The organism is Paenibacillus yanchengensis, from assembly GCF_042684845.1.
Taxonomy (GTDB): domain Bacteria; phylum Bacillota; class Bacilli; order Paenibacillales; family Paenibacillaceae; genus Pristimantibacillus; species Pristimantibacillus yanchengensis.
The window spans coordinates 57,672-115,342 of sequence record NZ_JBHUMH010000011.1 but is presented as its reverse complement, the minus strand read 5'-3'; the positions used below and the strand labels follow the sequence as shown (position 1 = coordinate 115,342).

At 38.2% G+C, this 57,671-nt stretch carries 45 protein-coding genes (1 of these 45 only partly in view); 34 read left to right on the top strand and 11 right to left on the bottom strand.

Going from position 1 to position 57,671, the window contains the following annotated elements; all coding sequences use genetic code 11:
- From ACFSTH_RS03650 to ACFSTH_RS03630, 5 genes are all read left to right on the top strand, one after another.
- On the top strand, nt 1-1,317 hold the 3' portion of the coding sequence (locus ACFSTH_RS03650; protein WP_377769552.1) for a glycoside hydrolase domain-containing protein. The gene continues 3,939 nt to the left of window position 1, outside the view; only the last 1,317 of its 5,256 coding nucleotides appear in the window; its start codon lies beyond the left edge, outside the window; the stop codon is at nt 1,315-1,317.
- A gap of 240 nt (nt 1,318-1,557) precedes the next feature.
- On the top strand, nt 1,558-2,124 hold the full coding sequence (locus tag ACFSTH_RS03645; protein ID WP_377769553.1) for a DUF4256 domain-containing protein: 567 nt from the start codon (nt 1,558-1,560) through the stop codon (nt 2,122-2,124).
- Nucleotides 2,125-2,272: 148 nt separating this feature from the next.
- Nucleotides 2,273-2,425 carry a hypothetical protein gene (locus ACFSTH_RS03640; protein WP_377769554.1) on the top strand — a complete coding sequence of 51 codons (153 nt, stop codon included), beginning with the start codon at nt 2,273-2,275 and terminating at the stop codon, nt 2,423-2,425.
- A 186-nt stretch (nt 2,426-2,611) separates the two neighbouring features.
- Nucleotides 2,612-3,559 carry an Abi family protein gene (locus ACFSTH_RS03635; RefSeq protein ID WP_377769555.1) on the top strand — a complete coding sequence of 316 codons (948 nt, stop codon included), beginning with the start codon at nt 2,612-2,614 and terminating at the stop codon, nt 3,557-3,559.
- Nucleotides 3,560-3,956: 397 nt separating this feature from the next.
- Nucleotides 3,957-5,138 (top strand): GNAT family N-acetyltransferase, encoded by a 1,182-nt coding sequence (locus tag ACFSTH_RS03630; protein ID WP_377769556.1) that lies wholly within the window; start codon nt 3,957-3,959, stop codon nt 5,136-5,138.
- 119 nt (nt 5,139-5,257) lie between these two features.
- On the opposite strand, the gene ACFSTH_RS03625 is transcribed toward ACFSTH_RS03630, so the two are convergent.
- Nucleotides 5,258-6,103, bottom strand: a complete 846-nt coding sequence (locus ACFSTH_RS03625) for a polysaccharide deacetylase family protein (protein WP_377769557.1) — start codon at nt 6,101-6,103, stop codon at nt 5,258-5,260.
- Between the two features lie 51 nt (nt 6,104-6,154).
- Nucleotides 6,155-6,988, bottom strand: coding sequence for an AraC family transcriptional regulator (locus ACFSTH_RS03620; RefSeq protein ID WP_377769558.1), 834 nt, complete (start codon nt 6,986-6,988; stop codon nt 6,155-6,157).
- 141 nt (nt 6,989-7,129) lie between these two features.
- On the opposite strand from ACFSTH_RS03620, the gene ACFSTH_RS03615 reads away from it, so the two are divergent.
- The 7 genes from ACFSTH_RS03615 to ACFSTH_RS03585 all read left to right on the top strand — a co-directional run bounded on the left by ACFSTH_RS03615 (nt 7,130) and on the right by ACFSTH_RS03585 (nt 15,455).
- Nucleotides 7,130-9,187 carry a beta-galactosidase gene (locus ACFSTH_RS03615; RefSeq protein ID WP_377769654.1) on the top strand — a complete coding sequence of 686 codons (2,058 nt, stop codon included), beginning with the start codon at nt 7,130-7,132 and terminating at the stop codon, nt 9,185-9,187.
- A gap of 235 nt (nt 9,188-9,422) precedes the next feature.
- The gene (locus tag ACFSTH_RS03610; protein WP_377769559.1) at nt 9,423-10,454 is read left to right on the top strand and encodes a LacI family DNA-binding transcriptional regulator; all 1,032 of its coding nucleotides are present in this window, start codon (nt 9,423-9,425) and stop codon (nt 10,452-10,454) included.
- A 93-nt stretch (nt 10,455-10,547) separates the two neighbouring features.
- The gene (gene nhaC, locus ACFSTH_RS03605; RefSeq protein ID WP_377769560.1) at nt 10,548-12,029 is read left to right on the top strand and encodes a Na+/H+ antiporter NhaC; all 1,482 of its coding nucleotides are present in this window, start codon (nt 10,548-10,550) and stop codon (nt 12,027-12,029) included.
- Nucleotides 12,030-12,084: 55 nt separating this feature from the next.
- A complete protein-coding gene (locus ACFSTH_RS03600) occupies nt 12,085-13,266 on the top strand; it encodes a trans-sulfuration enzyme family protein (RefSeq protein WP_377769561.1) in 1,182 nt (393 codons plus the stop codon).
- Nucleotides 13,267-13,424: 158 nt separating this feature from the next.
- The gene (locus ACFSTH_RS03595) at nt 13,425-13,835 is read left to right on the top strand and encodes a MarR family winged helix-turn-helix transcriptional regulator (protein WP_377769655.1); all 411 of its coding nucleotides are present in this window, start codon (nt 13,425-13,427) and stop codon (nt 13,833-13,835) included.
- A gap of 29 nt (nt 13,836-13,864) precedes the next feature.
- On the top strand, nt 13,865-14,824 hold the full coding sequence (locus ACFSTH_RS03590; RefSeq protein ID WP_377769562.1) for a ring-cleaving dioxygenase: 960 nt from the start codon (nt 13,865-13,867) through the stop codon (nt 14,822-14,824).
- Between the two features lie 22 nt (nt 14,825-14,846).
- Complete coding sequence (locus tag ACFSTH_RS03585; RefSeq protein WP_377769563.1) at nt 14,847-15,455, top strand: alpha/beta hydrolase; 609 nt, start codon at nt 14,847-14,849, stop codon at nt 15,453-15,455.
- A gap of 418 nt (nt 15,456-15,873) precedes the next feature.
- On the opposite strand, the gene ACFSTH_RS03580 is transcribed toward ACFSTH_RS03585, so the two are convergent.
- Both ACFSTH_RS03580 and ACFSTH_RS03575 read right to left on the bottom strand, forming a co-directional pair.
- Nucleotides 15,874-18,618 carry a beta-galactosidase gene (locus ACFSTH_RS03580; protein ID WP_377769564.1) on the bottom strand — a complete coding sequence of 915 codons (2,745 nt, stop codon included), beginning with the start codon at nt 18,616-18,618 and terminating at the stop codon, nt 15,874-15,876.
- 219 nt (nt 18,619-18,837) lie between these two features.
- On the bottom strand, nt 18,838-19,446 hold the full coding sequence (locus tag ACFSTH_RS03575) for a TetR/AcrR family transcriptional regulator (protein ID WP_377769565.1): 609 nt from the start codon (nt 19,444-19,446) through the stop codon (nt 18,838-18,840).
- A gap of 209 nt (nt 19,447-19,655) precedes the next feature.
- Here ACFSTH_RS03575 and ACFSTH_RS03570 point away from each other — a divergent pair, with 209 nt between their 5' ends.
- The 6 genes from ACFSTH_RS03570 to ACFSTH_RS03545 all read left to right on the top strand — a co-directional run bounded on the left by ACFSTH_RS03570 (nt 19,656) and on the right by ACFSTH_RS03545 (nt 24,576).
- Nucleotides 19,656-20,414 carry an SDR family oxidoreductase gene (locus ACFSTH_RS03570; protein ID WP_377769566.1) on the top strand — a complete coding sequence of 253 codons (759 nt, stop codon included), beginning with the start codon at nt 19,656-19,658 and terminating at the stop codon, nt 20,412-20,414.
- A 244-nt stretch (nt 20,415-20,658) separates the two neighbouring features.
- Nucleotides 20,659-21,201 (top strand): Rpn family recombination-promoting nuclease/putative transposase, encoded by a 543-nt coding sequence (locus ACFSTH_RS03565; protein WP_377769567.1) that lies wholly within the window; start codon nt 20,659-20,661, stop codon nt 21,199-21,201.
- A 16-nt stretch (nt 21,202-21,217) separates the two neighbouring features.
- Nucleotides 21,218-21,427 carry a hypothetical protein gene (locus tag ACFSTH_RS03560; protein WP_377769568.1) on the top strand — a complete coding sequence of 70 codons (210 nt, stop codon included), beginning with the start codon at nt 21,218-21,220 and terminating at the stop codon, nt 21,425-21,427.
- Between the two features lie 49 nt (nt 21,428-21,476).
- Entirely contained in the window at nt 21,477-22,313 is an 837-nt protein-coding gene (locus ACFSTH_RS03555; protein WP_377769569.1) for a tyrosine-protein phosphatase, read from the top strand.
- A gap of 26 nt (nt 22,314-22,339) precedes the next feature.
- Nucleotides 22,340-23,161: a lipoate--protein ligase family protein gene (locus tag ACFSTH_RS03550; protein ID WP_377769570.1), complete on the top strand. Its 822-nt coding sequence runs from the start codon at nt 22,340-22,342 to the stop codon at nt 23,159-23,161.
- Nucleotides 23,162-23,262: 101 nt separating this feature from the next.
- The gene (locus ACFSTH_RS03545) at nt 23,263-24,576 is read left to right on the top strand and encodes an alpha-L-fucosidase (protein WP_377769572.1); all 1,314 of its coding nucleotides are present in this window, start codon (nt 23,263-23,265) and stop codon (nt 24,574-24,576) included.
- 63 nt (nt 24,577-24,639) lie between these two features.
- Here the strand turns inward: ACFSTH_RS03545 and ACFSTH_RS03540 are convergent, their stop codons facing one another.
- A complete protein-coding gene (locus ACFSTH_RS03540; protein ID WP_377769573.1) occupies nt 24,640-25,536 on the bottom strand; it encodes an AraC family transcriptional regulator in 897 nt (298 codons plus the stop codon).
- A 169-nt stretch (nt 25,537-25,705) separates the two neighbouring features.
- Here ACFSTH_RS03540 and ACFSTH_RS03535 point away from each other — a divergent pair, with 169 nt between their 5' ends.
- The 15 genes from ACFSTH_RS03535 (at nt 25,706) to ACFSTH_RS03465 (ending at nt 47,016) form a co-directional block, all read left to right on the top strand.
- Entirely contained in the window at nt 25,706-26,788 is a 1,083-nt protein-coding gene (locus ACFSTH_RS03535; protein WP_377769574.1) for a Gfo/Idh/MocA family protein, read from the top strand.
- A gap of 320 nt (nt 26,789-27,108) precedes the next feature.
- A complete protein-coding gene (locus tag ACFSTH_RS03530) occupies nt 27,109-29,337 on the top strand; it encodes an AraC family transcriptional regulator (RefSeq protein WP_377769575.1) in 2,229 nt (742 codons plus the stop codon).
- A 247-nt stretch (nt 29,338-29,584) separates the two neighbouring features.
- Nucleotides 29,585-30,523: an ABC transporter permease gene (locus ACFSTH_RS03525; protein WP_377769656.1), complete on the top strand. Its 939-nt coding sequence runs from the start codon at nt 29,585-29,587 to the stop codon at nt 30,521-30,523.
- Nucleotides 30,524-30,579: 56 nt separating this feature from the next.
- Complete coding sequence (locus ACFSTH_RS03520; protein ID WP_377769576.1) at nt 30,580-31,479, top strand: carbohydrate ABC transporter permease; 900 nt, start codon at nt 30,580-30,582, stop codon at nt 31,477-31,479.
- A gap of 38 nt (nt 31,480-31,517) precedes the next feature.
- Entirely contained in the window at nt 31,518-33,251 is a 1,734-nt protein-coding gene (locus tag ACFSTH_RS03515) for an extracellular solute-binding protein (protein WP_377769577.1), read from the top strand.
- A gap of 212 nt (nt 33,252-33,463) precedes the next feature.
- Complete coding sequence (locus ACFSTH_RS03510; RefSeq protein WP_377769578.1) at nt 33,464-34,996, top strand: response regulator transcription factor; 1,533 nt, start codon at nt 33,464-33,466, stop codon at nt 34,994-34,996.
- The gene (locus ACFSTH_RS03505; RefSeq protein WP_377769579.1) at nt 34,980-36,761 is read left to right on the top strand and encodes a sensor histidine kinase; all 1,782 of its coding nucleotides are present in this window, start codon (nt 34,980-34,982) and stop codon (nt 36,759-36,761) included. The genes ACFSTH_RS03510 and ACFSTH_RS03505 overlap by 17 nt, the downstream gene beginning before the upstream one ends.
- A 168-nt stretch (nt 36,762-36,929) precedes the next feature.
- Nucleotides 36,930-38,603 carry an extracellular solute-binding protein gene (locus ACFSTH_RS03500; RefSeq protein ID WP_377769581.1) on the top strand — a complete coding sequence of 558 codons (1,674 nt, stop codon included), beginning with the start codon at nt 36,930-36,932 and terminating at the stop codon, nt 38,601-38,603.
- Between the two features lie 104 nt (nt 38,604-38,707).
- Entirely contained in the window at nt 38,708-39,598 is an 891-nt protein-coding gene (locus tag ACFSTH_RS03495) for an ABC transporter permease (RefSeq protein ID WP_377769582.1), read from the top strand.
- 20 nt (nt 39,599-39,618) lie between these two features.
- Entirely contained in the window at nt 39,619-40,512 is an 894-nt protein-coding gene (locus tag ACFSTH_RS03490) for a carbohydrate ABC transporter permease (protein ID WP_377769583.1), read from the top strand.
- Between the two features lie 64 nt (nt 40,513-40,576).
- A complete protein-coding gene (locus ACFSTH_RS03485; protein WP_377769585.1) occupies nt 40,577-41,944 on the top strand; it encodes a glycoside hydrolase family 125 protein in 1,368 nt (455 codons plus the stop codon).
- A 37-nt stretch (nt 41,945-41,981) separates the two neighbouring features.
- Nucleotides 41,982-42,995 (top strand): glycoside hydrolase family 130 protein, encoded by a 1,014-nt coding sequence (locus ACFSTH_RS03480; protein WP_377769657.1) that lies wholly within the window; start codon nt 41,982-41,984, stop codon nt 42,993-42,995.
- A gap of 321 nt (nt 42,996-43,316) precedes the next feature.
- The gene (locus tag ACFSTH_RS03475) at nt 43,317-44,429 is read left to right on the top strand and encodes a GerAB/ArcD/ProY family transporter (protein WP_377769586.1); all 1,113 of its coding nucleotides are present in this window, start codon (nt 43,317-43,319) and stop codon (nt 44,427-44,429) included.
- A gap of 32 nt (nt 44,430-44,461) precedes the next feature.
- Nucleotides 44,462-45,880 (top strand): spore germination protein, encoded by a 1,419-nt coding sequence (locus tag ACFSTH_RS03470; RefSeq protein ID WP_377769587.1) that lies wholly within the window; start codon nt 44,462-44,464, stop codon nt 45,878-45,880.
- Complete coding sequence (locus tag ACFSTH_RS03465; RefSeq protein ID WP_377769588.1) at nt 45,877-47,016, top strand: Ger(x)C family spore germination protein; 1,140 nt, start codon at nt 45,877-45,879, stop codon at nt 47,014-47,016. The genes ACFSTH_RS03470 and ACFSTH_RS03465 overlap by 4 nt, the downstream gene beginning before the upstream one ends.
- Before the next feature lie 120 nt (nt 47,017-47,136).
- Here ACFSTH_RS03465 and ACFSTH_RS03460 read toward each other — a convergent pair whose 3' ends face one another.
- From ACFSTH_RS03460 to ACFSTH_RS03435, 6 genes are all read right to left on the bottom strand, one after another.
- Entirely contained in the window at nt 47,137-49,179 is a 2,043-nt protein-coding gene (locus ACFSTH_RS03460; RefSeq protein ID WP_377769589.1) for a DUF5107 domain-containing protein, read from the bottom strand.
- Between the two features lie 71 nt (nt 49,180-49,250).
- On the bottom strand, nt 49,251-50,885 hold the full coding sequence (locus ACFSTH_RS03455) for a response regulator transcription factor (protein ID WP_377769590.1): 1,635 nt from the start codon (nt 50,883-50,885) through the stop codon (nt 49,251-49,253).
- 91 nt (nt 50,886-50,976) lie between these two features.
- Complete coding sequence (locus ACFSTH_RS03450; RefSeq protein WP_377769591.1) at nt 50,977-51,792, bottom strand: carbohydrate ABC transporter permease; 816 nt, start codon at nt 51,790-51,792, stop codon at nt 50,977-50,979.
- Between the two features lie 13 nt (nt 51,793-51,805).
- Nucleotides 51,806-52,714: a carbohydrate ABC transporter permease gene (locus tag ACFSTH_RS03445; RefSeq protein WP_377769592.1), complete on the bottom strand. Its 909-nt coding sequence runs from the start codon at nt 52,712-52,714 to the stop codon at nt 51,806-51,808.
- A gap of 123 nt (nt 52,715-52,837) precedes the next feature.
- Nucleotides 52,838-54,265 carry an ABC transporter substrate-binding protein gene (locus ACFSTH_RS03440; protein WP_377769593.1) on the bottom strand — a complete coding sequence of 476 codons (1,428 nt, stop codon included), beginning with the start codon at nt 54,263-54,265 and terminating at the stop codon, nt 52,838-52,840.
- A gap of 118 nt (nt 54,266-54,383) precedes the next feature.
- On the bottom strand, nt 54,384-55,775 hold the full coding sequence (locus ACFSTH_RS03435; RefSeq protein WP_377769594.1) for a carbohydrate ABC transporter substrate-binding protein: 1,392 nt from the start codon (nt 55,773-55,775) through the stop codon (nt 54,384-54,386).
- A gap of 74 nt (nt 55,776-55,849) precedes the next feature.
- Here ACFSTH_RS03435 and ACFSTH_RS03430 point away from each other — a divergent pair, with 74 nt between their 5' ends.
- Nucleotides 55,850-57,652: a cache domain-containing sensor histidine kinase gene (locus tag ACFSTH_RS03430; protein WP_377769595.1), complete on the top strand. Its 1,803-nt coding sequence runs from the start codon at nt 55,850-55,852 to the stop codon at nt 57,650-57,652.
- Nucleotides 57,653-57,671: the final 19 nt, after the last annotated feature.

The window sequence follows — 57,671 nt, the reverse complement described above, 5'->3', positions numbered from 1 at the left end:
ACAGCAGAGGAAGGTCGTAAGCTAGCACTTACAGCGCATATAAATTATGTGGAACCGACAAGTGCAGCGGCGTTTAGCTTAACGGAAAATGGTCTTATGGACGGCACATCAACCGTTAACTACGTTGCCTTTGAAATGGTAGCTCTGTCTGTTGATCCGATTGAACCAGTTAATCCGTCACATCCACCTTATAGCGGCGGAAATATTAACCCGAGTTCAAAACCTAGTGAGTATGTTGTAAAGCCGCAGGACATTGCTGAAGATAGACCAGTAATTATGCTACAAGCCGGACAGGAAGTGGCAGTAATTCCACTTACTATTTTGCAACAACTTCATAAGAAGCAGCAGTCGCTCATGATCGAACAAGGTGATGCACAGGTAGTACTTAGTGCTGAGTGGATAGAGGAATGGTTACAATTTAGTGAGCTAGAAGGAGCTGAGACACTTAAGTTGGAGCTGAAAGCATTGGCAGAGGAAGAAAGTAAAAGGCTAGCTGCGCTTGTTGCACAAAAACAATATGCCGATGTTTCATTGCCAAATAAAGTGTGGGAAGTTGTAGTGAAATGGACGAAAGGCGATAAAGAGCAAATGACGAAGCCATTTACAACTCCGCTGATTGTTTCATTGCCAGCAACGAAAGATAAATTGGCAAACTATCATGTATATCGAATTGATACAGATGGTGAGCTTATCTATTTGAAGGAAGAAGTAACCAGCGATCACCTGTCTATTGAGTTGTTCCAAAGCGGACAACTAGCAGAATTAGTTTTTGTTAAAAAATTCGATGATCTATCGAAGGTGCCATGGGCGCTGGACGCAATACGCGAACTTGCCGCCAGACAAATTATTGCCGGAACGTCAACTTCTACGTTTGTACCTAACCGTGAAATTACACGTGCTGAGTTTGCCGCATTGCTGGTAAGGACGATTGGACTTGCTGAGGTAGTCGGCAGTACTTTTGCAGATGTCAATTCTGATGATTGGTATGCGGGAGTGGTTGGGGCTGCTGTGAAGGCTGAACTGATCCATGGGCAAGGAAATAATCGTTTTGCTCCAACAGCTGCAATTACCCGTGAGGAAATGGCGGTTATGTTGCAGAGGACTTTGGAATGGCAAAGCAAGCAAGAGTTGCCGGCTTCTGAGGCGCATAGCTATGCGGATGATGCTCAAATTTCCTCGTGGGCAAAAGAATCAACCAAGACTTTGGCAGAGCATGGCATTATGATTGGACGAAGTAATAACAACTTTGCACCAAAAGATTCTGTCAAGCGTGCAGAAGCTGCACAAGCCATCTATAACTATTTGAATAAGCAATAATTTAAAGCCGTCGTGTCATCAATGAGATGTTTGCACGACGGCTAATCTGTGATCTAGTCTTGGATAATAGTTATGCTAGGCAGATTCTTTTAAGGGTACAGTAAGAGCTCTGAAGATCAAATTAGTGTAATAATATATATTAGAATGGTACAAGTTAGGTGTATAATACAGAAAGATAATAAGACCTAGCTGAACGATGATGGATCGGGAGGTGATGATGGTATCTGAGGAGGTTGTGACATGGGAAAATCAAGCAAGCAGTTAACGAATGAGGAGCGCACATCGTTGTTGGTTACATTAGAAACTCGGTTCAAGAAATTTGTGGACCGTCATCCTACGCTCCAGTGGGAAAATGTGCAACAGAAATTAGAAGCAAATGAAGAGAAAATGTGGTCGTTATATCAAATGGAACAAACGGAAGGCGAGCCGGACGTCATTGCCTATGATGCGACGACAGATGAATATATATTTTGTGATTGTTCCCCTGAAAGTCCAAAAGGTCGGAGAAGTATATGCTATGATCATGTTGCGCTTGAAGCGAGAAAACAAAATAAACCTGCGCATAGTGCACTTGGTATGGCTGAAGAAATGGGAATTGATATATTGACGGAAGAACAGTACCGTACTTTGCAACAAGTAGGAAAGTTCGATACGAAAACATCGAGCTGGCTGGAAACTCCGGGCAGTATCCGTAAATTGGGCGGAGCGATATTCGGAGATTATCGGTATGGACAAATATTTATTTATCACAATGGGGCTGATTCTTACTATGGGGCAAGAGGCTTTAGAGGGGCACTCCGAGTATAGTGATCAAAACCGTAAATTAACTTTCTTTTCGTTAGAAAAAGGAGATTGTTCGCTAGTAGTAAGCTAATGCTGTATGATAGGCTCCCCATATAGTAGACAGGTGAAATAATAACACTTGCTGCTGTAAAGGGGGAGTTTTTCCTGTATAATGCTTTCAGGGCTAAGTGGTGATGAAGCAATTACACTTATTAAGGAGATGATTGACATCTCAATCATTGTTGCTAGATTTTGTAAAAGTGCTGTCAAGCCAGATGACTGGAAAGATGATATTGCACAGGATTATATGAAGCCGGATAAGTAAGTTCAGTATTGTTATTAAAGAATACTTTTTTAAAAAACATACAAAACGAAAAAGTTGAAGGATATAAAAATTTATGATATAATACTAGTAACCGTTGGAAGGCTTGGGTCGTGCCTGTTTCCAAATATTCCATTTGCGGGATTAAGAATGGTATACCATTCTTTTTTTTGTTTTTAGGAGGTTATTATGAACTCTGATCAGCCAATTGATTTGGATAAACAAGCAGAATTAATGAAAAAATATGTAGTTTATACAAGAAAAACTCGTGTCCAAAAATTATTGGTTTACACGGGTTATTTTAGATTAAGTAGATATGGTAAGTATTTATTGTCGCAATCTAATATTATCAAATCAAAACCTAATCAAGAATTATTATTTGAGGCTTATGATTTTGATGTTAAGGTGCGTAAAGTGTTTTTTGATTATGTGAAAAAAGCTGAAATACAGTTTAAGAGTCATTTGGTGAATGCGGTTTCATTAAAGGTAAATGATTCAGCTTTTTACTTAGATCAACAATATTACACCCCATCTAAGGGTGATAATGATAAAATTAAAAAAAAGGCCAATCGCAAGTTTTTCGCTGAAAAGTTTTTTGAAAACCTGAAAAAGCAAGAGGAAGAATTACGGAGAAATGTAACTAAATTTCCGGAGTTAAAAGATTACCGAAATGGTGGAGGTCGATCTAAGCAAAAGATACCTTGTTGGGCAGCATTATCTTATTTTGACTTTGGAACCGTTACTAATATATACGCCTATCTTAGAGGTGATTTGAGAAAAGAGGTTTTAGTATATGGTTATTCCGGAAAAAATTACGGTAAGCAAGTAACAAAGCAGATGGATACCTGGCTAGATGCCACTAGGAATTTGAGGAATGTATGCTCACATCATAATAAGCTTATAGGAAAAACATCATCGATTGTACTACCTGAATCTGGCGAAGATGAAATACTCGTTACTAATACTGATTTGTTCTCAAGGATTTACGCTTTGCGGAAATTACTTAATGAGAAGGATGTAAAGCAATTAAAAGTAGACCTTGATAAAATTATTAGAAAAACTAAGTTTGATTTATATTTATTCGGTATTTTACCATCGGATTGGAAAGAACGATTTGACAGAATAAATAAACTCTAAATGAATATAATAGTAGTACCATTGGAAGGCTTGGGTCATGCCTGTTTCCGAATATTCCAAAATGGGGGGGACAAAACTATAGGTTTTGTCCCTTTATTTAGTCTGGTTGACCTAATTGAATTTATTCACAAGAATATTTTTCATTTAACGTTTAGCATTAATCAAAAAGAAAGAAAAATGTGTCACGGCATCTTCTTCGAAAAAGATCCTCATAAATGGATAACTGTACTCTGTAGCGGTCATATATACATAGCCCATTGCTCTGATGTTTTCTGCTTTGTCAGGTAAATACTTTTGAATTGGAAAGTTTATTTAGTAATATTATAAATGGGGAGCTTCAATTATCTAAATATAAAAGTGGTGGCGGATCAGTAACAATTAAGAAAGGAACAGAGCGATGGAATATGAAATAATTCATTTACCAAAAGAAAAATGGAAGGGAACGGTTATTCCGTTAAAGTATACAACAGATACGTACTATGATGTATGTGTCGATAAAACAGAAAATGGTTATGGTATAGCAATTGAAAAGCAGGCTTTTTTAGAACCAATTACTTATGCATCAGAGGCAGATGATTCTGAAGATAAGTTATATGGAGATCATTGGGAGAATGCTTATGCTTGGGGTGTGCTAGTGAATGGGGAGCTAATTGCTGCAATAGAAACGGATCAAGAGTTGTGGTCCAATCGGCTTAGAATTACGGAACTTTGGGTGGCGGAACCCTATCAAAAGCAAGGTATAGGTCATGCGTTATTGGAAGTGGCAAAGGAACAAGCAAGAAGAGAACGACGAAGAGCAATTATACTAGAAACACAATCGTGTAACGTCAATGCCGTTGATTTTTATGAGCATGAAGGTTTTCGCTTAATAGGGATGGATACGTGCTGTTACAACAATAATGATTTAGAAAGAAAAGAAGTAAGGTTAGAATTTGGATGGTTTTTAGAAGAAAAACAGCAACTAAGCAGAGATTGGATTGATATTCGTAAGGAAACAGAGTCGGATTGGTATAATGTTGAGTTAATAACGCAGCATGCATTTTGGAATAAATATCAACCGGGATGTGTGGAACATTACCTTGTACATCATTTACGTCAACATGAAGATTATTTGCCAGCGTTAAGTAGAGTGGCGGTAAAAGATGGGGAAATCATCGGGTGTGTGATGTATACAAAGTCACAAGTCGTTGATGGGCTAAGTACGCATGAAGTGATAACCTTCGGTCCGCTTTGTGTCGAGCCTAAATGGCAAGGTTGTGGTGTTGGTGAGTTGTTAATAAAAGAAACAATGAAATTAGCTGCAAGTGAGGGATATAAAGGGGTTATCATTTTCGGGGAAGCAGATTATTATCCGAAGTTTGGATTTAAAACATGCGATCACTTTAATATTACTACTGCGGATGGTAAAAACTTTGCTGCATTTATGGGAATGGAGTTAGTGGAAGGTAGTATGCAAGGTATTCAGGGGAAATTTTATGAATCTAACGTTTTTTCCCAGCTTTCAAAGGAAGCGGTGGAAGCATATAATGAGAATTTTCCGCCATTACAAAAATTGCAATTTCCGGGACAATGGAGTTAATTGCTTCTAAAGTACGTGTATACGGTTATGTAAAGGAGACGCTTCGCATACGCAATGTTTATTGCTTATAGCGAAAGTCTCCTTTTCTTTTGATTAGTTAAAGATGAACTACATCTAGGTTAACCTTTGGGCATATCCAATAGCTCAGGAATCGTTACGAATGTCATACCCCGTTCTTTGATTTTAGCGATTATGTCAGATAATGCATCCACTGTTCCTTGTAAATCTTGCCCTACACCACCAGCAGAGTGTTGTAATATAATCGAGCCGGGATGGACTTTTGTCAAAATATTTTTAGATACTTCTGCTGCATTTATTTGCTTCCAGTCTAAGGAATCTACGTTCCAGTTTACTACTCGTTTATGTTGACTTGCTAACCATTTTATTTGTTCCTCTGTAATATTACCGTATGGTGGTCGTAAAAAGCTCGGTTTATATCCAGTAAAGCGTTGAATTACTTTATCTGTTTTTAATATTTCCTTTTGAAACTGTTTGTCTTTTAAAGTGGCATAATTCGGATGGGAATAGGAATGGTTGCCTATAATATGACCATTCTCGATAATGCGTTGTACGACATCAGGATGAGCTTCCATACGATTTCCGACGAGAAAAAAAGTTGCTTTTACTCCTTCTTTTTGCAAAATATCAAGTACTTGCGGTGTGAAATATTCATCGGGACCATCGTCGAACGTTAGGGCAACTTCCGTTTTGGCAGATGGTGCGTTCAATATAAACGTACTTGGATATTTGGCACGTAATTGAGACAGTGTCATCGGATCGCTTTTGCGATGTTCGATTTCGGGACCACCATTTAGTAATGGAGTTGCTTGTTCAGATAACGGCTGTACCGATTGACTTTGCATATTTGGTGTCGATGAAGGGGTTGGTTGCTCCTGCTGACTAGACATGGCACAGCCACTTACAACGATGAGAAGTAGTAACGGTAAAATCCAACGACGTATCATATATACCTCCTACAGATTTTTGTTACTATAGTCTTCGTTATTTGCTGTAAGTTATACGTTTTTACTAATAAATAATTGACGGTAAGCGTCTGGAGTCATTCCTTCTTTTTGCCGAAAGGTGGCTACAAAATGGCTAGTATCACGGAATCCTACCGCTTCACCAATTTGGCGTACGGTCCAATCTGGGTGGGCAGGCAGCCATTCTTTAGCTTTGCGTAGCCGTAATTGTAATAAATAAGCGTAGGCAGTTTGACCAAATAGCTGTCGAAAACGTTCATTTAACTGACGTTGGCTTATATCTAACTGAGTAGCCATTTGTGCCAGCGTAATATCTGGGTTGGAAAATTCTGATTCTAGCCATAGTAACAAATTATGCATCCGTTCTAATCGATTGATCATCGATGGACGGTTGTAAGTATGTGCGTTCGTACGAAGCAACGTTAAAAAACGGTATAATTCAGCAGAATACTGCCATCCGGAAGGATCAGTTCGTGTTTCGGCAAAGGAAAGTAAATCGTATAGTTGTTTTGTAATCGCATCGTTGTTTGCTTCCCAATTAAATCGTTCAGCATTGCTCCAGCCAAGTGTTTGGATCAAACTAACAGCAATATTACCGTGAAACGTCATGTATGCTGTTTTCCAAACAGAGCCTTTCATAAAGTATTGATGGGGGATAGATGGTGCTAGCAGTACTCCTGATTGAGGAGTCATTTTCCATACTTTTCGGTTAATAATTAAGTCGCCTTCTCCTTCTATCGTTTGTAGCCAATGATAATATGGGTAACCATCCGGGCGATTGATGGACTCTTGTTCTGGGTTTATTCCAATTGTTTCAAGTTGTAAAGGAAGTAATTCAGATGGGTGAGCTGGAACTACTCTGCGCATGCATTAAACCTCCATTTTATTATACACAAATGCAAAAATATTATATTGAATAGGATAATTATAAGCCATACTATTAATAATAAGGATAGATTGTTTTAAGAAACAGTGACATTTTATTATACTTGAATAGGATGTGTAATGATGATTAATAGTAAACTTCCAAAAATTTGGTATGGTGGAGATTATAATCCAGATCAATGGGAAAAGCATGTATGGGATGAAGATATTCGAATGTTCAAACTGGCAGGCATTGATTTGGCGACGCTGAATGTATTTGGTTGGTCGAAAAATCAGCCGAATGAAGAAACATATGATTTTGGTTGGCTAGATGAAATGATGGATAAATTGCATGCAGAAGGAATTGGCGTTTGTTTGGGAACAAGTACAGCGGCTCATCCGGCGTGGATGGCTCGCAAATATCCGGACGTACTGCAAGTCGATTTTTACGGGCGACAACGAAAGTTTGGTGGCAGACACAACTCATGCCCTAACAGTCCAACTTATCGCAAGTACGCACCGTTAATGGCTGAAAAGTTAGCTGAGCGTTACAAAGATCACCCAGCGCTACTTATTTGGCACATAAACAATGAGTACGGTGGTGCAGGGAACTGCTATTGTGATCATTGTGAAGCTGCATTTCGAGTATGGTTACAAAAGAGATATGGTACTTTGGCAGAACTGAATAAAGCGTGGAATACAGGTTTTTGGGGACATGTTTTCCACGATTGGGAAGATATTGTGTTGCCAAGTGGAATAAGTGAAGAATGGGAAGGCGAGAACGGTAGAACACGAACGAACTATCAAGGGATTTCGCTCGATTATCTACGTTTTCATTCCGATAGTTTGTTGGAATGTTATCAGTTAGAATACGCTGCTGTAAGAAAGCATACACCAGATATTCCGATTACAACGAATATGATGGGCGCATTCAAAAAGTTAGACTATCACAAGTGGGCAAAACATATTGATGTTATTTCGTGGGATAACTATCCGACCATTGATACGCCTTATAGTTACACGGCGATGATGCACGATTTGATGCGGGGATTGAAAGATGGACAGCCAGTTATGCTGATGGAACAAACGCCTAGCCAACAAAACTGGCAACCATATAATTCACTAAAGCGTCCGGGAGTTATGCGTTTATGGAGTTATCAAGCTGTTGCTCGTGGAGCAGATACAGTCTTGTTTTTCCAACTACGACGTTCCGTCGGTGCTTGCGAAAAATATCATGGTGCAGTTATTGAACATGTCGGTCATGAACATACGAGAGTGTTTGAGGAAAGTGCACAACTTGGTGCCGAACTACAGAAGCTTGGAGATACGTTAATCGATGCGACCGTTCCGGCAAAAGTAGCGATCTTATTTGATTGGGAAAATTGGTGGGCAGTAGAGCTGTCTAGTGGACCTACAATTGCGCTGGAGTATGTGAACGAAGTACACAAATATTACGATGCGCTATATCGACAAGGAATAGCTGTAGATGTTGTCAGTGTGGAAACAGAGCTAAGTAATTATGACCTTGTTATTGCTCCTGTTATGTATATGGTGAAGCCTGGTGTTGCTCAAAAACTGGAACAGTATGTAGCTGCGGGTGGTCATTTTATTACGACATTCTTTAGTGGCATTGTCAATGAAAGTGATATTGTACAGTTAGGTGGCTATCCTGGCGAATTACGAAACTTGCTAGGTATTTGGGCAGAGGAAATCGATGCCTTGTTGCCATCGCAAACGAATCGAATGATTATGACAGAGCGGGATGAAAATTGGAAAGAAGCATATGAGTGTGGACTACTGTGCGATCTTATTCATTCCGAAGGAGCAGAAATTTTAGCTGTATATGGCGATGATTTCTATGAAGGCAGACCTGCACTAACTCGTAACAAGTTTGGTTCTGGTACGGCATGGTATTTGGCTACTAGCCCAGAAGCTGCGTTTCTAGAAGATTGGTTACAACAACTATGTGCTCAGATTGGAATTGAACCATTACTTCCATCGTTACCTACTGGAATTGAAGTAGTTATTCGAGAAAAAGATAGTAATCAATATTTGTTTGTAATGAATCATAATGCAGCAGATGTTACGGTTGATTTGGGTAAACGAAGTGGCGTTGAGCTGATAACGAATCGGTCGTTGAACAAGGAAAATGAAGTGCTGGCTGGACGAGATGTTTGGATTATTAAACAAGCAGTGAAATAAAACAATAAATAAGGTCTAATGAAAATAAAGCTATATTAGAGTGAACGTTGAAGCCTGTTTCCGAAATTAGGAAATGGGCTTTTTAGTTTGCTACGTTGTTTAAAGGATGGTAAAATGATTTAAGTAAAATTATTTTGTTTACTTAATATTTATTGTTTACTATGGTTGTTTTTCGTGATCGTTCAATAAGGTCATTGTAAATAGTTTCATTCTAGGATAAATGGAGGAGTTATAGATGGCTAGTATTCGTGATGTGGCTAAGAAGGCTAATATTTCAATTGGGGCTGTATCGAGGTTTCTTAATAATGATCCAACATTATCGATTTCTGATGAAGCGAAAGAAAGGATCAGAAGAGCGGTTGTAGCGTTGAATTATGAGAAAACCGACAAAACTCGAAAGAAAAGAAGTGTATCATCACTGGCAATAATAACTGCGGTTAGCCCGGAGATGGAAATTGATGATCCTTATTTTCGTAATATTAGAGCGGGAATCGAGGAAGAAGCTAAACGGCATAAAGTTGCTTGTAATCGCAAGTTTAGTTTGTTTGAAGGGATCGATCAAGTAGAACAACTGTCAAGCTTAGGGGCAATTATTATATTAGGTAATGCTTCGAGTGAAGCGATAGAACAAATTAAGCAAGTAAATGAGAACATTGTTTTATTAGACAATTATAACGTGAGCATAGGGCTAGACACGGTTTATGCAGATTTTGAGTTGGCGACGAAAGAGAGTTTGGCATATTTGTATGAGAGAGGTCATCGTAATATTGCATTTATTGGTGGCAATCGTTTTGAGTATGGACTAGATGGAAAACGAGAAGTTAAGCGTGACGATATACGTCATGTTACTTATGTAAACTGGATGAAACAAAAAGGATTAGAACAGTATTGTAGTGCGGAAATAGGAGATTGGACTCCTCAAGAAGGAATGCGACTTGTAGAAGAAATACTGGATGGAAATAACAGACCAACGGCGATACTAGTAGGCAGTGATCCGATGGCGGTTGGTGTTTATCATGGCATTCAGAAACGAGAATTAACAATTGGTAACGATATATCGATTCTTAGTTTTGATGATATAGAAATCGCCAGGTTTTTAACGCCTGAGTTGTCTACTTCGCATATAGATACCCGTGAATTGGGGAGAATAGGGGTAAGATTAGCAGCGGAAAGAATAAGCGATGTGCGGACTATTCCAATTAAAGTTATAATTCCCACAAAATTAATAGAAAGAGAAAGTGTAAAAAGGCTTGACATTACAGATTAGTAAACAGTAAATTGAATTTAAAGTTTACTAATATTGTTTAATTGAAAGTTTACTTTCTCGGCCGAAATGTAAGCGGAATTATGATGAGGTGAAATGATGGTAAAAGAAAAAAGGCAAATAACATTTTTTCATATTATTATGCCTGTTATAGCGCTGGTAGTCATTATTTTGTTTGGATTAGTAGTACAACCGTTATGGTTAACTCCGGGCACATCGATGCCGCTGGAACTGATATTTTTGCTTGCTTCCATTGTCAGTGTTTCGATGTTGTTCTACTTGCGTTATTCTTGGTCTGAAATACAAACTGCAATGGTGGAAAAAATAAAGAGTGGATTACCTTCTATTTTTATTTTATTTAGCATCGGGATATTGATTGGTAGTTGGGTGATATCTGGAACGATACCGATGATGATTTATTACGGTATCTATTTAATTGTTCCAAGTATGATTTATTTAGTAGGTTTTATCGTGCCGGGAATCTTTTCGATTATGACTGGGACATCGTGGGGTTCTGTTGGTACAATCGGCGTTGTATTGTTTGGGATTGGTGAATTAATTGATGCTAATATGCCACTATTGGCAGGTGCTATAGTTGCGGGAGCTTATTTTGGTGATAAGATGTCGCCATTGTCTGATACGACTAACGTAGCATCGATGGCAACTGGGGTAGATATTTATCAGCATATTCGCTCGATGCTCTATACAACAGGACCATCAGCAATTATTGCAGCAATATTGTATTTTGTGATGGGATTTGTATTTCCGCCAGCAATTACTGATATTGGAGTAAATGCTGATATTGAAACGACAATACGTTCATTGAATGAAATATTCCATTTTAATATATTGTTGTTGATTCCTCCTATTATCGTGTTGTATGGTGCTATTCGTAAAAAACCAACTGCACCAGTAATTATATTATCATCTGTTGTTGCTGCTATTTTGGGTGTTACGGTACAGCAGTTTTCACTCGATTCTTTAGTAGCAACCTTAATAAATGGCTTCAATGTGGATATGGTCACATGGGTAAGTGATGTACCGGATAATATTATTCGGTTGCTCACTCGTGGAGGGTTATATCAATTAATTTCAGCAATTACTATTTGTATTATGGCGTTTATATTTATCGGTACATTAGATATTACTAATTCTTTATCGATAGTAGTAAATCGGATTACTCGTTTCTTAAAAACAAGAAGTCAAACCATTATCGCTGCACTATTCTCTACATCTGTAGTTAACGCACTAACATCTAATCAGTTTGCTACTAGTTTTATTATCGCTGGAGCTTATGAAAGTAAGTTTGCAGAAAAGAAAATTCCGAAAAAAGTATTATCTAGAACGATTGAAGATGGCGGAACGATGATTGAAAACGTAATTCCATGGACTACAACTGGGGTGTTTATGTCCACAACGTTAGGTATTTCGGTATTAACGTATGCTCCATGGCAGTTTTTAGTTTGGATTAACTTTATTGTAGCGATTGTACTGGCGATTACAGGTAAAGGTTGCTTCTATCATGAAATAGATGAAACAGACGAAAAAAGTAAGATGGATGTAGTTACTGTGAAGTAATTCATTGTCGGACACGGATATTGAGTTGGATGGCAGAGTAAGGGGATGGAGATAATTGAAAAAAGAAACTACAGAGATAATGCACTATGGAGAGAAACCAGCACAGTACAAAGGAGCAGTAATTCCGCCAATTTTTCAAAATACATTGTTTACCTTTGAAGATTGGGATGCAATTGATCGAGCGTATGATTACCCGGAAGAAAACTATATTTATTCTCGGGGAAATAATCCGACAGCTACAGTTGTAGAGGAAAAACTAGCGCAGCTTGCGCATGGAGAGAAGGCAAAGTTGTTTGCGTCCGGTATGGCTGCTATATCGGCAGCAATGCTTCATTTTTCTAAAGCAAATGGACATATTATTGCAATTAAAAATAGTTATGGACCAGCGAAAAATTTTATTGAACAATTTCTTGTGGCGAAAATGGGCATGACTGTTACGTATGTCTCTGGCAAAGACGTTGCTGAGTTTGCAGATGCGCTACAAGCAGAAACATGTATTATTTATTTGGAAAGTCCATCCAGCGTTATTTTCAGTTTGCAAGATTTAGCGGCTGTTGCTACGTTGGCAAAACAACACCATGTTAAAACAATTATTGATAACACATGGGCAACACCGATATTTCAAAAGCCTTTAACATTAGGAATTGATTTGGAAGTACATTCTTGCACGAAATATATTGGTGGTCACAGTGATGTTGTCGCGGGCGTAATGATTGGAAGTAAAGTTGATTTGGATCAGATTTTTCATCAAGAACATGCTTTACTTGGTGGGAAAATTGCTCCGTTTGAAGCATGGTTATTGTTACGTAGTTTACGAACATTACCTTTACGAATGAATCAATTTCAAAAAAATGGAATGAAAGTTGCGCAGTATTTAGAAGCTCATCCGAAAATAGCAAAAGTGTATTATCCAGGATTAGCTAGTTTTGAACAAGCGGAGTTAGCTAACAAACAAATGAGTGGTTTTTCGAGTCTTATGTCCGTTGAATTGCAGACAGATAGTATTGAGCAAATAAAACGATTTGTCAATAAATTAGAAATATTCCAGATAGGTGTCAGTTGGGGTGGTTTCGAAAGCTTGGTGTACGTTCCCGCGATTAGTTATATGAAAGAAATGTCTGTTGAAGCGATTGCTGACGCTGGCATATCGTTACGAAATATTCGAATAGCAATCGGGCTAGAAGATGCTGATGATTTGATTACAGATTTAGAACAGGCACTAAATGTTGTAGAGTAAATGGAGTAATGCAATAGTATAGATAGTAATGTAAGGAAGCTTCGGAGAAACTATATCTGGAGCTTCTTTTTTGATGAGTTGACATATCATCAGTTTACATGTAAACTGATGATACAAACAGAAACAAACAACAGTAAAAGATAAGGAGGTGAGGCTTGATGAGGAAAAAATCGCTTCGATTAGATTTGCTCATTTGGTATCGATTATCTCGGTTTTATAATCATAGTGTTCGGTTGTCTAACCAACATTTGAAGCAATGGGAGCTTACTGTAGCGCAATTCGACGTACTCGTGCAAGTAGGAACAGAGGATCGAATGACGCAGCAACAATTAGGTGAGAAGTTATTAGTGACCAAAGGTAATATAACGAAGCTACTGCAAAAAATGGAGGAAACAAGTCTCATCCAAAGAGAGCAAGAGTGGAAAACGAAATATATATCGCTTACCGAAAAGGGGAAGCAATTATTCGCAAAAGTAGTGCCAGCACAAGAACAATTTCAAGCTAGTCAATTTGATTCGTTATCGGTGGAAGAGAAGAAGCAACTCGTCAACTTGTTAAAAAAAATATAAAAAAAGAAGATATATAGGGAGGAATTATCATGTACTTTACAGGTATTCACCACGTATCAGCTATTACTGCTCAAGCAACAAACAATTTGGATTTCTATAGAAGAATTCTTGGGTTACGGTTAGTGAAAAAAACAGTTAATCAAGATGAGCCATCGATGTATCATTTGTTTTTTGGAGATGAGCGAGGCAATCCAGGTACAGAACTGACGTTTTTTGAAATTCCACGTGCAGGTCAAACGAGACGAGGTAATGATAGTATTTCTTTGACTTCATTAAGAGTAGCGACCGATGCAGCATTAGACTATTGGCAAGATCGCTTTACACAATTGGAAGTGCCACATGGAACGATTAAGGAACGTGCTGGTCGTCAAACACTTTCTTTTGAAGATTTTGAAGGGCAACGTTTAATGCTCGTATCTGATGAAGCTAATGTTGGCGTAGCAGGCGGTGTCGCATGGGATGGATCGGATGTACCAACGGAGCATGGAATTATCGGGCTTGGTCCAGTAAAATTGACGGTATTCAAAATCGAAAGAACGATACAGTTTATGACACAAGTATTAGGATTTCGCCAAAAAGGAACGTATCTATCGGATGAAGCGGGCCAACCAGATATCATTGTGCTAGAAACTGGAGAAGGTGGATCAGGAGCTGAAATCCATTTGGAGCATCGCACCGATCTGCCACAAGAACGACCAGGACGAGGTAGTGTTCATCATGTGGCGCTACGAGTGAATAATGAAGAAGAGTTGAATAACTGGGTAGACTTTTTGAATGACAAAGGGATTTCTAATTCTGGTTATATTGATCGTTACTACTTCCGTTCTGTTTATTTGAAAGATCCGAATAACATTACAATTGAATTAGCTACGGATGGTCCAGGTTTTGATACAGACGAAGAGTTAGCTCATTTGGGTGAATCACTTGCTTTACCGCCATTTTTGGAGCAACATCGTGCAACAATTGAAGCTAATTTGCAACCACTATAATAGAAGGAGGGAGCCAAGTGTCATGAAACATCTATACGAACAAGCAGATGCGGCACAGGGAACGTTCGTCTTATTGCATGGTACGGGCGGGAATGAAACAAGTTTGTTAGCGATTGCTCGTGATTTAGCACCAGATAGAAATATGTTAGGTATCCGGGGAGAAGTCGAAGAAAACGGAATGCCGAGATATTTTAGACGGTTGAGTGAAGGTGTTTTTGATATGGAAGATTTACGCTTTCGGACGAAACAATTAGCTGACTTTATTCGAGAAGCAGCGGAGAAGTATCAGTTTTCATTAGATACAACTTACTTGGTCGGTTATTCCAATGGTGCTAACATTGCAGCGAATATGATGCTACAGGAATCGAACTTTGTGCAAGGAGCCATACTGTTACATCCGATGGTACCTTCTCGAGAGAAAAATGATCTTTCATTAAAAGGGAAACAAGTATTTATCTCCGCTGGAACGCTTGATCCTCTAGTAGCTAATGAAGAAGTCGAAGAGTTGTATCATATCATGCAACAGAAGCAGGCAACGGTTCATCTACATTGGGAAGAAAATGGTCATGGCGTATCACGCTCAGAAATTGAAGCAGCTAAAAATTGGCTTGTCCATCATATGAATGGCTAAATGCAACGATATGTAATTGTAGAAACCACTTTTAAAAACCCAATTTTGTACGATACTTCGAACAAAGCTTGTGCGCAACGGTCTGTCTATGCCCTTTTACACGAAGAATCGTATAAAGCATTCGTTCCACGAGTCTGCCGACGTCTTTTTATACTAAAAATCGTATAAAGCGGTCATTCCACGCGTTTATCCAAGACCGTTTATACGATTTATCGTACAAACCTTCTCTCGTTGCGTCATGTCATCTGCACATACTCTTGAATGTTATGGTTTTAACCTAAGAGAATGTAAAAGAAGTGAAAAGGGGCGTCCAGAAGTCAGTTTTCTCTGATTTTCTGGACACCCCTCACTTGTTTGTGTCTAACAAACGGTAAATGCAATAATCAAATAGTAACTCACACCGCTAATCTATTGCTCGCTACTTAATTTCGCCCCAAACGTTGGTTGATTGACGATCGTAAACGAACTGAATAGCTGTAGGTTGTTTACCAGTTTCGTCAAACAAAATTAGCTCATTTTCATCACGTAACCAGCTTACCGGTACTTTATAATCTTCTTGTGGTCCTACTTGCCAGTAACGTCCTAAATCAATACCGTTCAGCAATAGTCTTCCTTTGCTCAGTCCGTTCAAACGCAATTTAAAACCAGGCTTACAATTAGCAGCAATCGCAGGTTTAGCGAATGTCGTACGGAACCATGTAGGCGATACGCTGGAAGTATCATTTACTGCTAGTGTATTGTTAATTTGTTGTGGTGTTGCAATTGGTGTCATCGTTACTTCCGTTAGTGCGTGATCTGTATGGTAAAGATGGATATCTAGACGATATAATGGCGTTTTAAAGATGGACATCGTAATCGTGTTTTCGCCATCGACCAAATAATCGGAAATATCTACTACATGATAGTGGAACCATTCTTCATAGCGTGGCATCTCGACAGTTTTGCCATTGATAATTAGCGTACCACCGATTCCACCTACAATTACAGCTTTGTTAAAGGCGCTATCTTTTGTAAATGTACGTGTCAGCAATGTGCTTTCGGCAATATCGACAACTTCGTCTAGTTGAACAGTAGCCGCTCCTAGTTCCGCTGGTAGTTGCCAGTTGCTACGCATATCAATAGTAGCTCCATCGCGATAGATTGCTCCAGACAAACCTTTCACTTCCCCTTGGAATGGAGAGAAGTTCAAACTACCCATATGTTGAATTAAAATTTGAAGTTTGTTATCTCCACTTGCAAGCTGAACGGGTATGCTAGCTGCACCAACTTGTGTAATTAGCAATTGTTCTACACCATTTAGGTATACGCGAGCTGTATCACCAAGTGCTGGTAAAATAATTTCGCTAGCTGCTGCTTGCTCGTTAGGAATGGAATATTCATAGAGCAAGTAACCGAACGGATGTCCACACTTCGAGAAGGTAACAGCTTCTTCTACTTTTGTTTTTTCGATTTGATCAAATGAAAGTGTTTCTGTTGTCCAATTGTTAAACGTTGGATAGTCTAGTGAGAAAGGTTCTGCAACAAAAGCATCTGCCAATAGATCAGCTTTACCAAAGCCAAGTAGCATCGGTTTAATATTAGTTAAAGTACGAACGCCATATAGTGAACCATCTGGTCTTATTTCTACTTCTTCATAACCAATCGCATACTGCCCTTTATCGATACGCCATGTATGTTCGGCAACGTCTGCATTGATAACAACTAAACGTAGTGTTTTCCCGCCAACTGTAATATGAACTACTTGTGGCTGCTCAAAGTGATGGAAATCAAATTGTACCGATCTTCCATCTGCACTTACTTTGTGACGCAACGTTAACTGCTCTTGAATAGTCATTGCTTCATTAGCTTCCAATTGTACGAAGGAACGTTGTCCACGATCGTGAGAAATAATAATCGTATGAACACCATCCATTTCTTCATTACCGCTAATAAACGTGTTCGTGGTAAACTGTAGTCCATCCCAAACGTTAAGTCGATCAACTAAAGGCATAATTTGACCTGGTTTAACTGTAATAGGAATTGTTCTTCCACTACTTAATGTAACGTGGAACGTTTCGCGTTCTTCTTTAAGACTTTCCACGAACCACAATTTTTGCTCGCCATTTTGTCTACCGCGAATCGAACAATTTTTGCTCAATTTGACATCGTGGGTTGTAATAGGATCTGCTTCCAGTAGCATTTTTTGCATTGCCAAAGAGAATAATGAAATAGTTTTTGCCGCAGCATACTTTTCATTGGAACGTCCGTACTCGGAAAGCGTTGCATCATAGTCATAAGAAGTAACCATAAAAATATCACTATTAGCAATCGTTCGTCCACCATAACTACCGAAGTTTGTACCACCATAGAACATATAGTGGCTAATACCGGTAAACCCAGCTTGCAGTGTTTCCATCATTCTACGCTCATACAAGTTGGCAGTTTTGTGCGTAGCTGCAGGTGCGCCCCAATGTTCGAACCAACCTGTCCAAAACTCGGTAACGATTTTCGGATAATTTGGTTGTTTTGTAACAAGCTTTTCGAAATGCTCATCGGCATTAGACCAGAAGTTTGCACCTTCGATTGTACCTTCAACTCCACCAACACATGTAATTAGAGGAACATCAATGCCGCGATTAATCATACCGTCACGCAAGTAAACCATATAATCATGCGCCGTTTCATCGTCGTACAAATAGCCATACTCATTTTCTACTTGTACTAAAATAACGTTGCCGCCTTTAGAAATTTGACGTTCACGAAGAATAGGAATGAGTTTATCGAAATAGCGATCGACATACTTTAAGAAATTTGCGTCTAAGGAACGATAAGTCATTGGCTCACGTTCTTGTAGCCACCATGGGAAACCGCCAAAATCCCACTCGGCACAAATAAATGGTCCTGGTCTTGCCATAACTAACAAGTCAAGCTCCGCACACAGATCAATAAATGCGCCACAATCATTGTCGCCGCTAAAATCCCATTGACCTTCTTCAGGTTCGTGTACGTTCCAAGCGAAGTAAGTATCAATCACGTTCATACCTGCCATTTTTGCTTTCATCAAAACATCGCGCCATTCTTCTTTTGGCATACGGAAGTAATGGATGGAAGCGCTGTTAACAAACATGCGCTCACCGTTAATAACGTAACTATGACGATCATAAGTAACAGGATTTGTTGCCATTAGTTTCAGCTCCTAAAAACAATATTTTATTAGTTCATCATCTGTAATTGCATAAATGTGAAACCTATTTCATGAAACGGGTTTCACATTACGGAATAATGTCTCACTCACATTATAGGTATGGAGTACGATTGGTGTCAACCGCGTTTTTAATAATTCAAAAGATGTCTACATGTTTTCCATATTGTTACCGGATGGATATGACGAACAAGGAAGCCGTTAACTTGATACACTTCCTTGTTTGTAATGTTTTGCTTGTACGGTTGCTGGATGTATACGAATGAGCTGATATAACTGTTGCTGCATATATTCTGGTGTATGTTTAAAGTCATTTTCTATCCAATGAAATAATAGACCTGCCAAAGCGCTTGTTGAATAAATTTGTAGCAGTTTATGATCGAGTTTATGACCGGTATAGACAAGTTCATTGGAAGTTAACTGGAGTAACGTTTGCATCATATTGCTTTTCAATTGTTCTCTATAGTCACTTTGAAATAAAATCCGGTAGGACTCTTTCTGACTATAGAAATGATCGAAAACACTAATCGATTGAATAGGCATTTCTTGAACAGCAAATACGTCAACATCTTTGTAAGGTGCCCGAAAAGCTGTTATAAATCCTTGCATTAGATCAGCTATTAGTTCTTCCATTAACGCTTCTTTATCATAGTAATGAGCATAGAACGTTCCACGGTTATAATTGGCTGTTCGAACGATATCGGTAATGGTAATCGAATCGAACTTTTTAACTTTTAGTAGTGACAAAATGGCATCTTTAAATGCAGATCGGCTTCGTACAATTCGCTTATCTAATGTTGTTGGATTCATGGATAGTGCCTCCTTATTAATTGTGGTGAAGTGACGGAGATCTAAGCAAATGTGCGGTATATTAAGAAAGTGACAGTGAGATATCATACAGTCAAAGAAGATATGTATAATAACGGACGTTTGAAAGAACATTATATATTGTTCAGCTATAGGTAGTTTGTTATATATAGATAATAGTAACATATTTCACAGTCGGGAGGATTTCATTTATGAAATTAGAAAACAAAGTAGCGATTGTAACGGGTGCCGCTTCTGGTATGGGAAAATCGATTGCTAAGTTATATGCAGCTGAAGGCGCGAAAGTAGTCGTTGCTGATTTAGCGATAGAAGCTGCGGAAGTAGTTGTACAAGAGATCGTAGCAGCCGGTGGTGATGCGCTTGCTGTTTCTGCTAATGTGGCGAAAGAAGAAGACGTTAAGCAATTAGTAGATCGTACAGTCGAGCAGTATGGTACATTAGATATTTTGGTCAATAATGCTGGGATTATGGACTCTTTTCTTACAGCTGAGGAAGTTACGGATGAAATGTGGGATAGAGTAATTGCTGTTAATACAACAGGACCAATGAGAACGATTAGAAAAGCATTGCCTATATTCACTGCCAAAAGCAATGGAGTTATCATCAATATCGCTTCGGCTGGAGGCTTGTTTGGTTCCCGTGCAGGAATTGCTTATACGGCATCTAAACACGCGGTTGTTGGCATGACTAAAAATGTTGGTTTTCAATATGCAGGTCAAGGAATTCGTTGTAATGCGATAGCTCCAGGTGGAGTTAAAACTAATATAGGTGCTTCTATGGGCAACGTTAGTCAAGTCGGTATGGGGCATATGCAGAAAGGTGCCGCTCTTATGACGAGTACAGGAGAACCGGAAGATATTGCAGCACTTGCTTTGTTTTTGGCGTCGGATGAAGCCTCCTTCATAAATGGTACGGTAATTACAGCTGATGGTGCTTGGACTGCTTACTAACAATTGATGTCAATTAACTGCAATCGATTAAGGGTGAATTGACAAATAAAGCAGAAGCAACTATCCTATTGATGTAAACTAATTTAAAAATCATTACAATATATCTCTCTTAGCTGCAAGCAGCAGTGTGTGATCGTCTTTTGGACGATTATATATTGCTTAATGCATGTCGCTGAGGGAGATTTTTTTATGCATTTTTAAAGTAACTATGACAATAAAATAGCCATGTGGGGAGCTGTCACTTATGGAATCTACGCCGCAGGAAGATACATTGCATCCACGACACGATACATCTTATCGCTTTTTATTATCGAGCAAAAAACTATTTGTTGAGCTGTTACGATCATTTATTACACGTGGTTGGGTCCAAGATGTGGAGGAGGAACAGGTGGAAGAAATTCCACATACGTTTATATTGCAAGACTTTAAGCGACAAGAAGCAGATCTTGTTTATCGAGTAAAACTTAAAGGTAGGGATGTTATTTTCTATTTATTATTAGAACTTCAATCCAGTGTAGACTACCGTATGCCGTATCGTTTGTTATTATATCAAGTGGAAATTTGGCGATACCTACTACACCATAATGATGAGTTAGCTACTAATCGTAAAACGTTTCAGTTGCCAGCAATCGTACCAATTGTGTTGTATAATGGAAAGAGAAAGTGGCGTGCAAAACGACAATTTCGTGAGCTGTTAGCAGGGGAAGCGCTATTTGATTCGGAATTACTTAACTTTGAATATTTACTAATAGATGTTGTACGATATGGAATTGATGATCCAACCTGAAGGGGAGGAAACGGAAATGCTACGATTTGAAAAAGCGCTCAATAACATTGAGCAACGTGGAATTAAACAAGGTATTCAAGAAGGAAAGTTAGAAGGAATGCAGGAAGGAGAACGAAAAGCGAAAGAAGAAATAGTGAAACGTATGCTTAATTTAGGTGTGGATATAAACATTATTGCAGCCGCCACAGAGTTTTCTATTACTGATATTGAGCAAGTGCAAAAATAAATAGTTTACGTTTTGGTTATGAAAGAAAGAGAACGGAGGAGACGAGACATTGACTAAAGTTATCAAATTGCAAGGTTCCTTTAATTTTCGAGATTTGGGTGGGTATGCAACAAGTGATAGGAAGCAGGTCAAACAGGGATTGTTGTACAGAGCAGATGAATTAGCTGGATTGACGGAAGCAGATAAAAAAATAATCGAAGGGCTAAATATAAAAACGATTGTTGATTTTCGAAGCGACTTTGAAGTGGAAATGAAACCAGATCCGATCATTAATGGCGCACAGTATGTACATATTCCAGCATTACCAGGTATGGGAGTCGAGTCATCGGCAGCACTGTTACCAGCAGAATTGAACAATTTGGTGGAAAATGCGGATCATAGAGCTGGTTCGATGGAGCAATTAATGGGCGGCTTACTGGCTAGTGGTCAGTTTCCTATCGAGCGTGTGCAACAATTTTTTGTTACTACATATGAGCAGCTCCCGTTTCAAAATAAAGCTTACCAGCGAATGTTTCAATTGTTAGCAGATGAAGAGAATTTGGCAATGGTCCAGCATTGTACTGCTGGCAAAGATCGAACAGGAGTTGGCTCAGCACTTATTTTACTATTATTAGGAGTGCCAGAAGAGATTATATTAGCTGATTATATGATAACAAATGATACGCTTCAACCGAAAATAGCACAGCTGAAACAGCAATTAGCACCATTAGTTGGAAATGCGGATTTGTCAGTAGTGGAAGCATTATATGGTGTAGACAAACGATTTTTACAAGCGACTTTTCAGAAAATAAAACAAACATATGGCTCTTATACGCGCTATTTTGAAGTGGAATTTCAGTTAACGGCATCCAAGCAAGCAGCTATTAAAGAAAAGTTACTAGACTAAAACGTAGGGAATTCAGGAGGCGCTTTATGCCGCAGCAAGTATATTTTTTAGATCAATTTCAGCTGCTCGATCATCATGATCCATTGTATATGTTTGCAGTAGATGAATGGTTGGCAGAACAAATAAATGAGTCCGATGCAGCTATTTGTCATATTTGGCGGCATCCACAAGCGTTTATTTTGGGAGCGCAAGACAGCAGATTGCCTAATATTAGGCAAGCAGTACAGTGGCTGCAAGGAGCTGGCTGGCACGTTGCTGTTCGCAACTCGGGTGGGCTGGCTGTTCCGCTCGATAATGGTGTAGTTAATATTTCCTTTATTGTCCCGCACCAGAGTGGGCAACAACCGGATTATTGGTTTGACTTTGAGAAAATGTATCAATGGATAAAAAAAGCATTGCAGCCAACAGGCAAGCAGGTAGAGAGAGGATTAATTCAAGGGGCATACTGTCCCGGTGATTATGATTTAAGTATTGATGGCTGGAAGTTTTGTGGTATAGCGCAGCGACGCAAAAGAAAAGCAACCATTATTCAAGCATTCGTCATTGCGGAAGGTGATGGTGTTGCAAGGGCGGAGTTGGCTCGTAATTTTTACTATATCGCCTCTAATCATTATAAGGAAGGTCAATTTCCAGACGTTACGTTAGAAAGTACAGCTAGTTTGCAGCAACTCACTTCACTTGGGAAGGAAGCTGCATCTTCCTTTGCATTCGCCTTTAAACAAGAAATACTTCGCTATTTCGCTATGAATAGCGATCGTTATATTGATATTAGCCCGCATGTGGATCAAATTAATTTGCTCACTCAAAAACTACACGCTCGTTACACGATGGAAGGAGAAACAAAATAGCAAATAGCATAATAGTTTAAGCTTCTAGCAAGATTGTCGGGAGAACTTTTTGGAAGTTCGTTTTATAATGAACGCAATCAAGTTGCTTAGGGGGATGTAAAATGTTATGGGATGTTGAACCTACCATTGGAGACTCCAATTGGTTTACGCGTGATCGGTTTGGAATGTATATACACTGGGGATTATACTCTTTAGGAGCAAGGCATGAGTGGCTAAAAGGCCGTGAGTTTATGACGAATGAACAATATAATAAATATTTCAAACGCTTTGATCCAGATTTATATGATCCGCAGCTATGGGCACAGCTGGCAAAAGATGCTGGGATGAAGTATATGGTCGTAACGACGAAGCATCATGAAGGGTTTTCGCTATGGGATACGAAACATTCGGATTATAAAGCGACTAATACTCCAGCGGGTCGTGATTTGCTAAGACCTATGTTAGATGCTTTTCGTGAGCAAGATATAAGAACGGGATTGTACTACTCTTTACTAGATTGGTATCACCCGCATTATACCGTTGATGTGAAACATCCACTTCGTTATAATAAAGAATTTTTGGCGCAACAATCCGAAAGAGATTGGCAGAAGTACCTTGATTTTATGTTTGCACAAACGGAAGAGTTGTTAACAGATTATGGAAAGATAGATGTGATGTTCTACGACTTTTCGATACCTTCATTAGAAGGATTTCCGGCGAAAGGAAAAGAAGAGTGGCAAAGTGAGAAGCTAGTGAAAATGATCCGCAAGCTACAGCCACAATTGTTGTTGAATGATCGCTTGCAAGTACCGGCAGACATTACAACTCCTGAACAATATCAGCCACGAGAGTGGATTAAGGTGAACGGCAAACGAGTAGTATGGGAAGCATGCCATACATTCAGTGGTTCTTGGGGTTATTACCGAGATGAAGAGACTTGGAAGAGTGTCGATACGCTCATCAAAATGTTAGTAGATACAGTCGGAAAAGGCGGGAATTTATTATTAAACGTTGGACCGACGGGGCGTGGAGAAATAGATGAACGAGCAGTAGATCGGTTAAAAGGGATGGGAGAATGGATGAGACGACATGATCGTTCTATCTATGGCTGTACAGCTGCGCCAGACTCGCTGCCATGTCCAGAAGACTGTCGTTTTACTTACAATCCAGAAACGAACCGTTTGTATATTCATATATTTAGTTGGCCATTTAAAAACCTACATTTGACTGGTTTTTCTGGAAAAGTAGAGTATGCACAATTGCTGCATGATGCTTCAGAAATTCGGATGACCGAAGGTAAGCGAGAAATGACGATGGAAGCAGGAGCATTCAATGAAGGTAGACCGGAAGATATGTTAACACTCAGTTTACCAGTGAAAAAGCCGAATGTAACAGTTCCAGTTATTGAATTATTTTTAAAAGATGGTGTTTTTTAAATATATGCAACCGGTAGAAGCCTTTTACATCATGGTGATGTATAAGGCTTCTATGCTGTTCATTTATTCATTTCTATAGTGAGATGGAGAACAGTGCTTGTACATTTTAAACAGTTTGCTAAAGTAATTAATACTGTTATAGCCGATAGAGAAAGCAATTTCTGTAATAGGTAGACTAGTTGTTTCTAACATTTGTGCTGCAATGGAAATGCGATGTAGATTAACGTATTCCACAAAAGTTTTTCCAGTTATTTTTTTGAATGAACGGCAAAAGTGGGATTCGCTCATATTAACTAAGGAAGCTGCTGTTTTAATCGTTAGTTTTTCCATGTAGTGCGTTTCAATATATGTAAATAACTGTTTGAATTGTTCATAGCTATCTTCGTCAATCCCCCCAGTCTGTCCTTCCTGTCTATCTTCAATCTGAAATCGTGAAAACTGGACGAGTAGTAAATGAAGTAACGAGCGAATGGCAAGTCTATAACCATGTTGTTTTTGACTATATTCTGTTATTAATTGTTCTAGTAGCGAGATAAGTATCGTATAGTTAGCGGCGTTTTTTGAAATATGAGTTTGTACCAACTGTTGTCCCATCATTAATGGAGAGGTGATTTCGATATGATCATTCTCTTGATAATTGTCGGCAAAGCCATGACTAATGACAGACGAGTGAAATACAAAAGCGAAATACTCAACGGACGTATCGTCTATAGCGAAACCAGTATGCATTAATCCTTTATTAACAAAGAGCAGATCGCCAGGCTCCGGGTAATATGTTTCTGTCCCTATATGAAAAGCGGTATTGCCTTTAATCATATAAATTAACTCCCATTCCTCATGCCAGTGCAAATGCATCACTTCACGAGTAGGTGGAATAATGTGAAATATATTAAACCGAAAATCAGAATTTTTAATTGGGACGGTTTGTTTAAATGGTTTAAGATGCGTGTCGGTCAGCAAAATTTCCCCTCCAGTATTCTATCTGGTATTACTTCTATTATAGTTGCACATACGAAAAAATTCATTATGATAAAGCAAAATAGTGCAACATATAAGCAGTATTACATGGAGACGATGAAGTGTAAGCTGCTTATAATGAGGTATAAATATAATACAGGGAGAGTTTGAGATGGGAAAAAAGTATCGTTTAGGTGTCGTTGGTTTGGGTGAAGGAAGGAGCATTATGTCAGCAGCTTTGCGCAGTGAAAAATGGCAGCTTGTCCAAGTGTGTGATTTGAACGAACAGTTATGCCGAGAGCGCGAAGAAGAATTTTCGTTTGCTCATTGGACTACTAGCTATGAAGCGATGCTAAATAACAAAGAGATTGACGTTATTGCGATCTATACACCGGATCAACTCCATTTTACACATATTAAGCAAGCGCTTGAAGCGGGAAAGCATGTCATTTGTACAAAACCATTATTAGACTCATTACAAGATGGAGCACAATTATTACAATTAGCAAAACAAACCGATCGCCAGCTTTTTGTTGGTCAAAGCTCTCGTTTTTTTGAGCCGATGCTACATCAACGTCGTGATTTTGAACAAGGAAAGCATGGGGAACTATCCGTAGTGGAAGCTCACTATAAAACGGATGGACGTTGGTTTTTGCAAAAAGATTGGAGCAAACAAACCGGTTTTAGTTGGATGCAAAACTTTATGATTCATGCTGTAGATTTGGCAAAATGGTATTTGCCAGACGTTACCGAAGTAACCGGATATGGATTTACAAGTGACAATACGAAGCAGTATGACATTGATGTATGGGATTCGATGCGGTTTCTGATGAGAAATGAACGAGGACAAATGGCGCAGGTTGCTGGAGATTACGCTTTGCCAACATTAGACTTAACCGTAGAGCCTTCTATTGCCTGTTTGCTGAGAGGAACGAAAGGGATTTCGAGAGCGGAATATTCTAACTTAGATTACTATACAAAATTTAGCGGTGAAGGGAAAAAGAGCTACAACTTTGATGAGCGTCGAGATTACTATTTCCGTTTTGAAGGGAATAGCCACCATGCTGGAGAATACCAAAATTATATTGAATACTTTGCAGAGTGCTTGGATAATAATCAAACTGCACTTCCAGATGCAAGGGAAGCTATTCATACTCTAGCTATTATGGAAGCAATGACGATAAGTGCGAAGCATGGCGGGCAGCCTATCAAGATTGCTGATGTGTTGCAACAGTATCATATTGTTTTTGAATAGTACAAATAAAAAATAACAACCACAAGCAAAGGTAACAGTTGGGTCTGTCCCATTTACTAGCTTGTGGTTTTTTGTAGATTAAATATAGTTATTATCTTTCAATATTCATTTACAGTAATTAATGTAAGATGTTATGCTAGACATACAAACAATGTTTATGCTCCAAACAAAGTAATAGCGACGAATAGGCAAAATATTCCTGAAAATTTATTTGATTTAGTATATAGTTAATAAGGGTTTTCTTTTTTCGTACATATATTTGGATAGAAGACGTGGAAGAGTGTAAAGATAGATGAGATTGTATAAAGATGAGGTGCTCTATGAGGAAGAGTTGGTTTGCACGACTACTGGTATCCTATATGCCTGTGTTTATACTGGTAATTACATTTTTGTTTTTTATATTATTTCATATGTTTGGTGAGCAAAGTAAACAAGAAGCTGCACAGTCTAACAAAGTATTATTGCAGCAAGCGATGCAGATGATCGATACATCGTTAAAAGCGATTGATACAACGGTATTACGTGAAATTTCGAAAAGCGAGGAATTACGTAGCTTTTTTACGAATGCAACAAATTTTAGCTCCTATTTGTCTATACGTGCTGTTAATAAAATGAATGAAATGATTAATTATAATTCTTTAATTGATTCTATTTACTTAGTACGATATGAAGATGATTTTGTGTTAAGCAATGGTGTACAAGCTAAAAGTGAACAGTTTGCAGATCATAACTATATTAAACAAATTAAAGAGCAAAACTTAACGAAATGGACCGACCGTCGTTTGTTTCGACATTTTGAACATTTGACCGAGAAGCCTGTTCTTTCCTTAGTTCGGCAAGTACACGATACGAGTGGAGTAACTGGTGTTATTGTAGTTAACGTAGCTACCTCATCGATTTCTCGCATGACAGAGGGACTATTTTCTCCAGACATTAGTTTTTTGCAAGTTAGGGATCGCCAGCAGCAAGTGTTGTTTCATAATAGTAGTGAAGAAATGGAAAACAAAGCAGTACAAGCAACATTAGTATCTCCATACTCCGGTTGGAGCTATGAGAGCGGTTTCGTTAGAGATGATTTATTGCGCCGTATTTCGCTGTTAAATAATATATGGTTTTATGTTGGTGTCATTATGATCGTATTCGGTCTTATTTGGATTATTATAGTAACGAGAAGACATTCTAAACCGATTGAAAAGATTGTTCATCAATTTAGTAGCTATGCACTTCCATCTACTATGAATTTAACGAATGATAAGCAAAAGATGGATGAGTTTTCTTTTATAAGCAAAACGTTAGATGACATTATGAAACAATCGATGCAATATCAAAAGCAATATAAAGAAAGTAAACATTTGCGCATGCAGCACCTGTTCCATCAGCTATTAGAAGGGGAAGCGGTAATCAGCAACGATGAATGGTTAAAAGAAGTAGAGCGAATGCAACTACCGGAGCCGAAGGGCCTTTATTATCGAGTGGCTATTATCGAAGTGGATAAGTATGGAGAGTTTTGTAGCCAGTATACGCGTAATGACCAAAATTTATTGAAATTTGCTGTTCGAACTGTAGCGAATGAATTGTTGCCAACACATCAATTTTCGTTTTGGACAGAATGGATCGCAGCAGCGCAGCTAGCAATTATTACATTTGAAGATGACCAGGAAAAAAGTGAATTAAAGCTGTATGCGGCGGCAGATCAAATGAGATTATGGATTGAACAATATTTGAAAATAACAGTAACAATAGCTGTCGGTGAGCAGGTAAGCAGTAAATACGAAATTAGCCAATCACAGCGTAGTGCAGAAAAAATGTTAAAATATAAGTACGCTCTAGGAGAAAATAGAATTATTGGTAGTGAAGATTTATTATCTGTTGGCCAGGCGGAAGTATTTAGTTTGTTGCATGAAACAAGAGAATTAATTCAGTTGATCCGTAAAGCTGATTCAAGCTGGACGATTAGCTTTGAACATCTATTTAAGAAATTACAAGAAGGTATGATGTCTAATGATGAAATAGCACTCTTACTGGACTATTTGGCGTATCAATTAGATCGAGAATGTTCCTCATTACATCGTGATTTGCTTGAGATTTGGTCTGAGACTACAGAGCCTGCTCTTCATAATTTGCTTGAAAATGACTACACGTTGCAAGATCTGCAAAAAGAAATGTTGTTGTTATTGTATCCTTTTGTAGAACAAATAAAAGAGTTTATGAAATCTGGACAGCATGGAGAGACAATTCGAGAGATGACTGCTTTTATTAAGCGAGAATTTCACAATCCAAATATGTCATTGGAATACTTGAGTGAACAATTTAATATCCAGCCTAAGTATGTAAGTAAACTATATAAGGATACGACTGGGCAAAAGTTTGTAGATTTTTTAATCGAAGTTCGAGTGGCAGAGGCGAAGAAGTTGTTAGAAGAAACTGACTTTGCAATTCAAGACATCGCCGAAAAAGTTGGCTATACAAGCGCAATTTCGTTTGGACGAGTATTTAAACGGGTAGTTGGTACGTCGCCTAGTGAATATCGTGCAAAGATAGAAGAATAACGAAAAATGGAAAATAGTTGGCTTGAGAAAACAGTTGCTACATGCTGAAAACAGCGTTGTAGCAGCTTTTTTTGTGTTTTGGGAAATCTGTTGTGTTCTATATTATTGTTTATTGTCAGAGTTGTTGTATGCGCATACAATTTGAGTTAGGTACCCGAACGTTGCAACACATCATTCACGATCTGAGTTAGCAGTAAAATACTGGGAGAGAGGAGCTGGTACTTTGACTGGTCAAACAGGAACAGCCATTCAAGCGTCACCGCAGATAACGAAGCCAAATAGGAAGTCCATTAGAAAAAAAATCTTGCGGCACTGGCAACTATACTTGGTTATTTCATTACCTTTATTGTACTTATTAATATTCAAGTATGCACCTATGGGTGGAGTGCTTATTGCCTTTAAAGATTTTAACATTATCAAAGGGATTTGGGGAAGTGATTGGGCAGGATTCAAATATTTTGCACAGTTTTTTAATTCCCCAAACTTCTGGCTATACATTAAAAATACACTAGGCATTAGTGTATATGGTTTAATCGTTGGGTTTCCAGCACCAATATTGTTAGCGTTAGCATTGAATGAAATTCGAAATGGTTTCTTTAAAAAGAGTGTACAGATGGTTACGTATGCACCGTACTTTATTTCTACTGTAGTAATGGTGTCGATCATTATCGTTAACCTTACTCCTAATATTGGAATGGTTAGTAAGTTTTTTGAATTTTTTGGAATGGAAAATACTAACTTCTTAGGCAACCCATCACTATTCAAATCTATTTATGTTTTTTCTGATGTGTGGCAAATGACAGGTTACGGTGCGATTATCTATATTGCTGCGCTATCGGGAGTTAATCCGGAATTGTATGAATCCGCCAAAGTGGACGGAGCTTCACGATTACAGAAAATAAAAAATATCGATATTCCAAGTATTATTCCTGTACTAGTAATTATGTTGATTTTGAATTTGGGTAATATTATGGCACTTGGATTCGAAAAAATTTATTTGATGCAAAATCCGTTGAACTTGCAAACATCAGAAGTTATTTCTACTTATGTCTACAAAGTGGGTCTACTAGGTTCCAACTTTAGTTTTTCAACAGCGATTGGACTATTCAACTCTGTTGTTAACTTAATTTTATTAATAGCAGTAAACTACATTGCGAAGCGTTTAACAGAAAATAGTTTGTGGTAGACGAATAAAACATACGAACTAGCGCAACATGATGTTAAATCAGAAAGGAGTAAATTATGGCACGATCAGCATCAATAAAAGAATCTTACGGAGATCGCCTCTTCATGATTGCTGTTTACACTTTTCTAGTTGTAATTTTATTAATTGTACTGATTCCATTAATGTACATTGTTAGTGCATCATTCAGCTCGCCGCAAGCAGTGACAATGGGAAAAGTAACTATTTGGCCGATTGATTTTACACTTGATGGGTATAAAGCTGTCTTTAAAAATCCACAAATCGGAACCGGATTTATGAATTCAATTTTCTATACAATAGCAGGAACGTTGATCAACGTTACATTAACGATTATGATGGCTTATCCATTATCGAGAAAAACGTTCTATGGGCGACAAATATTTATGTTTATTCTCGTTATTACCATGATGTTTAGCGGTGGGTTAATCCCAACTTATTTAGTCGTAAAAGAGCTAGGAATGATCGATAGTCGATTTGCTTTATTGTTACCTGGAGCGATGGCGGTCTTTCAAGTCATTATTGCTCGTACTTTTTTTCAATCAACGATACCAGACGAACTAGCAGAAGCTGCTGAATTAGATGGGGCTACCGATATTAGATTTATATTTAGCGTCGTATTGCCTTTGTCGAAACCGATTATTGCCGTTATGACGTTGATGTATGCAGTTGGTCACTGGAATGCTTTCTTCGATGCGTTAATCTATTTACGATCACCAGACTTATTCCCGTTACAGATCATTTTACGTAATATATTAATTTTGAATTCCGTCGATGCATCGATGATGGCGAATGTTGATCAAGTAATGGTGCAGCAAGGGCTGAAAGAATTGTTGAAATATTCATTAATTGTAGTTTCAAGTGTTCCTGTTTTAATTATATATCCGTTTGTTCAAAAGCATTTCGTAAAGGGGGTTATGATTGGCTCATTAAAAGGTTAAAGATTGGTATAATAATAGAGGTAAAGGGGATGTAATGGATGAAGAAGAAAGTATTTCGTAGTGGGTTAATTAGTTTAATGATGGCCATTATTCTAGTCATTAGTGCTTGTTCTGGTGGCGGAGGTAACAAAGAGCAACAAACGAACAATAACAATAATGGAACTGCTCCAACAGAAACTAATGCTGGAAATGCTAGTAGTGATGACAAATTTAATCCAGTTGGCGAATTTCCCATTGCAAAAGAGCAAATCACATTAAAGATGTTTGCTCCACAATATGCATCCATTGAAAATATGGAAACGAACTTGTTTACAAAATGGGTGGAAGAGAAAACGAATATTAAGTTACAGTGGGATCTTGCTCCAGATAGTGCGCTTAATGATCGCAAAAACTTAATGTTAGCGAGTGGCGATTATCCAGAAGTAATTTGGAATGGTAGTTTAACGAAAGAAGAGCAAATGAAGTATGGTGCGCAAGGTGTGTTTATTCCACTTAACGACTTGATTGATAAGTATGCTCCAAACGTTAAAAAGGCAATGGAAGACATACCTTATTTAAAGGGATCGATTACTGCTCCAGATGGTAATATTTATGCCATTCCGCAAGTGAACGAATGTTACCATTGTGATAATGCGTTGAAATTATGGATTAATAAAGCTTGGTTAGATAAACTAGAAATGGATATTCCAACAACGACAGAAGAATTTTTCGAAGTAATGAAAGCGTTCAAAGAAAAAGATCCGAATGGTAACAACAAGCAGGATGAAATTCCATTGACTGGATCAGATGAGATGTGGGTAGGAAACGTCAGTGCATTTTTAATGAACTCCTTTATATTAGATGACTACACAGAGAAAAATAAAGGAACGTTTTTACGTGTCATCGATGAAAAAGTTGATTTTGTAGCAGATAAAGATGAGTGGCGCCAAGGATTGGAGTATTTAAATAAATTATATGCCGAAGGCTTGATTGACCCAGCAGCATTCACACAAAATGCAGATGCTATCCAACAACTAGCTAATCGTGAAGGCGAAAACATCATGGGAGGACTAACGACAGCGTTACTTAGCTATGCGTATCCAATGAATGACTCCACACCACGTCATAAAGACTATGTAGTTGTTCCACCGCTAAAAGGACCGAATGGTGTGCAGCAAACGTTATTTTTCGGAGGTATTACGAACTCGCAGTTTGCTATTACAAACAAAGCTACACCAGAGCAACAAATTGCTGCCATTCGTTTAGTAGACTTAATGTTTACAGAAGAAGCAATCACATTACAAGAGCATGGTCCAGAAGGTACAGGATGGAGAAAGGCAGAGGAAGGGGAATTGAACATTAATGGTGAACAAGCGAAATATGCATTAATTGTCGATCCTAACCCTCCGCCAACGCACAATAATGGCTGGGAACAAATAGGACCTTCTCTTCGAACGTATGAGTACAGAAACTCATTTGCTGAATTAGAGCAAGATCCATTAGCGCCAGGTGGATATGGTATGCGACTACATGAAGCATCGAAGCTTTATGAACCATTCCATTCTGACAATCAATATCCGAATGGTGTGTTTATTGCACTAGAAGATGCAGAGATGGCTGCACAAATTCAAATCACATTAGTAGACTATGTAAAATCCAATATGGCTCAATTCATTACGGGCTCGAAAAATATTGAAAAAGATTGGGATGGCTATGTGAAAGGTTTTGAAGGTATGCAATTGTCACAATATTTGGATATTTATCAACGAGCATATGATAATGCGAAGCAATAATCGTTGAGAGTTACGATGATATTTGATTAGCAACTAAAAGAAAAGTTGTCCGGAAAACTAACCATTTTCTAGACAACTTTTTTTGTCCGACTTAATTCCCCCTTTCGGCGACTAAATTCTTCTGTTTACTCACCTAAAGTTATAGTAAAGTGAAATATAGTAAATCATATAGCAGATACATCATGTATGGTTAAGCTCAAGGAGGAGTCAGCATGATTCAAGCATTAATTGTTGATGATGAGAAGCTGGTTAGAAAAGGTTTAATAGCTATGATGCCATGGGAGCAATACGATATAGAGATTATTGGAGAGGCAAATAACGGGAAAACGGCGCTAGAATTTTTACAGCACGAATCCGTGGATTTGCTGTTTTCTGACTTGTCGATGCCAGTAATGGATGGATTTGATTTAATGAAGGAAGTACGACAGAGTTATCCAGATATCCAAATTGTTGTACTTACCTGCCATCAGGATTTTGAATTTATTCAAGAAACATTGCGCCTAGGAGCAATTGATTATATTGTCAAAACACAGATCGAACAAGATAGTATGGAAGAAGTTTTAGCGAGAATAGCTAGAAGGGTACAGTTTGAAAAAGGAAGAACGCAGCAGTTGCTGCCAGCGCATTCACTGGATCTAACATCTGATGTATTAGCGACAAATGACGAGAGTAACAATCGAGAAATGTTTGCTTATTTGATCGCTGAACGACAAGCTTTACTCCCTAACGGTCCAATATTTTCTGGGAAATTGGAATACGAGGATCATTGGCGCAGCATACCTACCGAACAAGTACAATCCATATTGCAGCAATACGATATTCATTCTTTACTACGGATTGGACAGCATGGAGCTATCTTGCCTTTATTCGAGCAGGATAGTGTGCTTGAAAACCAATTGATGCAAGTGCCAGGTTTATTATTGCTACAAATTCCTAATATAAAAGAGTCCGAAGTGAAACAGCTAACGCAAATGTTGCAACGAATTGGTATGGAATCGTTTTTTTATTACCAACGTGAGATATGGCAAGGGAGTGATCGGTTAAAAATAGCGGATGTGGAGCGACAGCAGCAATCTGTTCAAAAAAGCAGTAATGAGCCGGAATCATGGGCAAAGCTAGAGCAAGAATGGTTATCTTTTCAATGGTTGACCGATGTTTCATTGTTTACTGAATTACTTCTTATGACCCGCAACAATTATCCTGCCCCCAGCCTCACGTTAGATTGGTTGAAAAAATTTCATTTTCATTGGAAGCCATTTATGACAGAGCAGCAAGTGACAGAATGGCAAACGTCGATAGATAGCATTTGCTTTTGGGAAGATACTGTGCACAGTTTGCAATCTATGCGTCAATCTATTTTACAAATGATGCAGCAATATCCGTACTACAAAAATATTATTGTCGTCATCGCCAAAGCGCTTTATAACGTTCGTTCGACAGGAAATTATAGGATGAGTCGTGATGAACTAGCTGATAAATTTAATATTAGTCGTAGTTATTTTAGTCAATGCTTCAAAGACATTGTTGGGACAACATATGGTAATTATATAAAAGTGCTTCAAATCGAAAGAGCAAAAGAATTATTGCAAGCAGGAGATGAACCGATTTATTGGATTGCCGAACATTGTGGCTATAAGGATGAAAAATATTTCAGTAAACTATTTAAAGAAGAGACGGGCTTGTCTCCATCTACGTATCGAAAAGAGATAAAAGAACGGAGAATGCACGATGAAATTTTGGGCTAATCCATTTCGCTCTTTAAAAGGTAGATTGATTGTTTACTTGCTTGTATATGCTTTAATACCTTTGCTGTTGCTTGGAGCTGTTACACTTACTTCGATGCAAAATATTGTAGATAATCATGTGGAAAGTGGCGTTCGCAACAACTTGGAACGGACAAAAATTAGTTTGGAAAATATGCTCAGTAATATGGATTATGTTTCGTATCAGCTATATATCGATGGGCATGTAGGTCAAAAACTAATTCCGTTTCTCGCGGAACAGAAAAAATATGAACAGATGGAAATGGCAAACAGTATACGCCAAGATATTAACTTTTTGAATTTTACTAATCCCAATTTAGGGCTGATGCTATATTATTTTGCAGATCAAGATGAGATCATGTTTCAAAATTTGGAGGTAAAGCCGGAATTTTCGCCTTTGGAGCAGCCACTGCTCACGGAAATGAAAGGGGAAACGATCTATGGTCCGCATGAAACAGCGTATCGTTATAGTGAAAATACTGTATTTTCTTTGATCCGTCCAATGAAGATACCAGGTAACGTAGAGCACAACGCTTATATATATATGGAAACGAATTTTAAGTTGTTTGAAGAAGTGTTACAGCAATCCGAAAATGGGATGAACTTAAGTTATATGGTGTTTAATAATAAGCAACAAATGATTTATAAAAGTAACAATTCAGACTTAGGTCAAGTGGCAGTGGAAAAGTTGTTTGATGAGGATAATAAGCATAATAAAATGGCAGTAGCCGGTCATTACACGTTTGCAGATACAAGTGACCAAGGGTGGTCGATTGCTGTATTTATTCCAAAGCGTGATTTTGACGATGAATTTCGTAAATGGTTATGGCAGTATGGTTTGATTGCTCTCCTCTGGGTTTTACTTGCTATTATACTCGCTTTATTCGTATGGCGAAGTGTATATGGACCACTGAAGATGATCAATCAAGAAATTCGTTTGATGGCTCGTTCCAGATATGATTCACCAGTGAAAGAGATGAAAATTAGTGAGTTTGATCAGGTGTTGCAAGAGTTCCAGCAAATGAGAGATAAAGTGGTGGAATTATTTGCAGAAATAGAAGTGAAAGAGCGAGTAAAGGCGCAGTTAGAAGTGGAAAAACTGTTATATCAAATTAACCCGCATTTTATTCATAATACACTGAATACGATTCAATGGATAGCTCGCATGAATGGACAAGCAGAAATAGACAGGCTCGTTTCGATATTTACGAGAGTACTGCATTACAATCTTGGGAAAGAAGGCGGCTTAGTAAAAATCAGTCAAGAAGTCGAAGCTGTTAGAGACTATATTTCTCTGCAAGAAATCCGTTATGACCATTCCTTCCAAATTCACTATGATCTGGACGAAAGTTTGCTAGACTATGTGATTCCTCGATTTATTTTGCAGCCTGTAGTGGAAAATGCCCTCTACCATGGTTTAGATGAAGATGACGGCTTAATAACCGTTCGAATGAAACGGTCAGTAGATAAGCCGGTCATTGTTATGGAAGTCATCGATAATGGAATTGGCATGTCTGCGGAAGAAATTGCTAAAGCTACGAACGATGTTCAAGTAGATGAACGACGCAAAATTGGGTTAGGTATTGGGCTTAGTTATGTAAGGCGCATTGTTATATCGCACTATGGCGACAAAGGTAAGTTCGAAATTATTAGTGAACCGAATAAAGGGACTACGATTCGTTTTCATATCCCATTGTCATTGGAAATAGGTAATGAGGGGGAATTTGGTCGGCGGCGATTAGAATAAGGTGTAAAAAAAATTATTTTTATAAGTAGAGGTAGACAAAGCGATATTGCAGCGATTAATTCGGATGTAATTCCTACAAGGTGGCATCCGTTTTCTCTGCCTGTCTTTTGTTAAGTTGCGTTAAGATAAAGCTATCAAGCTACAACATTCAATAAAGGTGGGGAAGAGATGAAAAAGAAATGGTTAGTAATGGTTCCCGTACTTGCTCTTCTAATGACAACATTAGCGGCGTGCGGTTCTGGCGATAAAGCTGGAAGCAATGGAACCGGTGCAAATGGCGAAGGTGGTCAAACGTCAGAAGTAAATCAGCTAGTAAAAGATCCTTTTGGCAAATATGAAGAACCAGTTACAGTAAATATCGGTAAATTGATTAACACACAAGGCATCAACTTGCCGGATGGTGACACGGTAGAAGATAATCAGTTCACTCGCTATGTAGAATCACGTGTTAATGTAAAAATTAAGCACGAATGGCAAGTAGAACGACCAGACTCTTATCAACAAAAACTTGGTGTAATTATGGCAGGACGAGATTTGCCAGATGCCTTTATCGTAAATGAACAGCAATTAAAACAATTGGTAGAAGCAGATTTGATTGAAGATTTAACTTCTATCTATGAAACAACAATTAGTGATACGATTAAAAAGTTTTATGATTCTTATGATGGACGTGTCCTTTCGAGAGCGACATTTGATGGTAAATTGATGGCTTTCCCAAGTACTAACATCGGTGGAGAGCACAGTATTACATGGCTACGTAAAGATTGGCTAGATAATCTTAACTTGGAAGTACCACAAACATTGGACGAGTTATTGAATGTAGCTCGCGCATTTATTGAGCAAGATCCAGACAAAAATGGTCAAAAAGATACGTATGGCTTCTCAGGTGTTCCTGAAATTGCTAAGTACAACATGATTCATGGCTTTGACCCGATTCTAGGTGTATTTGGTGCTTACAAAGGACAGTGGGTTGCTGGTGAAGATGGTAGTGCTGTATACAGCTCGGTACAACCACAAATGAAAGAAGCTTTGGCGAAATTACAAGAAATGTACAAAGACGGTTTGATTGATAAGGAATTCGCAGTTCGTAAAGATCCGAATGAATTAGTAGCAAGTGGTAGAGCGGGTATCGTATTTGGACCATGGTGGACATCGTATTCCCCAATGTTCCCAGACTCTTTTGCTAGTGATTCCAAAGTAGAATGGTTACCAGTTACTGCACCACTTGATGAAAATGGTAAATTAAAAGTGCATCGACAAGATCCAACGGGTGATTTCTTAGTTATCCGCAAAGGATTCGAGCATCCAGAAGCAATTGCTAAAGCGTTAAATGTACAAACAGAAGGACTAAGAATGCTTGATCCAGAAGCAACGAAATTGTATGACGGCAAAAAAATGCCTTGGCATCTATGGCCATTTACGTTGCAACTAAATGATGAGGACAACATTTATCAAATCAATCAGCAGCTTGTAGAAGCTTGGGATAAGAAAGATCCTTCTATTCTGAATGATGAGTATAAATTGATGTACGACAAAGTAAAACGTAATATGGAAAATCCAAAAAAAGATATGAACGATTGGGTAGAAACGTTAGCTAGATTCGTTGCTTCTAAAGAAGCGGGTTCTGAGAACTTGCATAAAGAAGACGTAGTATTTTTCGGACAAACAGATGCTATGGAATTGAAATGGGCTGTTCTGAAAAAGATGGAAGACGAAGCTTTCTTGAAAATTATTATGGGCGAAGAGCCAATCGAGAGATTTGATTCCTTTGTAACAGAATGGAACAAAGCTGGTGGAGAACAAATTACGAAAGAAGTAAACGAAGAACTAGCAAGCAAGTAATCATTCATTATAAGCAGCAAAGTAAGCAATGATTGATCGGTAAAAGGTGTATGTAATTAGATTACTACACCTTTTACATTAAAACAGAGATCGACGGTGATGAGATGAGAAATAAGTTATTTACACGCAACTATCATGCCATGCTCTTACCTGGATCGATTTTACTATTCATATTTACAATAATCCCACTATTCGGAGTGGTAATCGCATTTCAAAAATATGTACCAGGAAAATTGATTTGGGATCAACGTTGGGTAGGGTTTGATAATTTTGCTTTTATGTTTCAGTTACCCGATAGTAAGCAAGTATTTATCAATACACTTGTTATTGCCATCGTAAAAATTGTGTTAGGTGTTATTGTTCCTGTTATATTCGCATTATTGTTACACGAAATTCAAGGCAGAATTTTTAAAAAATGGGTACAAACGATTGTTTATTTGCCTCACTTTCTATCATGGGTTATTCTTGCAGGAATTTTAATTAATATCTTTTCTTTAGACGGTATTGTCAACCAAATTGCAGGCTGGTTTGGTATAGAACCAACGATGTTTATGACGAGCAACTCATGGTTTAGACCGATAGTTATCGGTAGTGACATTTGGAAAGAATTCGGCTTTAAAGCGATTGTTTATTTGGCAGCATTGACTGGAATTAATCCGTCACTGTATGAAGCTGCTGCTATTGATGGCGCTGGTCGTTTCCATAAATTGCGCTATGTAACGTTACCTGCTATTATGCCGACTGTCATTTTGTTAACGACATTAAGTCTAGGTAACGTACTGAATGCAGGTTTTGATCAAATTTTCAATATGTATAATCCGCTTGTTTATGCTACAGGAGATATTATTGACACTTATGTTTATCGGATTGGTTTAGTAGAAATGCAATATGGTTTGGCTACTGCAGTCGGTTTGTTGAAATCGGTCGTAGCAATTATATTGATTGCTATTTCTTATCGATTGGCTTATAAATACGCGAACTATCGAATTTTCTAAGTAAAGAAGGGATAATTGCTATGGTTAGATCCCACAGTATTTCGGATAAAGTAATTGACATTGTGATTTATGCCGTACTGGCTCTGTTAGCTTTACTCTGTTTGTATCCTATCTGGTATACACTCGTACTATCTTTTAGTGATAAAACAGCAGCTAATGCTGGCTTAGTAACGTTATGGCCGAGAGGCTTCAACTTAACATCGTATCAAGTTATTTTGGAAGATAAAAAGTTTTTTACATCATTTTGGATTTCGATTGAGCGAGTCGTTATTGGTGGTTTAGTTAACTTTGTATTAACGGTTATGATGGCTTACCCATTATCTAAAGAGACAAGTGCTTTCCGGACACGTAATTTGTACATGTGGTATTTAGTATTTTGTATGCTATTTACTGCTGGATTAATTCCGTTATATATGACTGTTACTTCATTAAATTTAGATAACACGATTTGGTCGTTAATATTACCAACAGCAGTTCCGGTATTTAACGTTATTCTAATTATGAACTTTTTCCGTAGTTTGCCGAAAGAATTGGAAGAAGCAGCAGTTATCGATGGGGCTGGTCCATGGAAGACACTTATTCGAGTGTTCATTCCACTAGCGACTCCAGCATTAGCAACAGTAACACTGTTTAGTATCGTGACGCATTGGAACTCATTTTTTGATGGTCTTATCTTTATGAGTAAACCGGAAAATTATCCGCTGCAAACGTATATTCAACAATTAGTTGTGCGAATTGATCCAGATATGATGAACGGGATGACGGCAGAAGATATGATTCGAATGATGCAAACGTCAGATAAAACATTAAATGCAGCAAAACTTATTATTGCGATGATGCCTATATTGTTACTATATCCATTTTTACAAAAATATTTTGTACATGGTATCGTTATGGGTTCAGTTAAAGGATAAGTAAAGACAGAAATTTAAAAATACAAAAAGTATGATCAGACAATAAAGGAGCCTGTGTTACACGATGAGTAAACTAACTTTGGATGATTTGCGCAGACTGAAAAAAATACCGAAAAGAACAGATATGCCAACGATAGAAGTACCTTCGTTTCCACTACCTGCTGCTGTTACAGACGTAATTGCGGAAGCAAAGGAGAAGCTAGCTCATCGCCCGAAGCTACTACAGATGTTCGAAAATTGTTTTCCCAATACGTTGCAGACAGCGACGAAGCGAATGGATGATGGCACTACCTTTGTATTAACAGGTGATATTCCAGCGATGTGGTTGAGAGATGCGGTAGAGCAAGTTGCTCACTATGTACCAATTGCAAAAGGTGACAAGGAACTAGAAGAAATTATTAGTGGGTTAATTAAACGAATGGCATTTTATATTAATTTGGACCCATATGCTAACGCCTTTAATGAATCGGCGAACGATTGGCACTGGCGAGCTGATGACCAAACGGATATGTCCCCTTGGGTGTGGGAGAGAAAGTATGAAGTAGACTCCCTTTGCTTTCCGATGAAATTAGCTTATGAATATTGGAAAGAAACAGGCGTTACAGACTTTTTCGATGATCAATTTTTAACGGCGATGGCACGAATTGTAGATGTATGGAAAACAGAGCAGCGTCATATGGAGAAGTCACCATATCGCTTTACTCGGACAGAATGCCGCTATATCGATACACTTCACAATGAAGGAATGGGTATGCCGGTTAATTATACAGGGATGACATGGGGTGGATTTAATCCAAGTGATGATGTATGCAAGTTTCACTACCATGTTCCCTCAAATATGTTCGCTGTAGTTGTGTTAGGTTACATTGCAGAGATGGCACTAGAAATTTACGATAATGTCGATCTTGCCCGTCGTGCTTTGCGATTGGAAGAAGAAATTGATCAAGGGATAAAAACGTACGGAACAGTGATACATCCTGAATTTGGACAAATTTATGCGTTCGAAGTAGATGGTTTCGGTAATTATAATTTAATGGATGATACTGGTGCACCATCATTGATGTCTATACCTTATATTGGATATGCCAAAAATGATGATCCGATCTATCAAAATACAAGACGTTTTATTTTGAGCAAGCACAATCCATATTATTTTGAAGGAACGTTTGCCAAAGGGATTGGTAGCTCTCATACTCCTTACGGATATGTATGGCATTTGTCGTTGTCGATGCAAGGTTTGACTTCTAGTGACCCACAAGAAATACGAGAAATTATTGATATGATTGAAGCGACAGATGCAGATACAGGTTTTGCTCATGAAGGTTTCGATCCGAATAATCCACATATCTATACACGTGAATGGTTTGCTTGGTCGAATAGCTGGTTTGCAGCATTAATCTATAAAGCGATGCAACATAACATCGCCCTATAAAATATCATTTGTATCGAGGAGTAGAATAATAATGACATTGAATATTACGAGACACCCTGCTAATCCAATTGTTGTACCGGGTAAGTATGATTGGAGAAAAGTAACGGTTTTTAATCCGGCAGTTATTATTGAAAATGATAAATTTTATATGATTGAACGTACAGCGGAATCGCTTATTCCATGTAAAAACTTTTTAGGATTGCTGGAAAGTGAAGATGGCGTTAATTTTACTCACGTTGTAGATGAGCCGATTTTGACACCGGATATGCTTGGCTTCCCGTATGGAAGTGTGCAAGATCCACGTGTTGTTAAGATTGATGATACTTTCTATATGAATTATGCACTTCGTCCATGTGCGATGAGCTATTATCCGACGGGAGCAGGTGTGCCGTTGCGCGAAATACCGAAATATCCAGATGGCTGGGGCGAAGATCCAGGACATTGGTTGACGAGATCAAGTATTGTAACTTCAAAGGATTTAATCAACTGGGAGTTTCTGACGGATACAACACCACTAGATATTAACGACCGTGATAATATTTTGTTCCCAGAAAAAATCAACGGAAAATATGCATTGCTACGTCGTCCAGAAGAATATGTCGGTCCGGAATACGGTACAGATAATGCAGCGATGTGGATTACCTATTCAGATAATCTAATCGATTGGGAAGAACCAAAGTTGCTCGCAAAAGCAGAGTACGATTGGGAATGTCGCAAAATTGGTGGAGCTACACCGCCAATTAAAACAGAGCACGGCTGGTTGACACTGTATCATGGAGTAGACGATGATATCGTATACCGTGTAGGTGCGCTTATGCTAGATCTGGAAAATCCAGAAAAAGTAATTGCAAGAACACGTGATTTCATTATGGAGCCAGTGGAGTATTACGAAAAATTTGGTTTCCAAATCCCTAACGTAATCTTTCCAACAGGCAACGTGGTGAAGGATGGATTACTCTACATCTATTACGGTGTTACGGATACAGCAATTGCACTAGCCACAGTTCCACTTGATGAAATTGTTGCTCATGTTATGAAGGATGCCTTGTAAAATATAATAGGACAGAGAGGGTTCCGGAAAATCAGTGAAAACTGATTACTGGATACCCTCTTTTTTTATACAAAAAATCGGATAAAAGACATATAGCTGGTTGTAGAGGAGTTTGTGCGAAAAATAGTATAAAAGGTCATGTATAGCGGGCTGTGAAGAAAGGTTTATACGAAAAAACGTATAAAAGGCCAGATGCAGATGGGCTTATGATTTAGAATTTTTTTCTAAAAAATGGACATACTACTGTCAATATAGAGAACAATATAGAGAACAGGATAAAAAGTAATATGGCGTTGAAGAAAATGGAGAGGGGGAGAATAGTTGCAACAACAAGGGGGATTAAAGCTAATTAATTTGGCTATTATTTTCGTCATATCGATTAGTATAAGTAACTATACCGTACTGTTGACTGCAACTATCGAAGTAGGTCAGCGGGATGCTTGGATCAGTGGTCTTGTAGGGTTTTTGGTTGCTATTTTTTTTATCTGGCCCATTTCATATATTATGAAAAAAACAGCAGGGATGAGTTTATATGCTTGGCTTACGAAAAACTATAATAAAGCAATAGCTATCATGTGTGTTAGTTTAGTTGCTATTTTTTTAGCTATCCAATTTATGATAACGATGCGTGAAGCATTGGAATGGGCGGAGGCATCATTTTTACCAGCAACTCCAACAATTGTTATAGGTCTTATATTTGTTGTTTTAGCTCTTGCAGCAGCTCGCTCTGGACTACAAACAATTGCCCTGTGCGCTGGTATCATTGTTCCTTTTTTTATAGGGTTAAGTCTATTGCTTGCCGTAGAGAATTTCACTAATACGGATTACTACTATTTGTTACCGATAATGGAAAACGGGGCAGTGCCGATTTTAAAAGGAGCAGCCTATAGTGTTGCTGGGTTATCAGAAATTACATTGTTATTGTTAGTACAGCAACGAATGAATCGACCAGCTAAAGCAGCGAGTCTGTTTTGGGTACTGCTAATAATTGCAATGCTATTTTTTATTGTCGTTATTCAAGCAGTAGCTTCTTTTGGTCCAATCGAAGCAGCTAAGCAAAGATATACCTACTTTGAACTGTGGCGACTCACTCGTTTTAATAAGTACATAGAGCATGTGGACTTTCTTTCTGTTTTACAAAGTATAGCAGCATCATTTGTAAGACTATCATTTTTACTATATCTGTTTGGTCTATTCACGACAGGTTTTCGATCCCATACAAGTAACAAAAAAGGTGGGGCGACATTACAAACGGTACGTTTAGTGACGATGGTGAGTTTGTGTGCGGTTGTATTGATATTATTGTCAATCTCTTCTATAGGAAACCAAATTTATCATATCACACAATATTTAACGATACTATCCCCGCTGTTACTTGTTATCTTTTTAATGATTACTTTGTTGCTAGTTTTATTCCGATCAAATTCGCCATAAAAAATATAATCAGATGAGAATGGGGTGTAGTAATGACAAAGGGTGAACAATTGCAACAGTGGTTTGTTAATTGTCAAGATGTTTCGTTTGTTCATTTGACAGAGGGGCGAATGAATGAAAACGATGATGATATTATTTGTATATACTGTAATGGGATGATAGACGAACAGTTGTTACGAATAAAAATGCCTGCTATCTCAGAAGGACCTGAACGGATAGCCAAACCACTTCATAATATAGATGAAGCATTAGCTACTGAACTGGTGTTTACGGGGCAACTATTGATATATGTTGTCACAACTGAAATGTTCTATGTGATGTCGATTGCGAAACCGCCAGTTCGCACACCAGAAGAAAGTAATACAGAAGCGTCCATATTAGGACCGAAAGATGGTTTCGTAGAAGATATTATTGTCAACACAGCACTTATTCGTAAACGAATGTTGAGCAATACGCTTTGCTATGAACAATATGAGATTGGAACGCGAAGTCGGACTAAAATAGGATTGTTATTTATTAAAGATATTGCTCGTGAAGAAATTATATCACTTGCTCGTGATCGACTAAAAAGTATTCAGATTGATTCTTTAGTTTCTAGTACGCAATTAGAAGCGTTTATATCAGATCGTCCTAGCTCTTTATTTCCTCTGCTTGATCTAACTGGTCGACCGGATTTTGTAGTAGATAGTTTGTTGAGAGGGCGTTTTGCAGTAATTGTAGATGGATCTCCAAGTGTCATTATTGCTCCAGCCAATTTTGCAGTATTACTAAAATCAGCAGAAGATGCTCATGCACCGAGTGGTTATGTGACTGCTGAGCGAATTATAAGATTAACTGCCTTTTTAACAAGCATATTTTTAATTGGTTTTTGGGTAGCTTTGTTAAACTTTCATCCAACACAATTGCCGTTTAGTTTATTGGCAACGATTGTCGTATCTAGGCATGGTATACCACTTACTATTCCATTCGAAGCGTTTTTTATTACATTGCTGTTTGAAGTGTTACGAGAAGCAGGAGCTAGGTTGCCCAAAGCTGTAGGGCAAACGTTAGCGGTAGTCGGAGGACTTATTATAGGAGATTCAGCGATTAAAGCTGGATTAAGTTCACCATCGTTAATTGTCGTTGCTGCAATATCTACGATCTCTACTTTTGTTTTAGTCAATCAAACATTAAGCAGCAATATAACGATCCTTCGATTATTTGTACTGTTTTTCTCTTCTTTCTTAGGACTATATGGGTTTATGTTTGCTACTTTATTATTGTTAATCTACGTAGCTGGATTACGTTCGTTTGGTATACCATACTTATCGCCACTTGCGCCTGTCGGATCGGTAAGTTATCGAGAAACTTTGCGAGCATTAATTAAAGTTCCTTGGCGACAACAGTATTCCGACAAGCAATCGATGTATGCTAATAGCAACACGACGCAAAAAGGAGAGGAGGAGGGATGAGAAGGTTTGCGATACATGGTATCGTGTTGTTGTTACTTACTACAGTAGTTACTGGTTGCTGGGATATGCGCAATGTGAGAGACATGTACTATTTATCCGCCATAGGTATAGATTGGAAAGATGACAAGTATTACTTGTATGTACAGCTGCTTGACTTTACATCTATCTCCAAAAATGATGGTGGGTTGCCAGCGGAACCAGCTCAAACGTGGGTGGGAGTTGGTTCTGGCATTACATTAGATCAAGCCGTGGAGGATTTATATCGAGCAACTGAAAAACGTATTTTCTGGGGACAAGTATCAACGATTATATATAGTCAAAGTATGATAGACAAAGGAGTCGAAAAATCATTCGATTTACTAAATCGTTATCAAGAAACGAGATATTATATTTGGGTATATGGCACAAAAGAGCCGATTGAAGATATTTTTCATGTAACACCGTTGTTTCACACGTCTCCTTTGGATACAGCAATGTATGATCCGCTTACCGTCTTTCAACAAGCATCCTTAGTAAGACCGATCGTACTACAGAGCTTGCTTCGACATTACTACGATGCTGGCAGTAGTGTTGTTATTCCTAAGCTAGTAATAAAAACTGGCAACTGGCGTTCCATTAAAGAGTTAAAACCGGTAATTACAATGGACGGTGCCTATATTATTAATCAAGCCGGTATAAGAAAGCAAATGAGTTATGAAGAATTACTAGGTATACGCTGGGTAGAAGAAAACTATGATCGCTCGAATATTTTAGTGAAAGACAATAATAAACCGGTTGCTCATTTCAATTTGTATAACTCATCAGTCAAAATAATACCGAATGACCAACTGACTGCGTTAAGCGTTACAATATCGTTGAAAGGGGTACTCGCTGAAGTCATCGAAGAAATGACAATTCCAGAGCTAGAAAAATTAGCTGAGCAACAAATTGCAGAACAAGTAAAAATGACATATGAAATAGCTCGGAAACGAGGTATTGATATATATAACTTGAATCACCTTTTTTATCGCAAATACAATAAGCAGTGGAAAGCGCAGCAAGAAGCAGGGAGTATTGAACTGACCAAGCAATTACTAGATCAAGTGAAGGTTAACGTCCATATTGAAAATATGGGCAAATACCGAGTGAATAAATAGCTAACTGTTGTCTATTAACTACCTAATAAACCGGTAGGGTGTTACGTTTATAAAAAAGTGTTGCTAAACAAGATTTATCCCTCTTATAGCAACACTTTTTTTGTTCGTCAATTGTGGTCATTACACAGCTTCATCTCCTACAATTCGGAAATCAATATTGGTCGGTGGTGGAAACTGCTGCTGTGCTAAATTTAGGTGGTCGTCATGTAGCAATTCCCCTCGCTCTGTCGCTATTTTCTGAGCATGGTACTCATACCACAGATCGGTTATTAATGTTTCTCCTTCACGGATAACAGCGAAATCTCGCTGGAACAAATCGGTCAAAAATTCATGCTTATGAAGCGCTAGTGCTGCCGCACCAACAATGATTTGTATGCGATCATGTTCGGCATATTCATCTGGTAAAGTAGTGAACAGTTGCCACGCTTGTTCATAACGTTTACTCTCCATTAGAATATTCAAGTATTCTTCTGCCAGAGCACGATCTGGAAACGATTGCTCCAGTTGAAATGCTTGGTCCATATAGCTGATCGCTGATTCAAAATCTCCCTTTTGTTTACTGGCGATGGCTAAGTTTCGATAGACCCAAACGGATGGGGTAATGGCAATAGATGTCTGCCATGCCTCTATAGCTTCGTCTATTTGACTATCCTCGTAGAGCATCACACCGTAGTGCATAAGCGCATTCCAGTTTTGTTGCTGCGTTTGTAAGCTTGTTGCGAGTAGTTCCTTCCATTCCTGCTGTACCATCCAAGCAGGAGGGACCTCATGAACGGGACGATCAGGAAATGTTCCCGTCATTAATAGTTGTTGCCAATCTTTGGTTTCTTCCCCGGCTTGTTCATTTAATAAATTGAAGTCGAACCCAGCAGGTATTGTTCTTGTTGGCTCCTGAGCGGCTCGTCTTCTCTGCTCTAATAATCCCCAGCCTGAGCCATCGTATAACTTTTCCACAGGTAATTGATCGGCATAGCGCTGTGCCATACCATGTAATTCGTAGATTTGTTGCTCGGTTATTAATTCATTTATTTGTTCATATACGTAGCGATTGGCTGTTGCCCAATCCGTCTGATGAGCTTGTTCTGGAGAAACATTGGATAAACCAATCACTTGGGTGAAATCCCATGTCGTATGGGCGGGCATATCCAAACCATGTAACTGAGTGGGGGCAAAGCCCGCTTGAATTTCTATATAGTTTCCTTCACCAGGATTAGATAAAAAGTCACACCATCGTCTACCGCCTGGATGATGTCCCCAGCAGAACATTTTGCGATATCGAAGCAGGGCAGTAGATCGTTCATAAAACAATTTGCCATCTTCATAACAAACGGCTTCCCATGGTGCTTGATCGGATGCTGGTGTTTGGAAAAAATACTCATTCGAAAATGGGAAATTGATCGGATAAGAGACATCTTCTCCTGGTACAGAAGCAAGCTCAGGCATGTGCCCGTGTCCAAATCCTTTAATCGTTTGATCATAGTAGATAACTTCATCCGTTGTGGAGAAGACACGACTTTGCTTCGTTTCTGGTACAGCGGTGTTAGTCCACCAGTACATCGGTACACTATGATCATTATCGTTAATCATTCGTACATATACAATCAGTTTATCTGATCCTTGCGGCAAGTGAAAATCAATGTGCCAAAATACATTTTTACATCGTTCGTATTCATACAGACGGAGAAAGGGTTGACCGGAATCATCGACTAGTTTGGCAGCATGAAGAGGGCTTGAAGTAGTAAAGGTATGCCCAATTTGTCCAATGTTCCATTCAATCCCACCAGAAAACCAAGCATTAAGTATAGCTAGATTACCAGTTTGAAACACAGGGTTAGTATACAAAATGTCGCGCTTCGTTCGCTTGTCCCATAAGGAGTATAGTCTTCCACCATATTGCGGCATAAAAACTGCTTTCAAATGTTCGTTTTCCAGCTCAATCGTATCGATCTGCATATCGCTGCGCTGACGACTATAGCGATCTTGCATGCGATATGGCAAATAACGCGCACCTGCTTCATAGCCAAGTTTCTCTTTCAAATGGTCAGGATAGCTAGAGTTAAGCGATACAGAACGATGATGGGTATGATCACGAAACATTGGTAGTGGATTATGACCACCTAACGGTGCACCAGGAATAGTAATGCTAGATAACGTTACTGACATAGAGATAAGCTCCTTTGCATCATAATAAATTGCTTACATGTACTACGTACGAAACAACTGCTTGCAAATGACTAAGCGTTATGTTTTTTGCGATACTCTGATGGACTAACACCGGTCATCTTTTTGAATATCCGATTGAAGTAAAACGGATCGTCGATCCCTACGAGTGCAGCGACCTCCTTTACCCGAATATCTTTCTGTTGTAGTAATTGGACTGCTTCATTGACTTTTAATTCATTCATATATTGAAAAATACTTTTGCCGGTATCTTGTTTAAAAATCCGACATAGATAACTAGTATTCAAATTAACTGTGCTGGCCAAATGTTCTAGTGTAAGTCGTTCATGAAATTTTTCATGCAATATAGACATAATTTGTATGACTTCTTTTCGGTATACTTGTTGTTTTAATAATGCGAACTGTTCCGTGATCATCTCTAAAATTAAAATTAAGTAGTTAGAAAAATGTTGAATAGACGTCGTGTCTATTAATTGTTTCTTATACTGACAATAAGCTTCGCTTCTCATGAAGGAGAGGTTCGTTAGATCGTACACTTCTTCTTGCTTTACTAAATGATTAATATGACTTTCTAACTCTGTGACAAGTATATGGGCATATTCTTTTAGTTGTTCTGGTAAACAAAAATGCGTTGTTGCTTCTCCTATAATCGTTTGTACATCGGTTGCTATCGTGTTACTGTTACTTTCAACCGCTTGTTTGATCGTCGTCATCCAGCGAGTGTAGGCTATTTTACAATACTCATTGTTAAAAGCAACTTCATGAGCGGCAATAATTAGTGGTGTACCTTTGTAAAAGGTTGCTTGTGAAGCTCGTTTGCAGTCGTCAAATTGGAGACGTAACTGTTGCAAATTATTAAAATTATCACCAATAATTACGCTTACAGATAAATTTAAATAAGTAGAAACTAATGTAACAAGTCGGATGGCTAGTTGCTTATTATCAATATTATTGTTGTTTAATAATATGACGGCATATTGACCCCCGGTTAATTCAATAAGGTGAATAGCGCTATGATTAGATATAATTTCTTTCACGATATTGGCTACAGAAAATTGGAGCAGTTTTTTATTTTTTAACTTGCCTGTGGCAAGTGCTTCCTGATAGTTGTCAATCTTAATGTAAAATAGTGTACCTGTAATTGTTGTAGGATGAATATTCATATCTAACTGGATCGCTTCTCGTATAATACTTGGTAGTTGTTGTTCATCTTCGTACAATAGCTCTTGCCATATACGATTATATTGTGCTTGTCGTTGTTCTGATAATTGGTGCTGTACAGATAGATGTTGCTCCCACTCTTCACGTTCTTCATAGATAAGATCACGAGTTTTTGCTAAGACAGTCAGTAGCTCATCCGGAATTAATGTAACTTTCAGTAAATAATCAACAGCGCCGCCTTTCATCGCTTCTCGTACTAATTCATAGTCGCCATAATTACTTAATACAATAATTTTTCCTTTATAAGCTTGATCAGCCAAATGATGAATTAGCTCTAAACCACTCATATTGGGCATTTTTAAATCAGTAATAATAATGTCAGGCTGCTGCTGTTCTATTAATTGTAATGCTTGCAAGCCGTCTGCCGCTGTGCCAATAAGCTGATAGCCATGTACTTCCCAATCAATGATTGTACTTAATGCAACTCGAACTATTGTTTCGTCATCGATACATAATATTCGAAGCATTGTTTAGCCCCCTCATACAGCGTAGCGCTTCCATCATGTACATTGGAATGGTAATAGTCGTTCTTTCTCTATATATTCGAGATTCTGAAAGTTATCCCTTTATTGCTCCAACCGTTATCCCAGCTGTAATTTTATTAGAAATAAACAAGTATAAAATAAACGTTGGCAAAAATACTGTCATCGAGGCAGCGAAAATACCAGCATAATTTCCGGCATTAGTAAATCCTTGAATAATGGATTGGAGTGCTAAAGCAATCGTATGTGTTTTCGGGTTATTTGCAAAAATAAGAGCGTAAAGGTAATCGTTCCAAATCGCCATAAAATTAAAAATAGTGACGGTGATTAGACCAGGCTGTGCCATAGGCATTACAATTTTAATAAATGTTTTGATCGGTCCACATCCATCGATGGCAGCGGATTCTTCTAACGCTTGTGGAATAGAGGCAAAAAACCCAGATAATAAAAATACCGTATAAGGAATGTTCGTAAAAATATAGACAAGTATTAGCGTTAATATAGAACCGGTTAGTTTAAGTTGGATAAACATTGTGAATAGCGGAATGGTAATTAATAATGCTGGTATGGACATCGCAGATATAAACATCGTTTCTACTAAACGTTTGCCGAAAAATCGAACTCTTCCCATAATATAAGCAGCAGGAGCAGCGACGAAAATAATGCCAACACAAGCCGATACAGTATAAACAATACTGTTGCCAAAGTAGCGCATCATGTTCATATCGGTAAACAGTTTCGTATAATTGGAAAAATTAAGTCCATTGGCAAATAAAGTGTTGGAGAAAATTCCTTTGGTTGTACTTAAAGAAGCCAATATGGCGTAGCCGAACAAAACAATGGTAAACAAAAGCCATAAGTATAACGGAATATAACGTAATTTTTTAGCCATGCTATTGACCTCCTTAATATTCTAAACGTTCTTTGCGGAAAAATAAATTGATAAGCATGGATATAATGACTATCGATATCGTAATCATCACACCAACAGCAGTACCTGCACCGACGTTAAAAGCTTCTTGGGAAAATACCGTTCCTTTGGAGCCAAACACTTTTAAGTACATATAGTAACCCGGTGTCATCGTTTCTGGACTTTCTAATCCGAAAGTAGCTGACCAAACGAAGAAATTAATGGCGGTGACGGTCCATAGTATTAATGTCATACGGAAAACATCCTGTAGTAAAGGTAGCGTTATTTTGAAAAACTTTTGTATCGCATTAGCTCCTTCGATGACTGACGCTTCGTAATAATCTTCTGGAATTCGCTCCATCCCAGCATTTAGCAACAACATGAAATACCCGATCGAACCGAAGCAGTAGGCAATTAACATCGAAGTAAATAAATGCTGGTCACTCGTCCACTGAATATCGGCTAATGAATGTAACCCAAGAAATTGAAAAGCTTTTGTAAGAAAACCATAGCTAGAATTAAAAATATAGTGGAGCCATACTGCTGATAATACGACTGCCGAAACCGTGTTGGGCAAATAAAGAAGGGAACGCCAAAACGATTTTCCACGTACGCCCGATGCGAGAATAGCGGCAAATAAAAAAGCGCAAAACATGACGATAATACCACCGTACAACCATATTTTAATGACATTCCAAATAGAACCAATAAAATATGAATTGTGGTATAGATCCGTATAGTTTTTTAGCCCAACAAAAGACCAGTCGGACATTCGACTAGATAAAGCTGGTATTTCAAAAAAACTCATAAGTAGTGAGCGACCAGTAGGATAAAGAAATATAGCTAAATAAACAATGACTGCTGGCAATAAAAAAAGTGTAATTGTAGATTTGGATAACCGCATAGTCGTATCCCCCAAACGAAATAAATTCCTATTGCTTCATAGGCTAGAGTGAGCTTTCATAACAATGTGCAGCTTCTTCTGACGAGGAGAAGCTGCACATCGATTGCCCCTATAAGTTAGGCATTAATTACCGGCACTGTAAAACTTTTTAGCTTGACCGCTCATTTTTTCTACGTACTGTTCAGGTGTTAATTTGCCTTCTACTAGCTCCATGAATATTGGTATAATAGTTCCCTTAGAGAAATCTTCATTATTGTTAATGCCATATCCCCAAGGTGCATTTATTTTTGCTCGTTCAATCGCTACTTGCGCTTCTGCCAACGTTGCAGGCCACGCAGTATCGATCGTTGCTGGAATCGCTTGCGCCTCCGCTACCATTTGTTCTTGCACCGACTTACTAATTAAATATTTGACTAGTTCGAATGCAGCCTCTTGATTATCACTTTTTGCATTTAACATAACTGACTGTGCTCCAAAATTCAGTTCATCGTGTCCACCTTTGCCATTGCCATTACTAACAAGTGGGAACTGGTAGGAACCCCATTCAAAATCAGGACCAGCTGTTTCCGATACTTCGTTTGGCAACCAGCTTCCGTTTAAATATGCTGCAGACTGTCCCAATACCAAATCTTGTTGTGCTGCTGGATATTTGCTACCTGCAATCTTTTTGGAGAAATGTCCTTTTTGCTGCATCGTAGCAATATCGTTAGCAAACTGCTGTACAATCGGTTCTTTCCACATCTCTCCTGTTTTGTCGTTAACTAACTGATCTACCCATTCATTACCCATCGCACTACTCAAGTAAGCACCGATAAATAAATCACGGTAAGCATCATCGAATGTGACAGGATCAACACCACTTGCTTTTATTTTATCGTTAATGTCCATAAATTCTTCCCAAGTGGTTGGTGGTGCTGTAATTCCTGCTTTGTCATATACTTCTTTGTTATAGAACATAAGAACGGCGAACGGTTGCTGCGGTATAGCATAAGCGCCAGCTTCCAATCCGGCAGGAGCAGACAATGATGTCGTCCAGTTCATCAAACTTGGTAAGATGGATTCACCAACTGTTTTCCCATCCATCTCTAAGGCAGGCTGCTCTAGGAAAGAGTCTAATTTTAGAACATGATCTTTTAAAATTCCGATGGAAACTTGCGGGTCTCCTTCAAAAATATCGACTTTTTCTCCGCCATCTAGCGCTGGTTTAATCAGCTTTGACAAATCTCTTCCTGTAAACTTGAGATCTACTGTCACATTGGTGTTTGCCGCTTTGAATGCTTCGACAGCTGACTGAATAACTTTTGCTTGAGGCTCTGATTCACTCCACATCGACCAAAAAACGACGTTACCTGATAAACCCGATGAAGCGCCATCACCATCACCATCACCATTATTAGTACTATTTTCTGTAGCTACTGGTGAATTTTCTGGCTTCGGAGAAGCATTATTTGTAGTATTGCCACCACTATTGGAAGAACAACCTGCAATAATAAGCACCATAATAAGTAAAAGACTTGCCCATTTCGTGTGACGAACTAGTTTCATTTTCATAAGTAAAGACCTCCTTTTGCACCTTAGTATAGCGGTTTCAAAGGAGGTCCGTACATGAACGAAATTGAACATCACATGGACAATATTGACTTTTTTACGTGATGAAGCACAAGAAAGGTTAATTAAGCTTGGACTTTGCTTCTCGAATATTAGTAAAGGTTTTTTCTACTCGATCCATCGCTTGTTCTGCAGATAAACCACGATGTAACATATCACTTATCGGATTGAATATTTCATCAATTATTTTTATTTCTGTATTAGGAAACACGCTCCACCTGACAATAACAGGTGTAACTCCACGATTAAAAATAGTAGCAGAATCATAAACCGATGCTGGAATAAAAGGTTTGGCTAGCTCGGCTCCATTTTTTAAAGCGATAATCCCGGTCGATTCTTGAGCATTTAGTTTCACAATTTCATCCACATATTGATACTTCAAAAATAGTTTTGCCAACTCTTTATTTTTTGCTTTTGCTGGAATGAACATTGCTTCAAAGGATAGTTGGGTATATTGCTGATCGTTTTTAGTAAAGGTCGGCGGGGGTAAATAACCAAAATCAAACCCTTCTTCTCGAGCAATATCTTTCATCTCACCTTCAAACCAATTACCATTAGGAATAAACAAAGCTTTGCCTTTCAAAAATTCCGTCTGTGCCTGTGTATGATTTAAGATTGCTGTATCCGGCATTAAATATTGCTGATCGACAATTGTTTCAAATAATGATAATGTTTTACGAACAGCCGCTGTTTGAAAGGAGCCTTTTTCATAATGTGTTATATTATGTACTTCGTTACCTGTCATATTAGCGGCAATAGAAGACCACAATACGGAGGTTAAATAACCAGGATAAATGCCTTGATAGGTGAGTAGATGACGTCCATCCGCTTTGGCCAGCTCGCCTAATTGCCAAAACTCGTCCCACGTACGAGGAGGCTGCCAACCTTTCTGTTTAAACAAATTTTTGTTGTACCATAGCCCTTCCGTAGTAATATAAAGGGGAGCTATATATATATTGTTAGTGTCATACGGTTTGGTAAACTCCATAATGTCATCCATCATCAAATCTCGAAGAGGTACTGGTTGATCGAGCGCATGACTAGCGAACAGATCGGATAAGTCCAGCAACGCTTCTTCATAGATCATTTTGTTCACCGTATGTGACTCATCAGATAAAGGAGCGTAAATAAAATCTGGCGGATTTCCCGATACATTCATTGGTTTAATAATTTCCATTATTTTTGGATTAGCCATCATCGTAACTTGCACCCCTGGAAAATCTGCTTCAAAACGTTGAATAACTTCTTCCCAATAGGTAATACCGTAAGCGCCTTCAAAAACAGCAATCGTAAGTTGTTTATTAGAAAATTGTAAGTCTTCTTTATCTAGTTGTAAGTGATGTGGGTTAGTTGGTGAAGTGGTAGTTGGAGATAGCGTACAGCTTGTTAAAACAAAGATAACTACTAACAATGGACCGATAGAACGATATAGGATTTTTGGTAATAACTGCATAACTTTAGACCTCCTGTTAATACTTTATCATTTTATAGTAATAAGATATTAATTGCTTCGAAAGGAGAGAGAGTATGCTTTTATGGAATAAACTACATACATTGCTACGGCAAACTAACATTAAATCACGTTTAATAATAGCGCTATTACTAATAACCATCGTTCCTATCGTTCTGTCTGGGCTGTATTCTTACAAAGGAGCAAGTGATGCAATTCGATCGAAAATAAGTACCTATTCAGCAGAAATAATGAAACAAATTAGGAAAAATGTGCAGCTAGAAAATAAAAAATACATCGGTTTAAGCGACTCAATTATGCTCAATAGCAGTGTACAGCAATATATGCAACAATACAATCAGTTAGATGAAGTGAGTAAAAAAGAAATGAGCGTCTATATTAATCGATTGTTAACGGAAAAACTTGATCTGTTGCAAAAAATTAAAAGTGTCAAAATTATCGATACGACAGGGCAAGTTATTTATGATATGGGATACAACTCTATTCACGATAGAGATATTGCAAGAGTGATACAATCGATGCAGCGAGGGGATGGGAGCGATCAATGGTCGTATTTGACGACTGAGCAAGGAGAAGCATGTATTGTTTTAACTAGACCGATTAGCTCCTTGCAGCATTGGGACACCGATTTAGGCTACATTATGATCAGTATAAGTGAACCGCTGTACTCTAGTGAACTCTATGCAGATGTCGATATGGGGACCGGTGCGGATATTTTTATTGCCGATCAGCAGGGAGTCGTTATATCTAGCCGGTACCAAGCGAATATTGTACAACAACCATTTTATGATCAAAAATTAATGCCAGCAGTAATTGCACATGAAGCGAATAATGAGCCTTCTTTTTTGACGCATTTGGCAGGTGCGCAGCATTTGATAGCGTACAGTTATGATATGTTTTCTAGCTGGTACTTAGTAAGTACAATACCGGATAGCTACTTAAACAATGAAACAAAATCTATTCAATATACTATTTTTCTACTTAGTCTTTTATTAATAGTCATCTCGGTATTTTTGGCTTTACTTATTTCAAAAACGATTTATAAACCTATTATTAAATTAGTAGAACAAGCTGGTCGTATTACGCGTGGTAACTTGCAAGTGCCAATTGTAGATGAAGGGAAAGATGAAATTAGCTATTTGACGGATCGATTCAATAATATGGTCGTACGAATTCAGCAATTGTTAGAAGAAACAGAGCGGGAACAACAACAAAAACGTGAAATTGAAATTCAAATGCTACAAGCACAAATTAATCCACACTTTTTATTCAATGCTCTTAATTCGTTAAAGTGGACGGCTCAGCTTAGTCAAGCGGATAGTGTTAGTACGGGCTTAGGGGCATTGGCTGCTTTATTACGCAATACGATAGTTGATAAGCAAGAACATGTATCACTAACCGAAGAAATTCGGAATATTGATCATTATGTTATAATTCAAAAAATGCGCTATGGGGCTACGTTTGACGTTAATGTGGAGTTAGACCCGCAAGTGGAGCAATGTCTTGTTCCCAAATTTATATTACAGCCTTTAGTAGAAAACGCCATTATACATGGGCAAGAAGGTATTCAGCATCATTTGATCATTACCATCACCTGCTCGCTACAACACAATATGCTACAAATAACAATAAGCGATAACGGTGCAGGTATTCCTGAGCAGAGATTGGAACAATTATTGCAAGGCGAACGATCAGAAAAAAGCAGTGGAAGATTAGCGAATATTGGTTTGATGAACGTGCAGGATCGCATCGTATTATCTTTTGGAAAGCAATATGGATTACGTATAGTAAGTAAAGTAAATGAAGGAACGATAGTCTATGTTGCTTTACCTTTAGTTGAATCGGAAAAAGTGAATTGAGTAGTGTTTTTTTATAATG

What these genes read in the sequence shown, in the direction of transcription:
- ACFSTH_RS03640 (WP_377769554.1), top strand. Translation starts at nt 2,273, where the DNA reads ATGCTTTCAGGGCTAAGTGGTGATGAAGCAATTACACTTATTAAGGAG.
- ACFSTH_RS03440 (WP_377769593.1), bottom strand. Translation starts at nt 54,265, where the DNA reads ATGAAAATGAAACTAGTTCGTCACACGAAATGGGCAAGTCTTTTACTT.
- ACFSTH_RS03530 (WP_377769575.1), top strand. Translation starts at nt 27,109, where the DNA reads ATGAGGAAGAGTTGGTTTGCACGACTACTGGTATCCTATATGCCTGTG.
- ACFSTH_RS03460 (WP_377769589.1), bottom strand. Translation starts at nt 49,179, where the DNA reads ATGTCAGTAACGTTATCTAGCATTACTATTCCTGGTGCACCGTTAGGT.
- ACFSTH_RS03580 (WP_377769564.1), bottom strand. Translation starts at nt 18,618, where the DNA reads ATGGCAACAAATCCTGTTACTTATGATCGTCATAGTTACGTTATTAAC.
- ACFSTH_RS03430 (WP_377769595.1), top strand. Translation starts at nt 55,850, where the DNA reads ATGCTTTTATGGAATAAACTACATACATTGCTACGGCAAACTAACATT.
- ACFSTH_RS03520 (WP_377769576.1), top strand. Translation starts at nt 30,580, where the DNA reads ATGGCACGATCAGCATCAATAAAAGAATCTTACGGAGATCGCCTCTTC.
- ACFSTH_RS03490 (WP_377769583.1), top strand. Translation starts at nt 39,619, where the DNA reads ATGGTTAGATCCCACAGTATTTCGGATAAAGTAATTGACATTGTGATT.
- ACFSTH_RS03535 (WP_377769574.1), top strand. Translation starts at nt 25,706, where the DNA reads ATGGGAAAAAAGTATCGTTTAGGTGTCGTTGGTTTGGGTGAAGGAAGG.
- ACFSTH_RS03500 (WP_377769581.1), top strand. Translation starts at nt 36,930, where the DNA reads ATGAAAAAGAAATGGTTAGTAATGGTTCCCGTACTTGCTCTTCTAATG.
- ACFSTH_RS03450 (WP_377769591.1), bottom strand. Translation starts at nt 51,792, where the DNA reads ATGGCTAAAAAATTACGTTATATTCCGTTATACTTATGGCTTTTGTTT.
- ACFSTH_RS03565 (WP_377769567.1), top strand. Translation starts at nt 20,659, where the DNA reads ATGGAATCTACGCCGCAGGAAGATACATTGCATCCACGACACGATACA.
- ACFSTH_RS03465 (WP_377769588.1), top strand. Translation starts at nt 45,877, where the DNA reads ATGAGAAGGTTTGCGATACATGGTATCGTGTTGTTGTTACTTACTACA.
- ACFSTH_RS03615 (WP_377769654.1), top strand. Translation starts at nt 7,130, where the DNA reads ATGATTAATAGTAAACTTCCAAAAATTTGGTATGGTGGAGATTATAAT.
- ACFSTH_RS03470 (WP_377769587.1), top strand. Translation starts at nt 44,462, where the DNA reads ATGACAAAGGGTGAACAATTGCAACAGTGGTTTGTTAATTGTCAAGAT.
- ACFSTH_RS03550 (WP_377769570.1), top strand. Translation starts at nt 22,340, where the DNA reads ATGCCGCAGCAAGTATATTTTTTAGATCAATTTCAGCTGCTCGATCAT.
- ACFSTH_RS03610 (WP_377769559.1), top strand. Translation starts at nt 9,423, where the DNA reads ATGGCTAGTATTCGTGATGTGGCTAAGAAGGCTAATATTTCAATTGGG.
- ACFSTH_RS03635 (WP_377769555.1), top strand. Translation starts at nt 2,612, where the DNA reads ATGAACTCTGATCAGCCAATTGATTTGGATAAACAAGCAGAATTAATG.
- ACFSTH_RS03625 (WP_377769557.1), bottom strand. Translation starts at nt 6,103, where the DNA reads ATGATACGTCGTTGGATTTTACCGTTACTACTTCTCATCGTTGTAAGT.
- ACFSTH_RS03595 (WP_377769655.1), top strand. Translation starts at nt 13,425, where the DNA reads ATGAGGAAAAAATCGCTTCGATTAGATTTGCTCATTTGGTATCGATTA.
- ACFSTH_RS03435 (WP_377769594.1), bottom strand. Translation starts at nt 55,775, where the DNA reads ATGCAGTTATTACCAAAAATCCTATATCGTTCTATCGGTCCATTGTTA.
- ACFSTH_RS03455 (WP_377769590.1), bottom strand. Translation starts at nt 50,885, where the DNA reads ATGCTTCGAATATTATGTATCGATGACGAAACAATAGTTCGAGTTGCA.
- ACFSTH_RS03620 (WP_377769558.1), bottom strand. Translation starts at nt 6,988, where the DNA reads ATGCGCAGAGTAGTTCCAGCTCACCCATCTGAATTACTTCCTTTACAA.
- ACFSTH_RS03445 (WP_377769592.1), bottom strand. Translation starts at nt 52,714, where the DNA reads ATGCGGTTATCCAAATCTACAATTACACTTTTTTTATTGCCAGCAGTC.
- ACFSTH_RS03630 (WP_377769556.1), top strand. Translation starts at nt 3,957, where the DNA reads ATGGAATATGAAATAATTCATTTACCAAAAGAAAAATGGAAGGGAACG.
- ACFSTH_RS03575 (WP_377769565.1), bottom strand. Translation starts at nt 19,446, where the DNA reads ATGAATCCAACAACATTAGATAAGCGAATTGTACGAAGCCGATCTGCA.
- ACFSTH_RS03585 (WP_377769563.1), top strand. Translation starts at nt 14,847, where the DNA reads ATGAAACATCTATACGAACAAGCAGATGCGGCACAGGGAACGTTCGTC.
- ACFSTH_RS03505 (WP_377769579.1), top strand. Translation starts at nt 34,980, where the DNA reads ATGAAATTTTGGGCTAATCCATTTCGCTCTTTAAAAGGTAGATTGATT.
- ACFSTH_RS03495 (WP_377769582.1), top strand. Translation starts at nt 38,708, where the DNA reads ATGAGAAATAAGTTATTTACACGCAACTATCATGCCATGCTCTTACCT.
- ACFSTH_RS03560 (WP_377769568.1), top strand. Translation starts at nt 21,218, where the DNA reads ATGCTACGATTTGAAAAAGCGCTCAATAACATTGAGCAACGTGGAATT.
- ACFSTH_RS03510 (WP_377769578.1), top strand. Translation starts at nt 33,464, where the DNA reads ATGATTCAAGCATTAATTGTTGATGATGAGAAGCTGGTTAGAAAAGGT.
- ACFSTH_RS03590 (WP_377769562.1), top strand. Translation starts at nt 13,865, where the DNA reads ATGTACTTTACAGGTATTCACCACGTATCAGCTATTACTGCTCAAGCA.
- ACFSTH_RS03515 (WP_377769577.1), top strand. Translation starts at nt 31,518, where the DNA reads ATGAAGAAGAAAGTATTTCGTAGTGGGTTAATTAGTTTAATGATGGCC.
- ACFSTH_RS03485 (WP_377769585.1), top strand. Translation starts at nt 40,577, where the DNA reads ATGAGTAAACTAACTTTGGATGATTTGCGCAGACTGAAAAAAATACCG.
- ACFSTH_RS03545 (WP_377769572.1), top strand. Translation starts at nt 23,263, where the DNA reads ATGTTATGGGATGTTGAACCTACCATTGGAGACTCCAATTGGTTTACG.
- nhaC (WP_377769560.1), top strand. Translation starts at nt 10,548, where the DNA reads ATGATGGTAAAAGAAAAAAGGCAAATAACATTTTTTCATATTATTATG.
- ACFSTH_RS03570 (WP_377769566.1), top strand. Translation starts at nt 19,656, where the DNA reads ATGAAATTAGAAAACAAAGTAGCGATTGTAACGGGTGCCGCTTCTGGT.
- ACFSTH_RS03645 (WP_377769553.1), top strand. Translation starts at nt 1,558, where the DNA reads ATGGGAAAATCAAGCAAGCAGTTAACGAATGAGGAGCGCACATCGTTG.